Consider the following 57671-nt stretch of genomic DNA (forward strand, 5'->3'; position numbering starts at 1 on the left):
CGCCGACGGCCGCCCGGCCCGCCGCCTCGCCCGCCGGGTGGTGCCCAGCGCCGCGGCGAGCGTGCGCGACATCGCCCACCCCGGCGCCTGAAGCCCGCCGTCGCTCGCCACGAGCAGGACGTCAGACCCACGGCCTAGGCTGGCCGCCGTGCCGACCGAGACCGAGACACCGACGCCGGACGCACCCGAGGCCGTCGCTCCCGCGGCCACCGCCCCCGCGCGGAAGGCGGCGAAGAAGGCCGGTCGCAAGGCGCCCGGCAAGGGTCCGCTGCGGCCCAGTTCCGCCGCCAAGGCCGCCGCCAAGGACCCGGGTCTCGGCAAGCCGCGCCTGCTGTTGCTCGACGGTCACAGCCTCGCCTACCGCGCCTACTTCGCGCTGCGTGACGTCGAGATGTCCACGACCACCGGTCAACCCACCAACGCGGTCTACGGCTTCACCTCGATGCTCATCAACCTGCTGCGCGACGAGAAGCCCACCCACGTGGCGGTGGCCTTCGACGTGTCCCGCGCGACCTTCCGGGTCGAGGCGTACGCCGAGTACAAGGCGGGCCGCAGCAAGACCCCCGACGACTTCTCCGGCCAGATGTCCCTCATCCGTGAGGTCCTCGACGCGCTGCGGATCCCGATCCTCACCGCCGAGGGTTACGAGGCCGACGACGTCATCGCCACGGTCACGACCCGCGCCCTGCAGCAGGACCCGCCGCTGCCGGTGCTCATCGCCACCGGCGACCGCGACGCCCTGCAGCTGGTCGGCGACGACGTCACGGTCCTGTACCCCCGGCGCGGCGTCAGCGACCTCACCCGGTTCACCCCGGACGAGGTGCGGGCCAAGTACGACCTGACCCCGCAGCAGTACCCCGACTTCGCGGCGCTGCGGGGCGACCCGTCGGACAACCTGCCGAACATCCCGGGGGTGGGGGAGAAGACCGCCAGCAAGTGGGTCCGGGAGTTCGGGGATCTCGACACCCTCATCGCGAAGGTCGACACCGTGCCCGGCAAGGCGGGCGACGCCCTGCGCGAGCACCTGGGTTCGGTCATCCGCAACCGGCAGCTCACCGAACTGGTCCGCGACGTGCCGATCGAGTTCGAGATCGGCGGCCTCGAGCGCACCGGGTGGGATCGCGACTCCGTCCACCAGACCTTCGACTCCCTGCAGTTCCGGGTCCTGCGTGAGCGGCTCTTCGACGAGGTCGACGCCGCCGAGATCGAGGCCGAGGACGGCTTCGACGTCGAGGTCGCGGTCGTCGGACCCGGTGAGCTCGCGGACTGGCTCGACGCCCACACCCACGACGGCACCCGGATCGGCGTCTCGGTGGCGGGTACCTGGGGCCGCGGCGCCGGCACCATGACCGGTCTGGCCTTCGCCGCGGCCGGTGACACCACCGCGTACGTCGAGGTCGAGACCATGACCGACGACGACGACCGCGCCTTCGGCGCCTGGCTGGTCGACGCCTCGGTGCCCAAGGCCTTCCACGACGTCAAGGGCCCGGTGCTCGCGCTCTGGGACCACGGCTACGCCACGCCCGAGGGCGTCACCAGCGACACCCAGCTCGCGGCCTACCTCGCCCTGCCCGGGCAGCGTTCGTTCGACCTGTCCGACCTCGCCCTGCGCTACCTGCGCCGGGAACTGCGCAACAGCGCCGACGATCCCGACGCCGACGCCGATCCCGACCAGGGCGTGCTGAGCTTCGACGGCGACACCGAGGAGCCGGACCCGGGGGCGGCGGTCAGGGGTCGCGCCGAGGTCGAGACCGTCCGCGCCTCGGCCATCCGGGACCTCGCGGTGGCACTCGACGCCGACCTCGAGACCCGCGGCGCGACCACCCTGCTGCGTCACATGGAGCTGCCGCTCACCATCGTGCTGGCCGAGGTCGAGCACACCGGCATCGCGGTCGACCGCGACCACCTGGAGTCGATGCAGACCGAGTTCGCCGACGCCGTGAAGGAGGTCGAGGGCCTGGCGCACGCCAACGTCGGTCGGCCGTTCAACCTCGGCTCGCCCAAGCAGCTGCAGACCATCCTGTTCGAGGAACGACGCCTGCCCAAGACCAAGCGGACGAAGACCGGCTACACCACCGACGCCGACGCCCTGGCCTCCCTCTACGAGCAGACCGGCGACGAACTGCTCGGGTTGCTGCTGCGCCACCGCGAGGTCGCCCGGCTCAAGACGGTCGTCGACTCGCTGCTGCCGATGATCGACGACCACGGCCGCATCCACACGACGTTCAACCAGACCATCGCCGCGACCGGACGGCTGAGCTCGGTCGACCCGAACCTGCAGAACATCCCGGTGCGCACGGCGGAGGGGCGGCGCATCCGCGAGGCCTTCGTCGTGGGCGCAGGCTACGAGTCGCTCATGACCGTCGACTACAGCCAGATCGAGATGCGGATCATGGCCCACCTCTCGGAGGACGCCGGCCTCATCGAGGCGTTCACCACCGGCGAGGACCTGCACACCTTCGTGGCGTCGCGGGCGTTCGACCTGCCGCCGGAGCAGATCGACGCCGAGCTGCGCCGCCGGGTCAAGGCGATGTCGTACGGCCTGGCGTACGGCTTGTCGGCGTTCGGCCTGGCCGCGCAGTTGAAGATCAGCTCCGACGAGGCCCGCGCCCAGATGGAGGCGTACTTCAGCCGGTTCGGCGGGGTCCGCGACTACCTGCGCGCGGTCGTCGAGCAGGCCCGCTCCGACGGTTACACCGAGACCATCATGGGTCGACGTCGCTACCTCCCCGACCTCACGTCGGACAACCGGCAGCGCCGCGAGATGGCCGAGCGCATGGCCCTCAACGCCCCGATCCAGGGCAGCGCCGCCGACATCATCAAGGTGGCGATGATCAACGTGCAGCAGGCGTTGCAGGGGGCCGAGCTGTCGTCGCGGCTGCTGCTGCAGGTCCACGACGAACTGGTCCTGGAGATCGCACCGGGAGAGCGGGAGCAGGTCGAGGAACTCGTCCGCGCCCAGATGGGGGGCGCCTACTCCCTCGGCCGGGTGCCGCTCGAGGTCTCCGTCGGCGTCGGTCCCACCTGGGACGCCGCCGCCCACTGAGCCGCGGCCCGCCTCAGGGTTGCGGTTCGGGGGCGGTCCACGGGGCCGGGACGTCCACGTCGACCGGTGGTCCGGCGTGGCGGGGCCGACGGACCAGCACCCCCACCGTCAGCAGCAGCGCGATCCACGAGCACGCCGCCACCGTGGCGATCATCGCCGTGAGGCTGCCGTGGCCGAACGTCACGACGGCGACGACCTCGGCCACGGCGAGGGTCCACAGCAGGACGGCCGGGCGGCGGTCGTGGACCGCGAGGCCCGCGTAGATGCACAGCTGCAGACCGGCCAGCGCCGCGCCCTGCGCCGCGAACAGCCACAGCTGCGGGGCGACCGGGTCGTAGCCGCGGCCCAGCACGAGCGGGACCAGGTCGCGCCCGAACCACCCGAACCCGATCGCACCGGCGGCCATCACCGCGAGCGTGAGCGCGGCGGTGCGCAACGCGCGGGGCCGGGCCACCGGGTCCGAGAACCGCGGATACCCGGCCAGGGCGATGAACGCGGGCGCCCAGAACGCCCCGCGGGTCAGCACGTTGCCGGCGGCATAGAGCCCGGACGTCTCGGCGTCGAGGTAGCGGCGCGCGAGGACCAGGTCGAGGGTCGTCAGCAGCAGCACGCCGAGCAGCGCACCGATGTCGCGCAGGAAGGCCGTCACGAGCGGACGGGTGAACGTGGAGCGCCCGAACCGCGGGCGGGCGGCGAACGGGGTCGCGGCCACCACGGCGACGAACGCGAACACCGCGGTGAGGGCGAACGCCAGGGGGATCGACCCGCCGGTCAGCGCGGCGACCAGGCCGGCGAGGAACTTCGCAGCCTGGACCGCGGCGAGCATCACCCCGAGGTGGACGAGCTTGCCCTCACCCTGCACCAGTCCTTGCAGCCCATAGGCGAAGGTCGTCGGGACCATCGACACGGCGAGCCACAGCAGCGCCGACCAGCCGTCGACCGCGAGCAGGGGCCGCAGCAGCGGGACGGCGACCGTCACGACCACGCCGACGCCGACCGACACGATCACGGTGTCGGTGAGGACCCGCGCGGGTTCCGGGCGCTCCCCGCCCGCCACCCGCCGCGCGACCAGGGCCTGCCAGGCGGTTCCCGCGACGCTGGTGGTGACGACGACCCCGACCAGCGCGGCCAGCTCGCCGAACCGGCTCACCGGCAGGGCGCGCGACATGACGACCGTGAACCCGTACCCCAGGACGTTGGTCAGCAGTGACAACGCGGCCAGCGCGACCTGCGCCCTGGCCCCCCGCATGCCCGTCACTCTAAGGCGGTTCCGAGAACGGCTCGGCGCCGTCGAACAGGGCCGCCCGCCACGCCCGGGCGCCCCGGCGCAGCCACTCCCGCGCGGCGTCCGCGAACTCGCCCGGGTCCCTCCCCGTCCGGGCGAACGCGGTGAGCGCCCGCTGCCAGGCCACGGCCCGGCCCAGGTGTGCGACGAGCACCGCCGCGCGGGCGGTGTGCTCGAGGTCCTCACCGGGCGCGAGGTCGGCGAACCCGGCGAGGTAGTCCCGGCGGGCCCGCACGATGAGCGGGTGGGTGAGCGGGGCGTCGTCCAGCAGGCTCGCCAGCACCCGCTGCACCACCAGCAGCACCGCGAACGGGTGGGTCACGACGCTGTCGCCCCAGTCGATCACGGTCACCCGTCCGTCGGCGTCGACCAGGACGTTGCCGTCGTGCAGGTCGTTGTGCTCGACCGCCGCGGGCACGGCTGACGCGTTCAGTCCGCCGACCAGGCGCTCGAGGGCGTTCCGGGCCGAGGCGGGGTTGCTCAGCACGCCGTCGCCCAGGGTGGAGACCAGCTCGTCGAAGCGGTCGAGGGCGTGGGTGACCCGCAGGTCGGGGACGCCCGCGGCCGCCAGGTCGTCGACCAGCGGCATCGACGCCCGCTGCACCCGCCCGACCTCGACCAGCACGGCGGCGAACCGTGCGGGGAGATCGTCGTCGTCGTAGGCGTCGCTGAACCTCGTCCCGGCGTCGGCGAGCAGGACCAGACCGTCGGCCGGGGAGTCCATGAGCACCTCCGGCGTGAGCCGCGGGGTCAGCCCGCCCAGCGTCCGCAGCAGCGCCAGTTCGAACCGCATCGCCGGGGCGGGCTGTTTGAGCCAGACCGGACCGTCGGCGGTGGGCAGGCGCAGCACCCGGCCCCAGGGCTGGTCGGCCTCGACCTCGGGCTCGCCGGTACGCGCCCGGTCCAGGCGGGCGAGGGCGGCGTCGGCCCACGCGAGGGGATCGACCGTCACGCGGTGGAGCGTTCCAGGCGGTCGGCGAGTCGCGCGAGCGGGCGGAGGGCACCACGGTCGAAATCGCGCGGCCAGTGGGGCGGCGGCTCGAAGGCGGTCGCGTCGGCGAAGGTGTCGAGCGCGCGCTGCCACACCCACGCCCGTCCGATCTCGGCGGCGGTCCGTGCGAGCCAGGCGGTCCGCTCGAGGTCCTCGTGCGGCGCGAGCTCGGCGAAGCCCGCCAGGTAACCCCGTCGCGCGGTGACGAGGTCGGGGTGCTCCGGGGAGACGTCGCCGAGCAGGGAGGTGAGCGTCTGTTCGGCCATGACCAGGACGGCGAACGGGTGCGCGACCACCGCGTCGCCCCAGTCGACGACGACCGTGTCGCCCGCCGCGCCGATCAGCACGTTGCCGTCGTGGACGTCGTTGTGGTCGACCGCGTCCGGCACCTTCGAGCCGGCGAGCTCGTCGGCGACCGCTGCGAACCGTCCCCGCAGCACCGCCAGCCGGGCGAACACCTCCGCATCGGTCGCGTGGTCACCGTGATCGGCGCGCGCCCGGTCGAGGACCTCGTCGAACCGTGCGGGCAGGAGCGCCGGACGGAAGTCGGCCACGCCGGCGGCGAGTAGCGCGGGCACGAGCGGCGTGCTCGCGCGTTGCAGCGCTCCGACGGTGGGCCACGCCGCCGCGAACTTCCCCGCGCGCTCGGAGCGGTCCGGGTACGACGCGACGAGCGACGTCCCGCCGTCGGCCAGCAGGAGCAGCCCCCGCGAGGGGTCGGTGCCGAGCACCTGGGGCGCTCCGTCGTGCCCGGCCAGCGCCTGGAGCAGGGTCAGCTCGAACCGCAACGACGGCGCGGGGGCCTTCAACCACACCGGACCGTCGGAGGTCGGAGCCCGGAGCACCGTGCCCCACGGCCGGGTGCGCGGCTGCTCGACGGGACCGGTGCGCGTGCGGTGGACCGCGGCCAGGGTCGCGTCCAACCATCCGGTCACCTCGGCGAGCCAGGTGGGCGAGCACCAGTCGTCGAACGCCGTCACGACGCCGGCTTCACGCAGACGTAGACGGCCGTCCCGGGGATCGTTGCACCCCGCAACGGAGACCACGCGCCCCACGTCGACCGGTTCTCCGCCGGCCACTCGGGCTCCACGAGGTCGACCAGGTGCAGCCCCGCCGCGCTGATCTCGCGGACCCGGTCGCCGAGCGTGCGGTGGTGCTCGGCGTAGACCGGCACGCCGTCCGCGTCGACCTCCACGTACGGCCGCCGGTCGAAGTAGCTCGCCCCGCCGCCACCGGCGACCAGGCCGTCGCGGCCGGGGGAGTCGGGGAAGGCCCACCGCACGGGGTGGGTCGTGGAGAACACGCACCGCCCGCCCGGCCGCAGGACCCGCGCCATCTCGGCCAGCACCGCGGCGCTGTCGGCGACGAACGGCACCGCGCCGTAGGAGGAGAACACGACGTCGAACACCCCCGACGCCAACGGCAGGACGGCGGCGTCGGCCTGCACCAGCGGCACCTCGATCCCGGTCGTCGCCGAGAGTCGCAGGCCCTCGGCGAGCATCCCGGCCGAGAGGTCCGACGCCACGGCGTCGACCCCGCGCTCGCGCAGCCAGCGCGAGCACATCGCCGCGCCCGCCCCGATCTCCAGCACCCGGGCGCCGTCCAGGTCGGCCAGCGGGCCGAGCAGGTGGACGTCGTCCTCCCGCAGACCCTCCGGGCCCCAGACGAAGTCCGCCGCGCCCAGGAACTGCAGGTGCTCGCGGTGGTAGTCGGCCGCCTCGGCGTCCCACCAGCCGCGGTTGGCGCGCACCGTGTCGTGCTGGGCGGTGGGGTCGCGGGTCACCGCGGCCGCGACCCGGCGCGGGGGTGGTCCGGGCACGGGGTGGACGCCGCCGCTCGACACGGTGACAGTGTGGTGGGCCGGGTCCACCCACGTTGACCCACCCCGCCTCAGGTCCGTACTCTTGGCGGTTGCGGTGACGGACCTGCGTACCTCACAGGAGCAGGTCGCGCTCACTTCGCGGACTGGGACGGGCAGAGCACGACGGTCAGGCCATCAGCGGAGCGAAACGGGTCCCCACTGCCCGGGACTACCCATCGGACGCCACCTACTCCATGACCTCCACACTCACTCCCAGCACCACCCCGCAGATCGCGATCAACGACATCGGGTCTGCCGAAGACTTCCTCGCCGCGATCGACGCGACGATCAAGTACTTCAACGACGGCGACATCGTCGAGGGCACCATCGTCAAGGTCGACCGCGACGAGGTCCTGCTCGACATCGGCTACAAGACCGAGGGCGTCATCCCCTCGCGCGAGCTGTCGATCAAGCACGACGTCGACCCCTCCGAGGTCGTCTCCGTCGGCGACGAGATCGAGGCCCTGGTCCTCCAGAAGGAGGACAAGGAAGGCCGGCTGATCCTGTCCAAGAAGCGCGCCCAGTACGAGCGCGCCTGGGGCACGATCGAGGCCAAGAAGGACGCCGACGAGGTCGTCGAGGGCACCGTCATCGAGGTCGTCAAGGGCGGCCTCATCCTCGACATCGGTCTGCGTGGCTTCCTCCCCGCCTCCCTGGTGGAGATGCGCCGCGTCCGCGACCTGCAGCCCTACGTGGGCAAGACGCTCGAGGCCAAGATCATCGAGCTCGACAAGAACCGCAACAACGTCGTCCTGTCGCGCCGCGCGTGGCTCGAGCAGACCCAGTCCGAGGTCCGCAGCGAGTTCCTCAACAAGCTGGCCAAGGGCCAGGTCCGCACCGGTGTCGTGTCGAGCATCGTCAACTTCGGTGCCTTCGTGGACCTCGGCGGCGTCGACGGTCTCGTCCACGTCTCCGAGCTGTCCTGGAAGCACATCGACCACCCGTCCGAGGTCGTCGAGGTCGGCCAGGAGGTCACCGTCGAGGTCCTCGACATCGACCTCGACCGCGAGCGCGTGTCCCTCTCGCTCAAGGCCACCCAGGAAGACCCGTGGCGCCAGTTCGCCCGCACCCACCAGATCGGCCAGGTCGTCCCCGGCCGGGTCACCAAGCTGGTGCCGTTCGGTGCGTTCGTCCGCGTCCAGGACGGCATCGAGGGTCTGGTGCACATCTCCGAGCTGGCCGAGCGCCACGTCGAGATCCCGGAGCAGGTCGTCAACGTCGGCGACGAGCTCCTGGTCAAGGTCATCGACATCGACCTCGAGCGTCGCCGCATCTCGCTGAGCCTCAAGCAGGCCAACGAGGGCACGCTCACCGACGAGACCTTCGACCCGGCGCAGTACGGCATGGAGGCCCAGTACGACGCCGAGGGCAACTACATCTACCCCGAGGGCTTCGACCCGGAGACCAACGAGTGGCTCGAGGGCTTCGACGAGGCCCGCGAGGCCTGGGAGAAGCGCTACGCCAAGGCGCGCGAGCTGTTCGAGGCGCACCGCAAGCAGGCCACCGACGCGCAGACGGCCGACGCCGCTGCCGCCTCGGAGACCGGCGAGTCCACCTCGTACTCCTCGGGTGGCGCCCCGGCCGAGGCCGAGGACGCCGGCGGTTCGCTCGCCTCCGACGAGGCGCTCGCCGCCCTGCGGGAGAAGCTCGCCGGCCGCTGAGCCGACCTGCACCTGCACCACGACAGCGCGTCGTGACGCCCCCGGGCGTCACGGCGCGCTGTCGCCGTTCCCGGGCCGCTCAGCCCTACCGTGACCGGGTGCGAACACTCGTCCTGTTCGGCGTCACCGTGACCGCCGCCGTCCTGCTGACGGCGTGCACCGGCTCGGCGGACGACGACGCCACCCCCGCCCCGACGTCCGCCACGACGTCGAGCGCGACCAGTGCGTCCGCCTCGCCGTCACCGACCGTCACCGCGTTCACCAGCACCTGCGAGACCGCCCTGGCTCTCATCGACGTCAGCCGCGCGACGGGCCAACCCGTCCAGGGCCGCACCGAGTACGTCGTCGGCCAGCCGGATCCGACCATCGGCCGGCTCGCCTACCTCAACTGCCGCTACGGGCTGCCGACGACCACCCCGGCCGCGGGTGCGGCCGCGCCGGTGCCCGGGGTCGAGATCGGGGTCTCGCTGTACGACTCCGCCGACCGGGCGAGCGACCGGGTCGCCGGGACGGTCGAGGACTACCGCGAGAGCGGCTCGCGCGCGGAGGACGTCGACGTCGCGGGCACGACCGGCACCGTCCTCGTCGGCGGCGGCCCACCCACGCTGGTCGTCGCGCGGGACGCGAAGACGGTCGCGGTGAGCGTGAGTCGCACGCTGTCGACCGGGTTCCAGCAGCTGGTGGCCTTGGCCGAACTCGCTCTCGAGGTCGACTGACGTGGCGGCCGGGCGCGCGCTCCGGGTCGCGGTCACCGGCGGCATCGGCGCGGGCAAGTCGAGCGTGTCCACCCTGCTGGCCGAGCGGGGCGCGGTGGTGGTCGATGCCGACCGCATCGCCCGCGAGGTCGTCGAGCCCGGCACACCCGGTCTCGCCGCGGTGGCTGAGGCGTTCGGCCGCGACGTCCTCACCGCCGACGGCGCGCTCGACCGCGCCGCGCTCGGCGCCGTCGTGTTCGCCGACCCCGACGCCCGGCGCCGCCTGGAGGCGATCACCCACCCGTTGGTTCGGGACCTGTCCGAGGCCCGGCTGGCGGCCGTCCCGCCCGGCGCGGTGGCGGTCTACGACGTGCCGCTGCTCGCCGAGAGTCGCAGCCGCGCGGGCTTCGACGTCGTGGTGGTGGTCCGGGCGGATCCCGAGGTGCGCGTCGAACGGCTCGTCGGCCGCGGCCTGACCGCGGACGACGCCCGGGCCCGGATCGCCGCCCAGGCGTCCGACGCCGAACGGGAGGCGCTCGCCGACGTCGTCGTCGACAACAGCGGTGACCGCGCCGCGCTGGCCGTCCGGGTCGACGCCCTCTGGTCGGACCTGACCGCCCGGGCCGGCTCGGCCGGGGGCTGACCGACCCCGGCTTCGACCCCGGACGACCCGATCAGGTACGGTCTACGACGCACGTTTGAGCGGCTGCGAGGCCGCTGGATCGTGCATGCGGACGTAGCGCAGCTGGTAGCGCATCACCTTGCCAAGGTGAGGGTCGCGGGTTCGAATCCCGTCGTCCGCTCGGGGGTCGAGCTGCGGCGGCGTGGCCGAGTGGCTTAGGCAAGGGCCTGCAAAGCCCTGTACGCGGGTTCGATTCCCGCCGCCGCCTCGTAGACGCAACACGGCACGACTGCCCGCGGAACCTCGCGGGCCGAGGGCGATTAGCTCAGTGGGAGAGCACTACCTTGACACGGTAGGGGTCACTGGTTCAATCCCAGTATCGCCCACCACGCCACGCGAGGCCCCGGCTCCGGCCGGGGCCTTCGTCGTTCCCGGGCCGAGCCCACGACCCCGCGCCGGACGGCGGCGGTCGGCACCGGCCCGATCGCTAGGGTCGCGACCGTGCAGGAGTTCCGCGAAGCCGTCGAACGCCGCGACCACGCCGCGATCGAGGCGCTGCTCGCCGACGACGTCGTGTTCACCAGCCCGGTGGCCTTCGCGCCGTACCCGGGCAAGGCCCTCACCGCCGCGATCCTGCGCGCCGTGCTGCGGGTCTTCGAGGACTTCACCTACGTACGCGAGATCCACGACGGTGCCGACCACGCCCTCGTGTTCACGGCCACGGTGGACGGCAAGCAGGTGCAGGGCTGCGACTTCATCCACGTCGACGCCGACGGCCGTATCGACGACTTCCAGGTCATGGTCCGACCGTTGTCCGGTGCAACAGCGCTCGCGGCGGCGATGGCCGAGCAGTTCCCGCGCATCCAGGCCGAGGCGCGCTGAGTTCTCCGACCGCGAAGTCAGCGGCAGGTCAGCACCAGGTGAGCGGTCGACGCGGAACGAGGGTTCCGCGTGCGCGTGTGTGATGCTTCCGCGGCCGTCCCCCCTGCACTGATGGAGACCCGGTCGATGACTCGTCCCACCCGCGCCGTCCTGGCCGGCCTCGCCGCTGCTGCCGAAGGGATCGCGCTGGCGTCCGCACCGTCGGCCGGCGCCGCCACCCCGGGGACGCTGCCCACCGGAGCACACCTGTTCTCCGGAGCCACGCTGACCTCGCCGCGAGGTGCGTACCGGCTGGTCATGCAGACCGACGGCAACCTCGTCGAGCGACGCGTCACCGACAACGCGGCGATCTGGACCTCGCGCACCGCGGGCCACGCGGGCGCGGCCCTGGTCGTGCAGAGCGACGGCAACGTCGTGATCTACCCGAAGGTCGGCGGCGGGATCTGGAGCACCCGGACGACGGGGAACGGCAACGCGCTCGCGTTGCAGGACGACGGCAACCTGGTCGTGCGTTCCGCGGCCGGTCGCGCGCTCTGGACCACCGGCGCCGACCACCCCGCGCCGCCCGCTCCCCGGGGCGACGTGCTGTACGCCGGCGGGTCCTGGACGTACCAGCACCCCAGCTACGACTCGCCCTCGGGGGAGTTCTCCCTGTACCTCTCGGGCGGGATGGTCACCATCCAGCAGGACCTCAACCGCTTCGGGACGGGCACCTGGTCGGCCGGTCGGCTCACCGGTGACGTCTTCACGCCGACCCTGCTCAGCCTCGATCGCGACGGCAACCTGGTGCTCACGGCGGCGGGCCACGTGCAGTGGACGACGAACACCGCGGGCTCCGGGGCGAACTCCCTGAGCATCCAGGACGACGGCAACCTCGTCCTGCGCACCGCCGTCGGCCGCGCCGTGTGGTCGTCGGGATCCGGTCGGGCGATCCTCTACCCCGGGCGGACGCTGACCCCCGGCGCGCAGCTGCGCAACCTCAGCAACGTCGGGCTGCCGTGGGCGACCGCGACGATGCAGAGCGACGGGAACTTCGTGCTCCGCTACGGGTCCGGGGTCGTGTGGTCGTCGAACACGCACGTCGCGGGCTCGCGCTTGGTGATGCAGACCGACGGCAACGCCGTCGTGCGCGCGCCCTCAGGCGCAGCGGTGTGGTCGACCGCGACGTCGGGCCACCCGGGCGCGGTGCTGCTCATCGGTGTCGTCCGCGACCTCCAGGTGACCGGCGGCTCCACGTACTGGCACGCCGTCTGACGCTCGTGGCGCGCGCCGGAACCAGCTCCCGGCGGCCGTCGGATCACACGCCGACGTGCGGGAACTGTGCGGGCGAAGTGTCTTGTCTGTCTGGATCATGCACGGATAGTGTCCGGCGCGCCAGGGACGAATGTCGGATCCGTCCCGTTCCCCGCCGGTGGTCGCCATGCGCTCCGTTCGTGTCCCCGTCCGTGTCCTGAGTGCCGTGGCGGTGACCCTCACCGCCGTCGGGCTCACCGTCCCGTTCGCCGCGTCGAGCACCGCCGCCCCGGCCGTGCCCGCGGGTCTGCCCGCCGCCGCGGCCGCGCAGATCGACGCCCTCACCGCCGCGAAGAACGCGCGTACCCCCGCCCAGCGCAAGATCTCCTCGCAGCTGCTGACCGCGGTCGCGCAGCGCCAGGGCGGTCGGGTCGCGTCGGGGGTCGGTCCGTTGACCACGACCGCCGCGGTCGGCAAGGACGGCACCGTGCGGGTCACCGTCGCCGCCACGCCGACCGGCAGGGTCGACTCGATCGCCAAGGAGATCGACGCGGCGGGCGGTCGGGTGCATTCGATCTGGAAGACCTCCGTCGACGCCGACGTGCCGGCCTCCGCGCTCACCGCGCTCGCGGGCTCGGCCGCCGTGCGCCGCATCGACCCGACCGGCGGCGCGACCCTCGCCGGCGTCACGCCGAACGCCCCGAGGGCGACGGTCCAGCAGCAGGTCGCGGCGGCCGCGGCCACACCGGCCAAGGCCGGGTCGGTCGTGGACGAAGGCGACGTCGCGCTCGCGGCGAACGCCGCCCGCAAGGCCACCCAGGTGCGCGGCGCCGGGATCACCGTCGGCGTGCTGTCCGACGGTGTCGACTCCCTCGCCGGCTCCATCGCCAGCGGTGACCTGCCCGCGAACACCCGCGTGCTCGACGGCCAGGAAGGTTCCGGCGACGAGGGCACGGCGATGCTCGAGATCGTCCACGACGTCGCCCCCACCGCGAACCTGCTGTTCGCCACGGCGTTCGAGAGCGCCGAGAGCTTCGCCGACAACATCCGCGCCCTGCGCGCGGCCGGCGCCGACGTCATCGTCGACGACGTCATCTACTACGCGGAGAACCCCTTCCAGGACACGGGAATCGCCGCTGCGGTCCGTGACGTCACCGCCGACGGAGCCGCGTACTTCAGCTCCGCCGGCAACCAGGGCAACGTCACCGACGGCACCTCCGGCAACTGGGAAGGTGACTTCGTCGACAGCGGCCAGACCATCGGCAAGTTCAAGGGTGTCGCGCACGATTTCGCCCCGGCCTCGGTCGTGCAGGCGTCGGACCCGCTGAGCTCCGACAGTGCGGGCACCGTGACCACGCTGTTCTGGGCCGACCCGGCGGGCAAGGCCCGTGACGACTACGACCTGTACGTCGTCGACGCCAGCGGTGCGGTCGTCGCCGCGTCCAACGACACCCAGGACGGCGACGACGACCCGTTCGAGGTCCTGCAGGTCCCGTCCGGCTCCGGCCTGCGGGTGGCGGTCGTGAAGTACAAGGGCGCCGCGAAGTACCTGCAGGTGACGACGTTCGGCGGTCGGTTCGAGTCCGGCGGCGGTCTGAAGGGCTACGTCACCCCGGGCGTCATCCGCGGCCACGCCGCCGTCCCCGCGGCGTACGCCGTCGCGGCGGTCCCCGCGGCCGACCCGCTGCCGTTCGCGATCAAGCCCGGTCTCGCGAACCCCTCCGGCCCGTACCCCGGCACGTACAAGTCCTCCCAGAAGAGCGAGGTCTTCACCTCCGACGGCCCGCGCCGGGTGTTCTTCCAGCCCGACGGCACGCCGATCACCCCGGGCGACACCAGCGCGACCGGCGGCACGGTGCGGTCCAAGCCGGACCTCACCTCCGCCGACGGCGTCAACACGTCCGTGACGGGCTTCGCCCCGTTCTTCGGGACGTCGGCCGCGGCGCCGCACGCCGCCGCGCTCGCCGCGCTGGCGCTCTCGGGCAACCGGGGGCTGAGCCCCGCCGCCCTCCGCTCCGCGCTGACGACCAACGCGATCGACATCGAGAAGCCCGGCTACGACCGCGACACCGGGTTCGGGATCACGATGGCGAACCGGCTGCTCACGGCCACCGGCGCGACCCCGCAGCCGCTGGTCACGGCCGGTGACCCGACGGTCGTCCCGGCCGGGGACGGCGACGCCTACCTCGAGCCGGGCGAGAGCGCGAAGGTCACCGTGCCGCTGACCAACGCCGGTGACGGCACGGCCGCGAACATCTCGGTCACGGTGACCAGCACCGACGCCACGGTCAGCCCCGCCACCCGGCAGGTCACGACCATCGGACCGGGCCAGACCCGCACCGTGAACTTCACGATCGCGGTGCCGGCGAGCCAGGAGCCCGGCGACCCCGTCGAGCTCGCCGCGACCGTCCGGTTCACCGGGGCGCTCTCGCCGACGACGCGGACCCTGTCCGTCCCGGTCGGGCAACCCTCGGCACCCCGGGCGTTCGCGTACACCGGACCGGCCGTGCCCATCCCGGACAGCACCCCCGCCGGTGTCGACGTTCCGGTGCAGGTGACCGGTGTCGGCACGGTGTCGGGCGTGACGTTCTCCCTCGACGGGAGCGACTGCTCGACCGGAGCGGGCTCGGGGATCGAGCACACCTACGACGGTGACCTCATCGGCACGCTCACCGCGCCCGACGGCACGGAGGTCACGCTCTTCAGCCGCACCGGCGGGACGGGGGAGAACTTCTGCCAGACGGTGTTCACCGACGCAGCCACCACCCCCATCCAGGGGCAGCCGTTGGACGCCGCCCCGTTCACCGGTCAGTTCAAGCCGGCCGAGCCGCTCTCGACGCTCGACGGGGTGAACGCCAACGGCACGTGGACGTTCACGGTCAGTGACAACGCGGGCGCCGACACCGGCACCCTGCGCGCGTTCACGCTGAACGTGGCGGGGTACGTCGCCGCGGGCTGAGCCGGATCCCGCGCCTGGGTAGGGTCGTGCCCATGCGGGTGGGCGTCGACAGTTTCGTTGCACAGGTCACCGATCCCGGGACCGGCCATGTGGTCGGTCCCGCGGAGCGGATGGCGCATCTGCTGGAGGAGATCACCCTCGCCGATGCCGTCGGGTTGTACTCCTTCGGCATCGGCGAGCACCACCGCGAGGAGTACTACGACTCGGCCCCGCCGGTCATCCTCGGCGCGGCGGCCGCCCGGACCTCACGCATCCGGCTCGGAAGCGCCGTGGCCGTGCTCTCGGCCAACGACCCGGTGCGGGTGTTCCAGCAGTTCGCGACCCTCGACCTCATCTCGGGCGGTCGGATCGACCTGGTGGTCGGGCGCGGGTCGTTCACCGAGGCGTTCCCGCTGTTCGGGCTCGACCTCGCCGACTACGACGAGCTGTTCGACGAGAAACTGGCTCTGTTGCTGGAGATCCGGGAGTCGACGCACGTCACCTGGTCGGGTCGGCACCGCCCGGCGCTGACCGGGCAGGGTGTGTTCCCGCGGCCGGTGCAGGACCCGCTGCCGATCTGGGTCGGCGTCGGTGGCACCCCGGAGTCGTTCGTCCGCGCGGGGCTGCTCGGGTTGCCGCTGATGGTCGCGATCATCGGCGGCGAGCCACGGCGCTTCGCCCCGCTCGTCGACCTGTACCGCCGGGCGGGCGCCGAGGCGGGGTACGCGCCCGAGGACCTGCACGTCGGCCTGCACGTGTTCGGCTACGTCGGCGAGAGCCGGCAGCAGGCGTCGGACACCATCTACCCCGGCTGGCACCAGATGTTCACGAGCGTCTCCCGGGAGCGGGGTTTCCCGCCGCCCAACCGAGCCCAGTTCGACGCGACCAGCGGCCCCGACGGCGCGTTCTTCCTCGGTTCACCCGACGAGATCGTGGCCAAGCTCGGACGTGTCGCCGACCAACTCGGCGGCGTCGACCGGGTGTCGATCCAGATGACCAACCCGCGTCTGGCTCACGGCGACCTGCTGCGGGGGATCGAACTGCTCGGCGAGGTCGCCCCGCGAGTCGCCGACGTCTGAGCCGACCTGCGGCCGTCCTACGGGGCGCCGAAGTCGGTCGTCAGCCAGAGCTGACCGCGGCTGTCCACGAGTACGGCCACGCCGACGTGGCGCGCGGTCCCCGACAGGATGTTCTGGCGGTGGCCGTCGTTGGGCGGCACCTCCTGGTACATCTTCGTCTGCATCTCCTGCGCGCCGGCCGACGTCGCGTTCGTCGTCCACGCGATGTTCTCGGCGACGTAGTGCCAGGAGTAGCCGGCGGCGGTGATCCGGGCACCGAGACCCGCCTCGCCGGGGAGCTGGTGCGAGAGCTGGTTCGCCGCCGCCATCGCCGTGTTGTGCCGGGCGGCCGAGGTCACGAGCCGGGGGTCGCTGACCAGCGCGGGCAGACCGTGTGCGGCCCGCTGGCGGTTCAGCAGCGCGAAGACGTCGCCGGCGATGCCCGTGGGGGTGGTCGCCGGCGGCGTGCCCGCCGACCACACCGTCGCGCCGCTCGCGGTGAGCAACCGGGCCACGCCGTCGGACCCGAGGCGCAGCGTGCGCGCGCCGCGCCCGGTCGTACCGGAGGTCCACAGCGCGCGGTTGTCCGAGCCGCGGAGCACGAGGTTGCCGTCGGTCTGCAGGGCGAGCTTGCTCCGGTTGCCGCCGGCGGTGCGGGTCGTCCACGTCGCCGTCGACGCGCGCCGCAGGACCAGGTTGCCGTCGGTCTGCAGCGTCAGCGTGGCCGTGCCCGCCGCCAACGCGTCGCCACCGAGCAGCCCGCCGCCGGCGGCGAGTGCCGCTGGCCGGCCGACCACGCGGGTGAACGGGATGGCGCACGTGCACCACACCGTGGTCGAGCCCTTGCGCATCACGACGTTGCCGTCGTCGCGCACGGTGAGCGTGGTGCCGCCCTTCGACCCGGTCGACCAGGTCGCCACGCCGGCGTTGGTCCGCACCACGAGGTTGCCGCCGCTCTGGAAGACCAGGTAGGACGGCCCCCGCCCGGACGTCCCGGTCGACCACAGCGGGACGGCGTGGTCGGTGTAGAGCACCAGGTTGCCGTCGGTGTTCATCGACAGTCGGTAGCCGTTGGCGGCCGAGACGAGCGCGGTACCCGAGCCGAGCCGGTAGCCGATGCCGACCGTGGCGGTGGCGGAGGCGGCCGGGGCGACGGTCACCGCGAGCCCGGTCAGGGCGGCGAGGACGGCGAGGAGGGCAACGGTGCGACGGCGCACGGGCGACACCTGCTTCGGGGGAGGCCTGCTCCGGGGGAGAGCAGTGACGAGACCGAGGGTAGGCCGCGTCGGCCCGGATCGCAGGGCGACGCCGGTGCCACCGCTGTCGTGCCCCCGTAACCCGGGCGCAACCCGCCGGGCATAGGTTCCGGCGCGTGAAGCTGAGCGACCACGAACGGGACCGGTTGCTGATCACGGTCGCGGCCGACGTCGCCGCCCGGCGCTTGGGTCGTGGGCTGCCGCTCAACCACCCGGAGGCGGTCGCGATGATCACCGCGTTCGTGCTGGAGGGCGCTCGCGACGGCCGCACGGTCGCCGACCTCATGTCGGCCGGGCGCGACGTGCTGACCCGCGAGCAGGTGATGGAGGGCGTGCCCGAGATGCTCGACGAGGTGCAGGTCGAGGCCACGTTCCCCGACGGCACCAAGCTCGTCACGGTGCACGGGCCCATCCGGTGACGCCGCCGATGATCCCGGGCGAGGTCCTGGCGGCCGACGGCGAGATCGAGCTCAACCCGGGTCGCCCGACGGTCGAGGTCGACGTGGTCAACGCGGGCGACCGGCCGGTGCAGGTCGGTTCGCACTTCCACTTCGCGGCCGTCAACCCGGCCCTGGACTTCGACCGGGCGTCGGCGTGGGGGCACCGCCTCGACATCCCGGCCGGGACCTCGGTGCGGTTCGAGCCGGGACTCGCCGTCACCGTGGTGCTGGTCCCGATCGCGGGCGCGCGGGTGGTGCCGGGCCTGCGGCCGGAGTACGCGGGCGTGTTGGACGCTCGCGGGCCGGACGGGCCGGGCGCATGAGCCGGTTGCCACGGTCGCGGTACGCCGACCTGTACGGGCCGACCGTCGGGGACCGGGTCCGCCTGGCCGACACCGACCTGTTCCTGGAGGTGACCGAGGACCGCTGCGGTGGGCCGGGCCCGCTCGCCGGCGAGGAGGCGGTGTTCGGCGGCGGCAAGGTCATCCGGGAGTCGATGGGCCAGTCGGTCGCCACCCGCGCCGAGGGCACACCCGACCTGGTCATCACCGGGGTGGTCGTGCTCGACCACTGGGGGGTCGTCAAGGCCGACGTGGGCATCCGCGACGGCCGGATCGTCGCGCTGGGCAAGGCCGGCAACCCCGACGTCATGGACGGGGTGACCCCCGGCCTGGTCATCGGCGCGTCCACGGAGATCCTCGCCGGCAACGGCAAGATCCTCACCGCGGGCGGCGTGGACAGCCACGTGCACATGATCGCGCCGCAGCAGATCCCCGAGGCGCTCGCCGCGGGCATCACGACGCTCATCGGTGGCGGCACCGGTCCGGCCGAGGGCACCAAGGCGACCACGGTCACGCCGGGGGCGTTCTGGCTGGACGCCATGATGCGGGCGGTCACCGCCTGGCCGGTCAACGTCGTGTTCCTCGGCAAGGGCAACGTGGTGTCCGACGCCGCGCTCCAGGAGCAACTCGACGCCGGCGCGGGCGGCTTCAAGCTGCACGAGGACTGGGGGACCACCCCGGGCGCGATCGACGCCTGCCTGACCGTTGCACAGCGCAACGGGGTGCAGGTGGCCATCCACACCGACACCCTCAACGAGGCCGGCTACCTCGAGTCGACGCTGGCCGCGATCGGCGGGCGACCGATCCACACGTACCACACCGAGGGGGCCGGCGGCGGCCACGCACCCGACATCATCCGCGTCGCTGCACACAGCAACGTTCTGCCGAGTTCCACCAATCCGACCAGGCCGTTCACCCGCAACACCCTCGACGAGCACCTCGACATGCTGATGGTGTGCCACCACCTCAACCCGTCGTTGCCGGAGGACCTCGCCTTCGCCGAGAGCCGGATCCGGCCCTCGACCATGGCGGCCGAGGACGTCCTGCACGACCTCGGTGCGATCTCGATGATCGGGTCGGACAGTCAGGCGATGGGCCGGATCGGCGAGACGATCATCCGCACCTGGCAGACCGCGCACGTCATGAAGGGCCGCCGCGGCTCGCTACCGGGTGACCCCACCGGCTCCGACAACCTGCGGGCCCGCCGCTACGTCGCCAAGTACACGATCGCCCCGGCCGTCACCCACGGCCTGGACCACGAGGTCGGTTCCGTCGAACCCGGCAAGCTCGCCGACCTCGTCCTGTGGTCACCGGCGTTCTTCGGGGTGCGGCCGGAGGTCGTCATCAAGTCCGGCGTCATCGTCTGGGGGCAGATGGGCGACGCCAACGCCTCGATCCCGACCCCGCAGCCGGTGCTGCCGCGGCCGATGTTCGGCGCGTTCGGTGCGCTGCCCGCACGCCTCGGCCGCACCTTCGTCTCGCCGTCGGCGCTCGAGCACGGTCTCGCCGAGCGGTTCGACTCCGACCGGCCGCTGGTCGCCACCCGCGACGTCTCGGGTCTGTCGAAGGCCGATCTGCCGGAGAACACGGCCCTGCCGGCGATCGACGTCGACCCGGAGACCTTCGCCGTGCGCATCGACGGTGACCTCGTCGAGCCCGACCCGGTGCCGTCGTTGCCCATGACCCAGCGCTACTTCCTCTTCTGATGAGCGCGGCGCCCTCGTCGTTGCTGCTGCTCCTGGTCGACACCCGGTCACCCGCGGGCGCGCACTCGCACTCGCTGGGCATGGAACCCGCGGTGAGCGCGGGCTGGGTGCGGGGGATCGACGACCTCGAACCGTTCTGCCGTGGCCGGCTGCGCACCGCGGGTGCGGTGGCCGCCGGTGTCGCCGCCCGGGCGCACGCCCTGGCCGGCGCCGACGCACCGGCTGCCGACTGGGTCGCGCTCGACGCCGAGGTCGACGCCCGCACCCCGTCCGAGGCGACCCGGGCGGCGTCGCGGGCGCTGGGGCGCGGGCTGCGGCGGTTGACCCGAGCGATGCTGCCCGCGCTGCCCGATCAGCGTTGGTGGCCGGCGGGACCGCCGCACCACCCGGTCGTCCTGGGTGCGGCGTGTGCGGTGGCGGGCGGGACGGTCGGGTTCGCCGCCCGGGCCGCGGCGCTGGCCACCTGCTCGGCGCCCGCCAGTGCCGCCGTCCGGCTGCTCGGCCTGGACCCCTACGCCGTGCAGGCCGTCCTGGCGCGGCTCGCGCCCGAGGTCGACGCCGTGGCCGACGCCGCTGCCACGGCCCCGGAGATCCCCGCGGGGTCGGCGCCGGCCCTCGACCTGCTCGCCGATGTCCACGTTCTCTCGGAGGTGCGTCTCTTTGCTTCGTGACCGTCTGGCCCTCGCCCGTCACCCCCGCGCGAGTGCGCCGCTACCGCCCGCGCACAACGACGGCGGTGCGCACACACACGAACCGTTGCCGGGTGCACCGGTCGGCGCGAAGGTGCCGCGCATCGGGATCGGTGGGCCGGTGGGGTCGGGCAAGACCGCCCTGGTCGCGGCGTTGTGCCGGGCCCTCGCCACCGAGTTCTCGGTGGCCGTCGTGACCAACGACATCTACACCACCGAGGACGCCCAGTTCCTCAAGCGGGCCGGGGTCCTGCCCGACGAACGGATCCGGGCGGTGCAGACCGGCGCCTGCCCCCACACCGCGATCCGCGACGACATCAGCGCCAACCTCGACACCGTCGAGGAACTCGAGGAGACCTTCCCCGACCTCGATCTCGTCCTGGTCGAGAGCGGCGGCGACAACCTCACCGCGACGTTCTCCTACGGCTTGGTGCACCGGCAGATCTTCGTGATCGACGTGGCCGGCGGCGACAAGGTCCCGCGCAAGGGTGGCCCGGGCGTCACCCGCTCGGACCTGCTGGTCATCAACAAGACCGACCTCGCGCCGCTGGTGGGTGCGGACCTCGGGGTGATGGACCGGGAGTCGGCCGCGGTCCGCGAGGGCCGTCCCACCCTGTTCACGTCGCTCGCCCAGGACCCGACCGCCACCGAGGTCGCGGCCTGGGTGCGCTCGGTCGTCCGGGACCTCGCGCCGGTGGGATGAGGGCCCGCACCGCAGTCGTCGTCGACCCCGGCGGTCGGCTCGCCGAGGTCCGCTGCGCCCCGCCGTTGACCGTGCGGCAACTGCGATCCCGTGATCGTGACGTCTGCGCGCTGTGCGTGGTCGGCACGGCCGCCGGCCCACTGCCGGGCGACGACCTGGCCCTGAGCCTCGGGATCCGGGCGGGCGCCCGCGCGACGCTGCAGGCGACCGGTGCCCAGATCGCCCAGGGCGGCCGACCCGGGGCACCGCCCGCCCTCGTCCGCTACGACGTCGAGGTGGCGCACGGGGCGCACCTCGACGCCGACCCCGGCGCGCTCGTGGTGGCGCGCAACGCCGACGTCGAGGTCGACGTGCGCATCGAGCTCGCCGCCGGCGCCGCGGTGGTCTGGCGCGAGACCGTCGTCCTCGGCCGGACCGGCGAACCGCCCGGCCGGGTGCGGCTGCGGTGGGACGTGCGCCGGGACGGGGCCCCGCTGCTGCGGCAGGACCTCGACCTCGCCGACCCCGCACTGCGCGACTGGTCCGGGGTGACCGGCGGGGCCAAGGTGCTCACCACCGTCCTGCACGTCGCCCCCGGTCTCGCCGCGCGCACCGTTGTCCGTTCACCCACCGACGTCACCCAACGCCTCGCCGCCCACGCGACGGTGACGACGACCCTGGAACCGGAACGGCGACGCTAGGGGTCTGGTTCTACCGGCTCACGTACGGGCGGCGGTCGTCGGCAGCCGGGTGATCGAGTAGGTCGCCGTCGCGGGGGAGGCGACACCGAAACGGGCGTTGACCGCGTACAGCGCGCCACTGGAGTAGGTCGCGGTCGAGGGCACGTCCAGGGACGCCGCGGTCAGCGTGCGCTGGTAGGTCGCCGTGACGGCGCCCGGCGTGATGCGCAGCCGCAGTTGGGACACGCTCGCGTCGTCGACGCCGCGCACCACCCACAGCGTCGTGCCGCGCCGCTCGAGGCCGTCGCCTCCGGTGATCGCCCGGCCCGTGACGGGCACCGCCGAGGCGGCGCCGGTGCGCAGGTCGACCGTCCAGAGACCACCGACGCCCGAGTGGTCGAGCAGCACGCGGCCCCGGTCGATCACCCGGATGCCGTTCGCGGCGATGCCCTCCGCCTCTCCACCCGGCCAGGCGCCGCGCAGGGGCAGGAACGCGGGGCTGACGGCGGTGGGCAGGCCACGTGCCGTGAGCGTCAGCCTGGTCAGCCGCGCGACGCGGGAGTCGGTGACCCACACCGCGGTGGGCGTGACGACCAGGTCGTTGAGGAACACCCCGCCGGGAACGACGGTGTCGCGCACGACCCGGCCCGACAACGCGTTGACCGCCCAGACGTGCGCGACCGTGCCGACGTTGCCGACGGCCCACACCAGATCGGTGCGGGGGTCGTAGGCGAGGCCGCGCAGTTGGCGGCCGGCGGCGCCGGGGAGCAGCACGCGGCTCGGGGTGTCGCCGCGGAGGTCGCCCGCCACGATGCGGCCGTCGGCCAGGGACCCGACCCAGTAGGTCGAACCGGACGAGGTGATGCCCTCGGGTTGGATCCCGTCCGGCAGGGCGACGGTGTCGGGCCGGGCGGCGTCGGCCGCGGGTGCGACGGCGACGGTCGCCCCGGCCGTGCCGAGCGCGAGGACGACGGACAGAGCGACACGGGTGAGCTTGCGGGACACGACCGTCACACGGTGGCTGTCCCCGCGACGTCCGCCCCGTTCGCTGTGGATCAGGTGTGGGTGAGCGCCAGGTCAGAGCCAGGCGGTGCCCGGGTCGGGGGCGTCGTCGGCGAGCACGGCGCCCTCGATGAGCCCGTACGGCCGGTCGGCGGCGTAGAAGGTCTCGTGGGTGGTGGGCTCGCCGAAGGGGGTCGTGTCGACCACGAAGTGGTGCTTGTTCGGCAGCGCGAGCCGCACCTCCGCGACCTCGGGGATGGCCTCGACGACCGCCTCACCGATCGCGTAGAGCGTCTGCTGCAGCGAGTAGCTGTAGGTGCCGGCGAAGGTCCCGAGCAGTGTCTCGAGCGCTCGGTCGAACAGCGCGGCGTGATCGAGGTCGTCGACGGTCTCGGGCCGGTACCGCCACGTCGCGCTGACCTGCGTGGCGAGCATGCGGTCCTTGGTCTCGGCCAACGTCGTGTACCGGTCGCGGGGGAAACCCCAGAACTCCGAGTTGGTCGTGTTGAGCACGACGAGGTCGCGCAGGCCGCTCACGAGGGTCGTGCCGGCGTCCTGGTCCTCGTGGGCCACGCAGGTGCGGACGTAGCGGCCCTCACGGGCGAAGGAGTGGCCGCCGGCGCCGATCGGTGCCCAGGGGAACTCCTCGACCGCGACCCGCGCCCGGGTGATGGGCTCCTGGCTGCTGACGAAGTGGCGGGCCAACGCCAGGGCGTACGTCTCGGGCTCGACCGGGCCGAGCGACTGGGCGAACGCGTAGTCGGTGTTCTTCTGGGCGTCGGTGCTGAGGACGTTCGTGTTGTCGCCGGTGAGGTGGGTCGCCGCGAGATCGCCGGACAGTGACGACGAGACGTTCCAGTCGCGGATGACGTCGGTCCCGTCCGGCCCGAGGCCGCGGCCCACCCGGACCACCCGCACCTCGGCCTTGCCGTACCGGTTGATCCCGAGTCGGGCCATGCGTCGCCTCCAGTCATCGCCTGCGTCCACACCTTCGTCGGGGCATGTTTCCACGAACGGTCGAGGGCGTTACCGCATCGACACGTGCGTGCGGTTCCCTCTCTGACGTGGACTTGGAGACCGTGGTGTCGTACCGCCGCGCGACGAGCCGCGCCGACCTCGCGCTCGCGCCCGGCGAACGGGTGCTCGCCGGCGGGACCTGGCTCTACTCCGAACCGCAGGTGACGACGACGGGCCTGGTCGACCTCACGACGATGGGTTGGCCGGACCTGGAGGTGTCGGACGCGGGGTTGCGGATCGGTGCCACCTGCACCATCGCCGACCTGACCCGGTTCCCGGCCGTCGACGGGTGGCGGGCGCAGCCACTGTTCCGTCAGTGTGCGAGCGCGTTGTTGGCCTCACCGAAGGTGTGGGAGGTCGCGACGGTCGGGGGCAACATCTGCCAGTCGTACGCCGCCGCCGGCATGGTCTCGCTGGCGGTCGCGCTCGACGGCGAGGCCGTGGTGTGGCGCCCGGACGGCGGCGAACACCGCGTGCGGGTCGAGGACCTCGTCACCGGTGACACCACCAACACGCTGCGCGCGGGCGAGGTGTTGCGGGCGGTCGACCTGCCGGTCCACGCGCTGCGCGCCCGCACCGCCTACCGCAAGATCGCCCTGGCCGAACTCGGACGCTCGGGTTCCGTGCTGACCGGCCGGGTCGACGAGGACGGGTCGGCCGTCCTCACGGTCACGGCCGCGACCTGGCGCCCCCGTGTGCTGCGCTTCGCGGAACTGCCGAGCGCGCCGGAGCTCTCGCTCGCGCTCGACGTCGTCGACGACTGGTACACCGATCCGCTCGGCACCGCGGACTGGCGCGAGCACGTCAGCCGGCTGCTGCTCGACGAGATCCGCACGGAGCTCGCCGCGTGAAGTTCGAGGTCAACGGGACGGCGCTCGACGCCGACCCCCGCGCCGGGCAGTGCCTGCGGACGTTCCTGCGCGAGACGGGGCACACCGAGGTCAAGAAGGGCTGCGACGCCGGCGACTGCGGCGCGTGCTCGGTGCTGATCGACGGCCGCGCCGTGCAGTCGTGCATCTACCCCGCGCAGCGGGTCGAGGGGCGCACAGTGACGACAGCTGCGGGCCTCGCCGAGCGGGACGCGTTGCACCCGGTGCAGCAGGCGTTCGTCGACGACTTCGGGTTCCAGTGCGGGTTCTGCACGGCCGGCATGGTCGTCACGGCGTCGACGCTGACCCCCGCTCAGGTCGACGACTCCGACGAGTTCCCCCGTCTCATGCGGGGGAATCTCTGTCGTTGCACCGGGTACCGATCGGTGCGGCAGGCCATCACCCGCGGTGTGACCGGACGTGGGCCGGAGCTGGCGCCGGCCGGCGACGGCGTGGGGTGCTCGCCGCACCCGCCCGCCGCGCGGCGGGTCGTCACCGGTTCCGAGCCCTACACGTTCGACCCGCCGGTGCCCGGCTCGCTGGTGCTGCGGGTGCTGGGCTCGCCGCACGCCCACGCGCGGATCCGGCGGATCGACGTGTCGGCGGCGTCGGCGGTCGAGGGCGTCGAACTGGTGCTGACCCACGAGAACACCCCGATGACGCGGTACTCCACCGCCCGTCACGAGAACCGCCTCGACGACCCCGACGACACCCGGATGCTCGACGACGTCGTGCGATTCGTCGGCCAGCGGGTCGCGGTCGTGGTGGCGACGACCGCCGCGATCGCCGAGGCCGCGTGCCGGGCCGTCGTGGTGGAGTACGAGCTGCTGCCGGCCGTCCTCGACCCCGAGGTGGCCCGCTCACCCGGAGCGCCGCTGGTGCACCCGGAGGCGAGCGCCCTGAACCGCGTGCACGAGTCGGGTCGCAACGTGGTGGCCGCGCTGCACGACGGCCACGGCGGGGACGTCGACGCCGCGTTGGCGGCCTCGGAGGTCACCGTGTCCGGCACGTGGCGCACCCAGCGGGTGGCGCACGGGCAACTCGAGACCCACGGCGCCGTCGGGTGGCTCGACGACGACGGACGCCTGGTGGTCCGCACCAGCACCCAGGTGCCGTACCTCGTCCGGGACGAGCTGGCGCGGGTGCTCGACCTCGACCCGGAACGGGTGCGGGTGCTGACCCACCGGGTCGGTGGCGGGTTCGGCGGCAAGCAGGAGATGTTCCTCGAGGACGTCGTCGGGCTGGCCGTGCTGCGCACCGGGCGGCCCGTCAGCTACGAGATGACCCGCCGCGAGGAGTTCACCCGCACCAGCGTGCGGCACCCGATGCGGGTGACGGTCAGCCTCGGCGCCGGTCGCGACGGCCGGTTGACCGCGATGAAGGTCGACGTGCTCAGCGACACCGGTGCCTACGGCAACCACGCCATCGGCGTGATGTTCCACGGCTGCGCCGAGTCGGTCAGCCTGTACTCGTGCCCGGTCAAGCGGGTCGACGCCGAAGCCGTCTACACCACCACCGTGCCCTCGGGTGCGTTCCGCGGGTACGGCCTGGGCCAGGTGATCCTCGGCGTCGAGTCGGCGATGGACGAGCTGGCTCTGGAGCTCGACCTGGACCCGTTCGAGCTGCGACGGATCAACGCCGTGCGTGAGGGTGACCCGGTGCTGACCGTGCACCCGGAGCCGGAGCCCGACCTGGTGTACGGCAGCTACGGGCTCGACCAGTGCCTCGATCTCGCGCAGGACGCGTTGCGCCGCGGCAACGGGGTCGAGGCGCCGGCGGGCGAGCGGTGGCGGGTCGGCGAGGGCATGGCCGCCGCGATGATCGCCACCATGGCCCCGCGCGGGCACATCGCGAAGGTGGCGGTCACGCTCGACGCCGCCGGCCGGTACGGGGCCCGGGTGGGGACGACCGAGTTCGGCAACGGCACCTCGACGGTGCACACGCAGATCCTCGCGACGGCGCTGGGCACGTCGGCGGACCGGATCACGCTGCACCAGTCGGACACCGACGGCGCCGAGTACGACACCGGCGCCTTCGCGTCCGCCGGGACGACCGTGGCGGGCAAGGCGTTGCACGGTGCAGCGCTGCGGTTGCGCGAGGTCCTGGAGTCAACCGCCGCGTCGCTGCTCGGCGTCCCCGAGGATCGTTGCACCCTGCAACGCGACGGGGTTCTCGCGGACGGCCGGGTGGTGCCGTTCGCCGAGCTGGTCGCCTCCGTGCCCGAGGAGCACCGCGAGGGTGACCTGGTGGTCGGCCGCGGCGCGGAGTTCGGCGAGATGCGGTCGCTGGCCTGGAACGTCCACGCGTTCCGTGTGGCGGTCGACATCGCCACCGGTGCGGTCCGGATCCTGCAGTCGGTGCACGCGGCCGACGCCGGGACGGTCGTCAACCCCGAGCAGTGCCGGGGCCAGATCGAGGGCGGGGTGGCGCAGGGCATCGGCACCGCGTTGTACGAGGAGGTCATGATGGGCGGCGACGGTGCCGTGACCACACCGGTGTTCCGCACGTACCGGATGCCGCAGATGATCGACATCCCCGACACCGAGGTCTACTTCGCGTCGACGGCGGACACGCTCGGACCGTTCGGCGCGAAGTCGATGAGTGAGAGCCCGTACAACCCGGTCGTCGCCGCGATGGGCAACGCGATCCGCCGGGCCGTCGGGGTGCGCCCGTACGAGACGCCGTTCAGCCGCGACCGCAACTGGCGGATGCTGCAGTCGTCTTCCCCCGCGAGGCTGGGGCGGTGACCCTGTACCGCGCCACGGCCGTGGACGTGGTGGCCGACCCGTTCGTCGTCGGCGGGGCCGAGGCGTTGCGGGTGGAGTCGGATGCCGGCGTGGTCGTCACCGACGGCGTGATCGTCGACCGCGGGCCGTTCACGGCGGTGCGGTCCCGGCACGCCGAGGAGGCGGTCGAGGACCTGCGGGGCGGGCTGCTGCTACCCGGGTTCGTCGACACCCACGTGCACTACCCCCAACTGCGCGCGATCGGCGGGCTCGGCATGCCGCTGCTGGAGTGGTTGCAGCGCTGCGCCCTGCCCGAAGAGGTGCGCTTCGGCGACGCGCGGTACGCCGACGCCGTCGCGGTCGAGTTCCTCGACGGCCTGGCCCGGGCCGGGACCACGACGGCGCTGGTCTTCGGCGCGCACTTCGCGCCGGCGATGCACGCCTTCTTCGCTCGGGCCGAGACGAGCGGGCTCAACATCACCACGGGCCTGGTCCTCGGCGACCGCAACCTGCGCGAGGAACTGCACTGCTCGCCCGAGGTCGCCGCCGCCGAGAGTGCGGCGTTGATCGAGCGGTGGCACGGCCGTGGGCGGCTGCGTTACGCCGTCACACCCCGGTTCTCGTTGTCGGCGACCGACGACCTGCTCGGCGTGTGCGGGGACCTGCTCACCGACGACGTGTGGTTCACCAGCCACGTCAACGAGAACCTGGCCGAGGTCGCCGCCGTTGCCGGGCTGTTCCCGGCCAGCGGGAGCTACCTGGGCAGTTACGACACCCACGGCCTGGTGACCGGGCGCAGCGTGTTCGCGCACAACGTGCACGCCACCGACGACGAACTCGAACTCCTGGCCGGGCGCGGTGCCGCGGTGGCCCACTGCCCGACCAGCAACTCCGCCCTGGGCAGCGGACTCTTCCCGTTGCGTCGTCACGTCGAGCACGGGGTGCGGGTGGCGCTGGGCTCCGACGTCGGCGCCGGGACCGGTCTGTTCCTCGGCAAGGAGGCGCTGCAGGCCTACTTCATGCAGCAACTGCTGGGCGGTTCCGGTGTGCCGTTGACCCCCGCCCACCTGCTGTACCTGGCCACCGCCGCCGGTGCGGCCGCGCTCGGCCTCGCCGACCGCGTGGGCGACCTCTCGGTCGGCAAGGACTTCGACGCGGTGTGGCTGCGGCCGGCCGAAGGCACCACCCTGGCGGTCAACCTCGACGCCGCCCACGACACCCCCGACGCCCTGGCCCGCGCCTTCGCGCTGGCCACCCCCGCCGACGTCGCCCAGACCTGGGTCGCGGGGCGGCCCCTGAGAGGAGCATCCGATGCCTGAGGTCCACGTACGGCTGCGGTGGCCGGACGGCGTGGTGCAGCGGGTGTACAGCCCGTCGCTCGTCGTCACCGAACGGTTCGAGGCCGGAACCTCCTGCGCCGTCGCAGATCTGCTGCCGACCATGGGGGAGGCGCTCGCCGAGGCCAGCGACCGGGTCCGCGCCGCCTACGGCTTCCCGTGCTCCCGCGCCGCCGCCTCGTGGCAGCAGGTGCAGGCCCGCGCCGCCGCAGTCGGCGGCACCGGTGAGGTCGTGGTCGAGGCCTTCGAGCGGTGAGCTCTCAGCGCTGACGGACCCGTTCGTGCCGCGACAGGTCCGCCGCGACACGTCGCGGGCGGCGCCGGGCCGCGCGGCGGATCTTGCGTTCCGCGCGACGTTCCAGCTTCGATCGGTGACGGCTCCGCTGTCGGTGGGGTGGTCGGCCCGGTGGCCGGGCGGGTGTCGACGGCGGCCGTGGCGACGTGTCCGGGACGCGATCGGCTTTGGTCTGGTTGCACCAGACGCACATCCCGCGGGCGTTGGTCAGACTCGTGCGGCCGCCGTGGGTGTGGGGTTGGTGGTGGTCGATGTGTTTGATCGGGGCGTCGCAGGAGTCGGTGGTGCAGGTGTCCTCGTCACGCAGCGCGACGAAGTCGGCCATGGCCTTGGTGAACTGACGCGAGGCGGTCTCGGCGGTGATGAGCCGGCCCGCGGGGTCGCAGAACAGGCGGCGGACCCGGTGAGCTGGGCTGTCGTGGCCGGTGTCGAGGACCATCGCCCGGGCGAGCGGTGCCGGTATCGGTGATCCGTCGCCGAGGCGGGCGGGGGTGTCGCTCACGCCGAGCAGGGTGCGGTCGGTGATGACCAGCTGGACGGCCAGCGGGACTGCACTGGCCGAGGTCTGTCCGGTGATCCGTTCGACGACGGTGTCGGCCATGATCTGGTCGCGAGCGCGTTGATCCCCGGCGGCCCGGGCGTCTCTGACGGCCTGCTCGAGCGCGGCGCGGCAGGCGACGACCTGCACCATCGGGGCGAGCAGCGTCTGCCAGGCCATGGCGTCAGGTGCCGGGCGGGTACTGACCCGCCGCTCGGTGGCAGCTTTGGCGGCGCGGGCGCAGGCGCCGGCGGGGTCGAGTTCCTGCACGGCGGCGCGGGTGCGGCGGGTCAGGGTCCGGTCGCCCCAACCGTCGAGGTTCGCCGCGATACCGGCATCGACGATCTGCCGGTTCACCTGGGTCAGGGGTGCGACCTGGTCGAACACGAGACGCGCCCGCCGCTCCGACACCTCCCCGCGCTCCAGCAGGGCGAACGTGCCAGGGGTGTCGGTAGGTGCTTCGACCGCCCACCGCAGGTACTGCCCGGCGTGCCACGGGCTCAGCCTCAACGCCTGCCCGAGTTCGGCGACCAGTTGCCGTCGGGCGTGCTCCCGCCGCCGCGCCCGACCCACCCCGGGCTGGGGCGTGGTCGCAATCTCCACCTCGACCGCGGCGCGGTGTTGGGCGGCGAGGGCTGCGGTCTCGCGGGCGATCTCGGCGGCGAGTCGGCACCGTTGCGCGTCCAGCGCGGCGATCCGCGCCAGCCGGTCCGCAACGGTGTTCGACATGCGTTCGATTCTACCGCATCAGCGAAGAAAGTCAATGAAAAGCGACCTTTCTCGACGTCGCACGTCAGCGATGATGCCCGTGGCTGACTGCGGGGGTGGCGGGCCACCGGGTGGCGTGCCACTGTGCCCCATGGGCCGGCGCGTGGGGAGCGACGCGCGCGCCACCTCGCCGATGGAGCAGTCCAGGGCGCGGCATCGACGGCAGGTGCTGGTCGTCGTGGCCGCGGTGGCGGTCGCGGGCGCGGGTGTCCTCACCACCGTCGTGCTGACCCGTCAGCACACCTTCGTGGTGAGCGGCAACATCGGGGTCGGAGACGTGGACGAGTGGGACCCGGCAGGGACCGGTCGGTGCCTGCCGAGCGGTCCGGCTGCCGGGCTGGCCGGGACGACCCTCGAGGCTGTGACCCCAGATGGGGACGTGGTGTTCCGCCATGTCCTGGCCGACTTCCGCCAGGTCCAGACCTCGTGCGTTTCGCTCTTCCACAACGTCGAGTTCCCCGATGTCGCCCAGCGGTACATGATGCGGTTGTCCGGCCGCGAGGTCGGTGTGCTGACTCGCGCCGATCTGGTGCGCGCAACGTCGCCGGACGCTCACCCGGGCATCGGGTTCCTGGTGGTCGACTGCGCCACGGGGTCCCGGCTGACGATCCCGCCGAACCCGTACGCCTCATGAACCCCGGTAGGTCGAGTACGCGAAGGGTGAGAGCAACAGCGGTACGTGCAGGTGGGCAGCGGCGTCGGTGACGCGGAACGTGACGCGGACCTCGGGGTAGAACGTCGGGACGTCGAAGTAGTCCTCGGTGGCGAAGTCGAGGCGGTAGGTCCCGGGGACGAGGTCGGCGGCGAGATCGCTGATGCGGCCGTCGGCGTCGGTCTGCCGCTCCGCGAGCACCCGGCCCTCGGCATCGGACAACGTCACCGCCACGCCGACCGCCGGTCGGCCGGTCATGGCGTCCAGGACGTGGGTCGAGAGGCTCATGCCTCGAACACCTTCCCCAACCGCAGCCGCACGATCTGCCGCAGCTGCTCACGGACCTCGACCCGCTCCGCGTCCACGTCGTTCCCCATCCGGGCCGTCACCGCGGCGAGGACCTCGTCCGGTGACTTGCCGGTGGCGCAGATGAGGAACACCCACCCGAAGCGGTCCTCGTAGCCCACGTTCGCCTCGCGCAACCGTGCGGCGACGGAGGTGTCGGTCGTCGCGGCGGCCGCCTGTTCGCCCCGCGACCACCGCGACTCGACGCCGTCACCCGTGGCGCGTTGGCCGATCCGGGGGTGGGCGGCGAGGGCCTCGAGGACGTCGTCCCAGGTGAGCGTGACGAGCGCGGCGTCCGACGCCTGTTCCACGGCCGCCAGCGAGCCGAACGGCCTTCGGCCCACCACCAGCGTCTGCCACGCGGTGCTGGCGCAACAGGGAGCCAGGACGGCACGCGCGTCGTCCGGCGCCAGCGCGTCGAAGCCGGACACGGTCGAGACGGTCACGGGCCCCACGATCTCATCCCGTGGCCCCGCCGGTCATGGCAGAGTGCGGGTGGTGTTGGTCCTGCGCGCACGTCGGGTGATCACTCCGGAGGGCGAACGGCCCGCCGACGTCGTGGTCGACGACGAGTGGATCCACGAGGTCGTGGGGTACGGCGCTGCCCGCGGCGACGTCACCCACCTCGCCGACGACCGGGTGCTGCTGCCCGGTCTGGTCGACAGCCACGTCCACGTCAACGAACCCGGCCGCACCGCGTGGGAGGGCTTCGCCACGGCGACGGCCGCCGCCGCAGCGGGCGGGGTCACCACCATCGCCGACATGCCGCTCAACAGCATCCCGGCCACCGTCGACGTCGCCGCCCTGCGCACGAAACAGCAGGCCGCGTCGGGCCAACTGGCGGTCGACGTCGCCTTCTGGGGCGGAGCGGTACCGGGCAACGTCGACGACCTGCGACTGTTGCACGAAGCGGGGGTCGTCGGGTTCAAGTGTTTCCTGCTGCCCAGCGGCGTGCCCGAGTTCCCCCCGCTCGACCCGGCCGAACTCGAGGCGGCGATGACCGCCGTCGCCGCCTTCGACGGGCTGCTCATCGCCCACGCCGAGGACGAACACCTCGTGCACGACGCCCACGGCCGCCGGTACGCCGACTTCGTGGCGTCGCGCCCGCCCGCCGCCGAGACCACCGCGATCCACACCCTTGTCGACGCCGCGCGGCGGACCGGGTGCCGGGTGCACGTCGTCCACGTCTCCAGCGCGGAGTCGCTGCCGATCATCGCCGCGGCCAAGGCCGACGGCGTGCGGCTCACGGTCGAGACCTGTCCGCACTACCTCACGTTGACCGCCGAGACCGTCCCCGACGGCGCCACCCAGTTCAAGTGCTGCCCGCCCATCCGCGACGCCGCGAACCGGGACGCGCTCTGGGCGGGCCTGCGCGACGGCGTCATCGACTGTGTCGTGTCCGACCACTCGCCCTGCACCCCGGAGGCCAAACGCCTCGACGTCGGCGACTTCGGGCTGGCGTGGGGCGGGATCGCCTCGGTCCAACTGGGTCTGCCCGCCGTGTGGACGGCCGCGCGTACCCGGGGCGTGCCCCTCACCGACATCGCCCGGTGGATGGCGGCCGCGCCCGCCGACCTCACCGGCCTGACCGACCGCGGTGTGATCGCGCCGGGCAAGCGCGCCGACTTCTGCGTCGTCGCCCCCGAGGCGACGTTCGTGGTCGACCCCACGAAGCTCCGCCACCGCAACCCCCTCACCCCGTACGCCGGTCAGACGCTGTACGGCGTCGTCGAGCAGACGTGGTTGCACGGTGCACCGGTCCGCGACGGCGAACGCCGTGGCCGGATGCTGGAGCGGCGGGTGGCGGTGTGAGCGAGGAGCCGGACTTCCGCCTGCTGCCGGACCTGGCGAGCCGCACGCTCGGCGGCTCGGTGATGTGGTGCAACGACGAGTCCTTCGCCGACGTCCACACCCTCATCGACCCGCGCCCCGCGGTCCACGACGCGACCGCCTTCGGTCCGCGCGGGAAGGTGTACGACGGCTGGGAGACCCGCCGCCGCCGCGAACCCGGTGAGGACGCCGTCATCATCCGGCTGGCCGCGCCGACGCTGGTGCACGGGATCGACGTCGACACCGCGTTCTTCCGCGGCAACTTCCCGCCGAGGGCCTCGGTCGACACGACGGTGGTGCTGGGCTACCCGGACGCCCCGACGCTCCGCGCCGCCCGGTGGACCCGGGTCGTCGAGCACGCCGACCTCGAGGGCGACACCTCCAACCTGCTCGCCGTCGCGGGCGAACCGACGCTCGCCACCCACGTCCGACTCGTGATCCACCCCGACGGCGGGGTGGCCCGCCTACGGGTCCACGGCGAGGTCGTGCCGGACCCGACGCACCTCGGCGGCCGGATCGACCTGGCCTCGACCGTGCACGGCGGCCGGATCCTCGGGTGCAGCAACCTGTTCTACAGCTCGCCGGCCAACGTCCTCGCGCCCGGCGTCGCGCAGGTGATGTCGGACGGCTGGGAGACCTCACGGCGCCGCGACGACGGCAACGACTGGCTGACCGTGTCGCTCGGCGCACCGGGTTCGGTGCGGGCCGTCGTCGTCGACACCTCGCGGTTCGTCTTCAACGCACCGGGGTGGGCGCGGGTGACCGACGCCGACTCCGGCGCGGAACTGGTGCCCCGTACAGCACTCGTCCCCGACACCGAGCAGCGTTTCGCCGTGCGGCACGACGACCCGGTGGCCGCGGTGCGGCTCGACATCTACCCGGACGGCGGCGTCAGCCGCTTCCACGTCCTCGGCGAGGTCACGGCGTCGGAGCGGCCGCGTCTCGCCGCCCGGTGGCTCGACCTGCTGCCGCCCGACCAGCGATCCCGCACCGAACCCGGAGGATTCTTCACATGACCCAGAGCGCCCCCGACGGTGTCGTCGTCGCCGGTCCCGAGGTGGACCGCGCCGAGGAGATCCTCACGCCCGACGCGTTGGCGTTCGTGGCCGCCCTGCACCGCACGTTCGCCGCCACCCGCGACGACCTGCTCGCACGGCGGCAGGTCCGCCGGGAGGAGGTGGCGCGCACGGGCACGCTCGGGTTCCTGCCCGAGACGGCCGACATCCGTGAGGGTTCCTGGCAGGTGGCGCCCGCACCGGCCGACCTCACCGACCGGCGGTGCGAGATCACCGGACCCACCGAACGCAAGATGATGATCAACGCGCTGAACTCCGGCGCGAAGGTGTGGCTGGCCGACCTGGAGGACGCGAACACCCCGCACTGGCACAACGTCGTCGCGGGCCAGGTCAACCTCGCCGACGCCGTCCGCCGCACGGCGACCTTCACCAACCCCGACGGCCGCGAGTACGCCCTGCGCACCGACGGACCGCTCGCGACCGTCGTCGTGCGCCCCCGCGGCTGGCACCTGCCCGAGAAGCACCTCTCCGTCGACGGCCGCGACGGTGTCGGCGCGCTGGTCGACTTCGGCCTGTACCTCTTCCACAACGCCGCGGAACTGCTGCACCGGGGGAGCGGCCCGTACTTCTACCTGCCCAAGATGGAGAGCCACCTCGAAGCGCGGCTCTGGAACGACATCTTCAGTTTCGCCGAGGCCGAGCTCGGCGTTGCACACGGCACCATTCGTGCGACCGTGCTCATCGAGACCATCCCGGCCGCGTTCGAGATGGCCGAGATCCTCTACGAACTGCGGGAGCACGCCTCGGGGCTGAACGCCGGCCGGTGGGACTACCTGTTCAGCATCATCAAGTACTTCCGCGACGCCGGCCCCGCGTTCGTCCTGCCCGACCGCGGTTCGGTGACCATGACGGCGCCGTTCATGCACGCCTACACCGAGGCGTTGGTCAAGACCTGTCACGACCACGGCGCGTTCGCGATGGGCGGCATGGCCGCCTTCATCCCGTCGCGCCGCGACCCCGAGGTCAACGCCGCCGCGTTCGAGAAGGTCCGCGCCGACAAGGAACGCGAGGCCCGGGCGGGGTTCGACGGCTCGTGGGTCGCGCACCCCGGCATGGTGGAGGTCTGCACCGAGGTCTTCGACGGCGTGTTCGGCGACCGGCCGAACCAGCTCGACCGCCGTCGGGACGACGTCACCGTGGATCCCGCCGCCCTGCTGGATCTGTCCGGCACCGACGGCGAGATCACGGCGGCCGGTCTCGCCGCCGACGTGTCGGTCGGCATCCGCTACATCGCCTCCTGGCTCGCCGGCAACGGCGCGGCCGGCATCGACAACCTCATGGAGGACGCCGCCACGGCCGAGATCTCGCGGTCGCAGGTGTGGCAGTGGGTGCACGCCGACGTCGTCACCGCCGACGACGGCGAGTCGATCACGGCGTGGCGGGTGCAGGCCCTGGTCAGCGACGTCCTGGCGCAGTACCCCGACCTGCCGTACATCGACCGGGCCGCCGAACTGTTCCAACGGGTCGCACTCGACGACGACTTCGCCGCGTTCCTCACGCTGCCCGCCTACGACCTCGTCGACTGACCCGGTGGCGACCGACGACGTCCTCACCGCCCTCGACGCGGCGTTGGCCGCGGACGACGCCGAACGGCAGGAGCGGTACCCCGGCCCGCCGGCCGGGCGGCAACCGTTGCACACGGTGTACGTCCCGGCCGACACGGTCGACGCCGACGTCGTCGTCTCGTGGGGCACGCGGGCGCTCGCCGCGCTCGAGGAGCACGGACCGTTGCCTGGTGCACTGGTCGAGCACACCGGGCGCGTCGTGGCCAAGCTGCGCCGCGAGCCGGTCGAGGACCTGCGGGTCGACCTCGAGGACGGCTACGGCCTGCGCGACGACGACGAGGAGGACGCCCACACGGCCGCGGCAGCCGGGGCGATCGCCGCGATGGTCGCGGCGGGGACCGCGCCGCCGTTCACGGGCCTGCGGATCAAGTCGTTGGAGCCGTCCACCCGCCGTCGCGCGGTCCGCACCCTGGAGCTGTTCCTGGACCGGCTCGGACCGCCTCCGCCCGGCTTCCGGGTCACGCTGCCCAAGGTCACGTCCGTCGCCCAGGTCGCGGCGTTCGTCGACGTCCTCGACGCCTTCGACCCGGGGCTGCGGTTCGAGATCCAGGTCGAGACCCCGCAGGCCGTGCTCGGCGCCGACGGCCGGGCGCTCGTCGCCCCGATGCTGCACGCGGCGCGGGGCCGGTGCGCCGGGTTGCACTACGGGACCTACGACTACAGCGCGTCGCTCGGCGTCGGCGCTCCGTACCAGGCGATGGACCACGCCGTGGCCGACCACGCGACGTCGGTCATGCAGCTCGCGGCGGCGGGCACGGGTGTGCCGGTGTCGCACGGGTCGACCAACGTGCTGCCGGTCGGGTCGACCGCGGACGTCCGGGCGGCGTGGGCGCTGCACGCGAGGCTCGTGCGTCGGTCGCTGGAGCGTGGGATCTACCAGGGGTGGGACCTGCACCCGGCGCAGCTGCCGACGCGCTACGCCGCCACCATCGCGTTCTACCGGGACTCGGCCGCGGCCGTCGCCGCGAGGCTGGCGGGGTACCTCGGGAAGGCGGCGTCCGGGCTGCTCGACGAGCCCGCCACCGCCGCCGCCATGGCCGGGTTCCTGTGCCGCGCGCTCGACGCCGGTGCCGTCGACACCGACGAGGTCGTGACCGCGACCGGTGTGCCGGTGGCCGACCTGCTGGTGCTCGCCCGACGTTCACAGCCGCCGGACAGCTCCCTCACGGGGGGCTGAACAGGCTCTGACGGCATCGTGATGGGATGCTGTCTCCCGTGTCCGACACCCGCCGTCCCCGTACCGAGGACGACAAGCCCGGCCGGTTCGACGGCATCAAGGACTGGTTCGGCCGCGTCGGCGACGCCCTCGAGCGTGGCCGCGACCGGGCCCGCACGCAGGTCTCCCGCCTGCCGGGCGGCCTGCTGACCTGGAAGATCCTCATCGGGGTCCTCGGCCTCGCGATCATCGTGCTGGGCGTCGTCCTGCTGCCGCTGCCCGGACCCGGCTGGCTGATCATCTTCCTCGGCCTGGGCCTCTGGGGCACCGAGTTCGAGTGGGCCAAGCGCCTGCTGGGCTTCGCGCGGCGTCAGGTCGGCGCGTGGACCGACTGGGTGCAGCGCCAGCCCCGCCCGATCCAGGCGCTGGTCGGCCTCGCCAGCCTGATCTTCCTCGCCGCCGTGCTCTACGGCTCGTACTGGCTGTACACGAACTACCTGTCCTGACGCCGGATCACCCGTTGCGCTCGGCCATGTCGTCGAGGACGAGCGCCGCGCCGACCAACGACAGGTCGTCGCCGCCCGCGGCCCTCGCCAGCCCCTTCGGGGTGTGGGGGAGCCCGCGCGCCTTCGCGAGGTCGCGCACCCGGTCGTCGGCGAAGGGGCGCACGTCCGCCCACACCGCCTGCACCTCGCGCAGGAAGATGTCGGCCCCGAGTGGCCCGATGCCGGTGAACCCCGTGACGGCCGCACGGATGGCCTCGACGTCGCCCCCGGTGTCGCGGTGCAGGCGCCGCAGGTCACCGTCGTGACGCTCGAGCGCCTCGTCCGCGAGCGCCCCCAGCTGCCGGGCCGTCTGCACCTTGCGCAGGTACTTCGAGTCCGACAGCACCTGCCACCGCGCGTCCTGGCCGGCGTCCGCGAGCTTGCGCGCCGTGGTGAACCCGGCCGCCCCGAACGCCCTCGCGGTCCGCAGCCCCAGCCGCGCGTCGAGGTTCGCCGAGAGTAGCGAGGTCAGCACCAGCAACCGGAACAGCGGTGACGGGGTGTCCTTCAACCGGATCCCGGCCTCGGCGGCGAACGTCCGGGGGTGGTCGTCCAGCAGGGCGCGCAACGTCGACGAGGTGGTCACGGTGTCGGCCTACCCGCGGAGTCCGCCGGTCGACGCGACCTGTAGTCTCGCCACTCGGCTCGGGCGATTAGCTCAGTGGTAGAGCACTGCCTTCACACGGCAGGGGTCACTGGTTCGAACCCAGTATCGCCCACCACCGGACCGTGGCGACCTCGAGCGCCTTCAGACGTTCTCGCGTCGGGCGGCGAGCCGCTGGGCGGGGTGCTCGTCGGGGTTGTAGGCGTGGCACTGGCACAGCCCCTCGGTCCCGACGCACGTGGCGCGGTCGGTGCCGTGGTCGTCGGCGCTGTGGCCGCAGACGAGGCAGGCGCGTTCGGTGGTCTCGGTCATCGGCGTCGCTCCGGTGTCGGCCAGCGGGAAACTCTCGGCGTGGCCGGGTCTACCCGGTCTACCGCCGGTAACAGACACGGCCGCGGACGTTCGATCCACTCTGCCCCTCCCGCCGGCGGCTGTGCCCGATCGGGAACGCCCCGACGTGCCGGACGCGCCTACGGTTCCCGCCGTGCGCATGCGAGTGCTGGTGACGGCGGTGGTGACGGGCGCGGTGGTGCTCGGACTCTCGCCCGGCGTCGCCGACGCCGCACCGGCGACGACGCGGGTGGCGGGGGTCCTGCAGTACACGACCTCGGACGGTCGGCACCCGTTCTCCCGGGGCGTCACCGTGCAGGTCCGCGACGCCGACGGCACGGCGGGCGGGACGCTGCTCGGGACCGTCACCACCGACGACGTCGGGATCTTCAGCCTCGACGTCACCACGAAGCGGCCCAACGGTCAGGCGCGACGGCCGTTCGCGCGGGCGCTGTCGCGCAGCGCCGGGTTCACGGTGCACGCGTCCGGCTCGACCGCGCCGTACGCCGCGGAGTCGACGCCGACCACCGCCACGGGTGCGACCCAGTCGGTGCGGCTGAAGGTCGGCAACAGCACGGCCGCCGAGACCGCCTTCGGTGTCACGGACGCCCTGGTCACCGGGGTCCGCTACGCCGCACGGCTGGGGGTGACCATGCCGGCACTGTCGGTGTCGTTCCCCGACGCGAAGGGCACGAACGCGACGGCGGCGCTGCTCCGCGTCCAACGACTGGACCAGTTCGACTGGGACGTCCTCCTGCACGAGTACGGGCACGCGGTGGCGGACGCGCTCGGTGTCGACAAGTCTCCGGGCGGCACGCACGGGTTCGGTCAGAACGTCGCCGAGCCCCCGCGGTCGAAGCTCGAGGGGCTGCGCCTGGCCTGGAGCGAAGGGTTCGCGACGTACTTCTCGTTGACGGCCCAGGACGTTCTCGGTGCCTCGTCGCAGCACGTCCCCGGTGCGGGTGACGACTTCTTCGACGACACCCAGGACGCGTCGTCCCACGTGGCGATCGGCACCGACGTCGGGATCATCTCGGCCGGCGAGGACGACGAGTTGTCCATCGCGCGGTCGCTGTGGCACTTCCGCGTCGACGCGCGGACTCGCATCCCGGACGTCGCACTCGTGAAAGCCCTGCGCGCGGCCGGGGTCTCGACGTTCTCGGGCGCGGTCGCGGCGTTGCTGCCGGCGGCGAACGCCGCGCGGTTCGACGGATCCGGGAACCCGTCGGCGGCGCAAGTTGCACACAGCAACGATTTCGCGTGCGTGCTGTCGCGGCAGAAGGTCTCACCGCTGGTCACCGCGCCGGCCGACGGTGACCACGTCAGCCTCAGCGAACCGCCGACGTTCACCTGGCAACCCCGCGGCGCCGGACCGTCGCACCGGCTCACCCGCTTCGTGGTGCAGGTGTGGAGCTCCGACTGGTCGAAGGCCCGCTTCACGTCGCCGACGACCACCGCGACGACGTTCACGCCGACCGCCGCGCAGTGGAGGGGCGTCCTCAAACCGTCCGACACCGGAGTCCACGTCGTGGTGCGCGGGCGCAGTGTCGACGCACCCGCGACCGGGCCCTACAACAGTTGTGCCGTCGACCTCACCGCCGGCGGCGGGCTCACGGCCACCCCGGTGGGAACGCGGCTGCACCCGGCGGCGCTGATCCCGGCCTGCGCCGGCCTCACCTCGCCGTTCGACTCGATGTTCCGCGTCGCGGGGTCGGACCTGTCGGCCTCGGCCACCTACGACATCGTGTTGCACACCGACGACGGCGCGTGGCCCGACGTCGCGCTCACCTCGGCCACGACCAACGCCGGTGGCGACCTGCCGTCCACCCTGGCCGTGCTGCGGAACATCCCGAGCGGACGTCACTGGGTGGTGGTCGCGAAGCCCCGCGAGGACGGCGACATCGGGGCCCGGGTGGGGCTGCAGGTCCTGGGTCTCACCTGCTACAAGGGCGACCCCGACCACCCGAACACCGTGGTGTGGGGCGGTGTCGGCGCGCTGCCCGGCACGACCGTCACCGAAGCCCTGAACGGGACGACCGTGGGTACGGCCGTCGCGGACTCCACGGCCACGTACCAGGCGTCGTACACCGTCTCGTGCACCGGTTCCAAGACCGCACTGGTCTCCTACACCGACCTGGACGGCCCGCAGACCATCACGTTCCAGGTCAGCTGCCCGCACGCGTGAACCCCGACGCGGCAGGCGTCACGACGCGTCCGGCACGCTGACCCGGTGACCGCGATCGCGACCGCCCCGGACCGGCTGTTCCCGCCCGACCCGGGGGTGCGGGCGATCGCCCGGCGGTTGCACGAGCAGGTGCGGGACCTGCCGGTCGTGTCGCCGCACGGCCACGTCGACCCACGCCTGCTGCTCGACGACCTCCCGTTCACCGACCCGGCCACGCTGCTGGTCACGCCCGACCACTACGTCACCCGGTTGCTGCACGCGAACGGCGTCGCCCTGCGGGAGCTCGGCGTCGGGCAGGGTCCGCTCCACGAGGCCGACGCCCGCCGGGCCTGGCGTCTGCTGTGTGAGCACTGGCCCGCGTTCCGTGGCACGCCGGTGCGGTACTGGCTCGAACGCGAACTGCTCGACGTGTTCGGGCTCGACCAGCGGCCGTCGGCAGCCACAGCGGACGCGCTCTACGACGGCATCGCCGAGCGTCTCGCGCAGCCGGAGTTCCGGCCGCGGGCGCTGTACGCACGGTTCGGGCTGGAGGTGCTGGCGACCACCGACGACCCGTGCGACGACCTCGCGGCGCACGCGGCGCTGGCGGCCGATCCGTCGTGGACCGGCCGGGTGGTCCCCACGTTCCGCCCCGACGCCTACCTGGAGCCCGCGGGCGAGGGATGGGCCGACCGGGTCCGCCGCTTGGGGGAGGCCGCGCAGACCGACACCGACGAGTACGACGGGTACGTCGAGGCCCTGGAGGCCCGTCGGCGGTACTTCGTCGAACACGGCGCCGTGTCGGCCGATCACAGTCACCTCGACGCCGGCACCGACCCGCTCGACCCGGCCGCGGCCCGGCGGATCTTCGCCGCGGCCCGGTCGGGCGTCGCCACGACGGCCGAGACCACGGCCTTCCGCCGGCACATGCTCGGCGAGATGGCCCGGATGTCGTGCGACGACGGCCTGGTGATGACGCTGCACCCGGGCGTCCTGCGCAACCACCACGGCCCCACCCACCGGCGCTTCGGACCCGACACCGGCCACGACATCCCTGTGAGCGTCGAGTTCACCCGCGCGTTGCAGCCGTTGCTCGAGCGGTACGGCACCGACCCGAACCTGCACCTGGTGCTGTTCACCGTCGACGAGACCACGTTCTCGCGCGAGATCGCCCCGCTCGCCGGCTTCTACCCGTCGGTGTACGTCGGTGCGCCGTGGTGGTTCCTCGACGCGCCCGACGCCATCCGTCGCCACCGCGCCGCCGTCAGCGAGACCGTGGGCTTCGGTCGGAGCAGCGGATTCATCGACGACACCAGGGCGTACTGCTCGATCCCCGCGCGCCACGACATGTCGCGCCGCATCGACGCGGGCCACCTGGCCGGCCTGGTCGCCGAACACCGGTTGGAGGAGGACGAGGCGGCCGAGACCCTGCGCCACCTCACCCTCGATCAGCCTCGAGCGGTGTTCAAGCTCTGACGCGGTGAGTCAGCAGCGCGCTCTCAACCGCCTGCGGCGGCCCGCACGATCACCGCGACGGCGACGGCGCCGGGGTCCGGGACGTCGGTGAGGTGCTCGCCCGAGACGTACGCCGAACGGCCCGCCGCGGCCGAGGTCATCGACGCCGTCGCGTCGGCGCCCGCCTGCGCTGCGGTGGCGGCGTCGGCCGGCGAACCGTTGCGCAGTGCATCGATGGCCGGCACCAGGGCGTCGAGCATCGTGCGGTCACCGGGTTTCGCGCCGCCGTGGTGCTGCACGGCCTCGACCCCTGCGGCGAACCCGGCGGGAACGTCGGCGCCGTCGGCCACGGCGGTGCCCGCCGCGGCGAAGAAGATCGACCCGAGCACACCGCTGGATCCGCCCATGGCGCTGGAGAGCACGGTCGACAACGCCGCGAACAGCGAGGCCGGTTCGGCGAGCGGCAACCGGTCGAGGGAGTCGAGGATGCGGCGCGCGGCGGTGGCGAACGTCGAGCCGGTGTCGCCGTCGCCCACCTTGGCGTCGAGGGCGTTCAGTTCGGACTCGGCCGCCACGACGGCCTCGGCGACGGCCGTGAGCAGGGCCCGCACCCGGTCGTCGGAGGACGCGGCCGGCGCCTCGGGTGCGGTCGCCGGCAGTGGGCGGACCGTGAGTTCGCCGACGGCGCGCACCCCCTGCCACGCCGTGTGGTCCGCCACCGGCGCCGTCAGCCCGGTGCGCACCGCGTCGGTCAGCGGTAGCGCGCTGAGCGAGAAACCCCCCGCGGACAACGACGTCATCAACGCGGCCGGCCCGGCCACGAGTTCTGCTCGGGCCCCGAGCGGGCTCGCCAGGACGTCGTGCAGCACGACGGCGAGTTCGAGCGCGGCGACGCCACCCAGGTTGTTGACCAGCACCAGCACCGGGCCGTCGGGGACGGTCTCACCCAACCGCGAGGTCATGGTCTCGACGACCGCCCACGCGCTGCCGACGTCGATGGTCTCGGCGCCCGGCTCGCCGTGGATGCCGAGCCCGAGTTCGGCCGAGCCCTCGGCGATCCGGTCGCTCGTCGGCTGCCCGGGCACGGCCACCGGCGACAGCGACACCCCGAGGGTGCGCACGCTGGCGGCGACCGTGCGGGCGGCGTCCGCGACCTCCGCGAGCGGCGCCCCGGCCTCGGCCGCGGCGCCCGCGACCTTGTGCACCAGCAGCGTCCCGGCGAGCCCGCGCGCCTGGGGGGTGTCGGGCAGGGCGATGTCGTCGTCGACCACGACCATCGCGACGTCGAGACCACGCGTCCGCGCGCGCTCGACCGCCAGACCGAAGTTGAGCCGGTCGCCGGTGTAGTTCTTCACGATGACCAGGCAGCCGGCATCGCCGGTCACGGCGACGATCGCCGCCAGCACGGCGTCGACGCTGGGCGAGGCGAAGATCTCCCCACACACCGCCGCGGTGAGCAGCCCGCGTCCGACGAAGCCCGCGTGCGCCGGTTCGTGTCCGGATCCACCGCCGGACACCAGTGCCACCCGGTCGTGCTCCCAGTCGGCGCGCACGACGACCTTGACGTCGGGGTAGCCGTCGAGCCGGGCGAGGGTGCCGCCCGAGGCCCGGACCAGGCCGTCGACCGCTTCGGTGACCACGGCGTCGAGGTCGTTCACCAGGTGCGTCATGATCCGATCCTCGCACCGACGGACGAGGGGGAGACCGTGACCGACCACTTCGGGCCCAGCTGTTTCGGAGTGGGACTCGCGGCGCTGGCGCGGCCGGCGTACATCACCACCGGCCGCGACGACGCCCTCGGGGCGGACCGGTCGGTGCAGGCGCTGCGCGACCGCACCGGGGAGGTGCTGGACGCGGCGTACGCGGCCGGCGTCCGGTACGTCGACGCCGCCCGTTCCTACGGCCGGGCCGAGGAGTTCCTCGCCGACTGGCTGGCCCGCCGCCCGGACGTCCACGACGCCGTCGTCGCCTCGAAGTGGGGCTACCGCTACGTCGGCGACTGGCGCCGCGACGCCGAGGTCCACGAGGTGAAGGACCACTCCGCCGCCGCGTTCACCGAGCAGCTCGCGGCGACCCGGGAGCTGCTCGGCGACCGGCTCGCGCTCCACCAGGTCCACTCGCTCATGCCCGACGATCCGCTGTTCGACGACAGGGACGCCCTGGCCGGGTTGGCCCGCCTGCGCGACGACGGCGTGCGGATCGGGTTCTCCACGTCCGGGCCGGACCAGGCCGTCACCGTGCGGCGGGCCATGACGATCCGGGCCGGGGGGACGCCGCTGTTCGCGGCCGTGCAGGCGACGTGGAACGTCCTCGAGACCTCGGTCGGCGCCGCGCTGGCCGACGCCGCCGCGGCCGGTCTGGACGTCATCGTCAAGGAGGGCCTCGCCAACGGCCGCCTCGCCCCCGGTTCCGACGACCCCGCTCCCGCCGCCGTGGCCGTGCGGGAGGTCGCGGCCCGTCACGGCGCGTCGGTTGACGCCGTCGCCCTGGCCGCGGTCCTGGCCCAGCCGTGGCGCCCGCGGGTGCTCTCCGGCGCGGTGACCGTGGACCAGCTGCGCTCCAACCTGGCGGCCGCGACGGTGGTCCTGTCCGCCGACGACCAGGCGGTGCTCACCGCGACGCCGGAACCGGCGGACCGGTACTGGCGGCAGCGGTCGCAGCGGGCCTGGAGCTGAGACGACGACGGGGCGCCGAAACCGTGTTGGATCCGGGGATCCACACGGTTTCGACGCCCCGTCGTGGCGTTCGCGGAACTCAGACCAGGTCGTACCGGTCGGCCATCATGACCTTGTCCCACGCGGCGACGAAGTCCTGCACGAACTTGTCCTTCGCGTCGTCCGTGGCGTACACCTCGGCCAGGGCGCGCAGCTCGGAGTTCGAGCCGAACACCAGGTCGTTGCGGGTGCCGGTCCAGACCACCGCGCCCGAGGCGTCGTGCGCCTCGAACGTCTCCGAGCTGTCGTCGGTCGGCTTCCACTCGATGTCCATGCTCAGTAGGTTGACGAAGAAGTCGTTCGTCAACGTGCCGGGAGCATCGGTGAACACACCCGCCTTCGAGCCGCCGGCGTTGGCGCCGAGCACCCGCAGACCGCCGACCAGCACGGTGAGCTCGGGCGCGGTCAGCGTCAGCAGGTTGGCCCGGTCCAGCAGCAGGTACTCGGCCGGGACGCGGTGGCCCTTGCCGAGCCAGTTGCGGAACCCGTCCGCCGACGGCTCGAGGGCCTCGAAGGACTCGACGTCGGTCTGCTCCTGGGTCGCGTCGGTGCGGCCCGGGGTGAACGGGACGGTGACCTCGCGACCGGCGTCCCGTGCGGCCTTCTCCACGCCGGCGGCACCGGCGAGCACGATGAGGTCGGCCAGCGAGATCTTCTTCCCGCCGGACGCCGCGGCGTCGAAGGAGGACTTGATCCCCTCGAGCGTGCGCAGCACCTGGGCGAGCTCGTCGGGCTGGTTGACCTCCCAGCCGGACTGCGGCTGCAGGCGGATGCGGGCACCGTTGGCGCCACCGCGCTTGTCACTGCCGCGGAACGTCGAGGCCGACGCCCAGGCGGTCGAGACCAGCTGCGACACCGTGAGACCGCTCGCGAGCACCTGCTCCTTGAGCGACGCGACGTCCGCGGCGTCGACCAGCGGGTGGTCGACGGCCGGCACCGGGTCCTGCCAGAGCAGTTCCTCGGAGGGGACCTCCGGGCCGAGGTAGCGCTGGATCGGGCCCATGTCGCGGTGGGTCAGCTTGTACCAGGCGCGCGCGAACTGGTCGGCGAAGTACTCGGGCTCGGCCAGGAACTTGCGGGTGATCTCCTCGTAGACCGGGTCGGCCCGCAGGGCGATGTCGCTGGTGAGCATGGTCGGCGTGCGGACCAGCTCACCGGTCTCCGGGTCGGGGATCGTGTTCGCACCCTCGCCGTTCACGGGCTTCCACTGGTGGGCACCCGCGGGGCTCTTGGTGAGCTCCCACTCGTACTTGTAGAGGTTCTCCAGATACTTCATCGTCCACTTCGTCGGCTCGGAGGTCCACGTGACCTCCAGGCCCGACGTGATGGCGTCGCGGCCCTTGCCGGAACCGAAGCTGTTCTTCCAGCCCAGGCCCTGCTGCTCCAGCGGGGCAGCCTCGGGTTCGGGGCCGACGTACTGGTTCGGGTCGGCCGCGCCGTGGGTCTTGCCGAAGGTGTGGCCACCGGCGATGAGCGCGGCGGTCTCGACGTCGTTCATCGCCATCCGCCCGAAGGTCTCGCGGATGTCGCGCGCCGAACCCAGCGGGTCGGGCTGGCCGTCGGGGCCCTCGGGGTTGACGTAGATCAGCCCCATCTGCACCGCGCCGAGCGGCTTCTCCAGCTCGCGGTCACCGGTGTAGCGCTCGTTGCCGAGCCAGGTGGTCTCGGGGCCCCAGTAGACGTCCTCCTCCGGCTCCCAGCGGTCCTCGCGGCCGCCGGCGTACCCGAAGGTCTGGAAGCCCATGCTCTCGAGCGCGACGTTGCCGGTCAGCACGATGAGGTCGGCCCAGGAGATCTTCTTGCCGTACTTCTGCTTGACCGGCCAGATGAGCCGACGCGCCTTGTCCAGGCTGGCGTTGTCCGGCCAGCTGTTGAGCGGCGCGAAACGCTGCATGCCCGCACCCGCACCGCCGCGACCGTCCTGGACGCGGTAGGTGCCGGCGCTGTGCCACGCCATGCGGACGAAGAACGGGCCGTAGTGACCGAAGTCCGCGGGCCAGAAGCCCTTGCTGTCGGTCATGACCGCGCGCAGGTCGGCCTTGACCGCCTCGAGGTCCAGGCTCTCGAACTCGCGCTTGTAGTCGAAGTCCTCGCCCATCGGGTCACGCGCCGGCGGGTTCTTCGCGAGGATGCGGAGGTCGAGACGCTTGGGCCACCAGTCGGCGTTGCCCTGGCCCTCGGCGTGCTGGTCCTGGCGGACGTGGTCCACCGGGCAGCGGCCGTCCTCCTCGTGGTTCATGTCGCCTTCGACGGCGTTGGCATCGTGCGGCACTGGTGGTCCTCTCTGTTGAAGATGCTGTGTCAGGTCGGGTCGGCCGCGCTGACCGCGGCAGTGCAGGAGGGGCACAGGCCCCAGTAGACGACCTCGGCCTCGTCGATCGTGAAGCCGTGGGTCTCGGACGCGGTGAGACACGGGGTGTCCCCGACCGCGCAGTCGACGTCGCCGATGACACCGCACGAGCGGCACACGACGTGGTGGTGGTTGTCGCCGACGCGGGCCTCGTACCGGGCGAGGGACCCGGACGGCTGGATGCGCCGCACCAGCCCCGCCTCGGTCAGTGCCCGCAGCACGTCGTACACGGCCTGGTGCGAGACCGGGCCGAGGTCGTCGCGCGCGGCGGCGATGAGGGTGTCGGTGTCGGCGTGCGGGTGGGCGTGCACGGCGCCGAGGACGGCCACCCGCGGGCGGGTCACGCGCAGCGACGCCGCGCGCAACGTGGACTCGAGTTCCACGGTGTCCGGCACGCCCCCCAGCTTGCCGTCTCTTCTTGAGTGAGTCAAGAAAGCACACCGGATCCGGGGCGAGGCCTTACCTTGACCGCGTGACCGACGCACCCGCCCGCGACCCGGCGTTCTGGGCCGCCGCCGACCGCCACCTCGTCCGCTACAGCGGCGCCGGCGGCTTCAGCCCCGAGATCATCGCCTCGGCCTCGGGCAGCTGGCTCACGACCGAGGACGGCCGTCGCATCCTCGACTTCACCTCCGGGCAGATGAGCGCGGTGCTGGGGCACTCGCACCCCGACGTCGTCGCCACCGTGCAGCGCGGCATCGCCACCCTCGACCACCTCTACAGCGGCTTGCTCAGCCGCCCGGTCGTCGAGCTCGCCGAACGGCTCGCGGCCACGCTGCCCGACCCGTTGGAGAAGGTGCTCCTGCTGTCGACCGGTGCAGAGAGCAACGAAGCCGCACTGCGCATGGCCAAGCTCGTCACGGGGCGGCACGAGGTCGTCTCGTTCGCGCGCTCCTGGCACGGCATGACCCACGCCGCGGCCAGTGCGACCTACAGCTCGGGCCGCAAGGGGTACGGGCCGGCCGCGCCCGGCAACATCGCGATCCCGACCCCCAACCCGTTCCGTCCCGACTTCACCCACCCCGACGGCACGCTCGACTGGGAGCGCCAGCTCGACCTCGCCTTCGACCTCGTCGACGCGCAGTCGGTCGGCAGCCTCGCCGCCTGCATCGTGGAGCCGATCCTGTCGTCCGGGGGAGTGATCGACCTGCCGCCGGGCTACCTCGCGGCGCTGCAGCGCAAGTGTCACGAGCGCGGGATGCTGCTGGTGCTCGACGAGGCCCAGACCGGCGTGTGCCGCACGGGTCTCTGGTACGCGTTCCAGCGCGACGGCGTGGTTCCCGACATCCTCACGCTGAGCAAGACCCTCGGCGCCGGGCTGCCCCTCGCCGCGGTGGTCACGTCCGCGGCCATCGAGGCGACGGCCCACGAGCGCGGCTACCTCTTCTTCACCACCCACGTCTCGGACCCGCTGGTCGCGCAGGTCGGCACCACGGTCCTCGACGTCATGACCCGCGACCGGCTCGACGAACGCGCCGCGGTGCTGGGGGAGCGGCTGCGGGGCAGGTTGTGGGACCTGGCCAGGGTCCACCCGGTCATCGGTGACGTCCGCGGGCGTGGGTTGCTCGTCGGCCTCGAGCTGGTCGACGACGACGACACCTCCGCCTACGGCGCCGACCGGCTCGGTGCGGCCGTGACCACCCGATGCCTCGAACTCGGGCTGCACCTCAACGTGGTCCAGCTGCCGGGGATGGGCGGGACGTTCCGCATCGCGCCGGCCCTCACCGCGTCCGAGGAGGAGATCGACCTCGGCGTCGAGCTCATCGGCCGGGCGATCGGCGACGTCACCGCGGCGCGCTGACCCGATCCTGATCCGGAGCTCACCGGACCTTGTGGTGGTGTCCGGTTCGCCCTAGGTTCCACCCATGCGTCCCCGTCGCGTCACCTGTCTGCTGGCCACCGCCGTCACGACCGCCGCCCTCGCGGTGGCCACGACCACCGGGTCCGCCACCGCCGCACCCGGGGGTCCCGGAGCCGACCCCGCCGCGCCCGCCGCGGCCCGCGACGGCGCGGTCACCGAGTACGTGGTGCTCTACAAGACGGCGAGCAGTGACGCCGGCGCCCGCGCCGCGATCGCGCGGTCCGGCGGCCGGGTCGTGGTCGAGAACGTCGGCGTCGGCTACGCCGTCGTGCAGAGCACCCGGGCCGACTTCGCCGATCGCGTCAACGCCTCCGGGGCGGTGGCCGGCACGGCCCGCGACCGGATCGTCGGCAAGACCTCGCCGTTCACCGGCAAGGACCGCGACGTCGTGGAGAAGGTCTCGACCGACCGCGGCCCGTCGGTGCGGGAACGGGTGGTGGCCGACGCCGCCGACACCAACACCGCGCTCCCGGTCGCCAAGGCCGGTTCGCCGACCTCACCCGAACCGCTCGCGAGCCTGCAGTGGGACATGCGCCGGATCGGCGCGACGCCCACGGGCTCGTACGCGACCGAGCCCGGCAAGCCCGGCGTGCGCGTCGGTGTCATCGACACCGGCATCGACGGCACCCACCCCGACATCAAGCCCAACTTCGACGCCGGACTCAGTCACAACTTCACCGTCGACATGCCGGTCATCGACGGCCCGTGCGAGGTCGAGACCTGCGTCGACCCCTCGAACGTCGACGACGACGGCCACGGCACCCACGTCGCGAGCACGATCGCCTCACCGGCCAACGGCCTCGGCATCGCGGGCGTGGCGCCGAAGGCGACGCTGGTCAACCTGCGCGCCGGGCAGGACTCCGGTTACTTCTTCCTGCAGGCCACGCTCGAGGCGCTGACCTACGCGGGCGACATCGGGGTCGACGTCGTCAACATGAGCTTCTACACCGATCCCTGGCTCTACAACTGCCTGGACAACCCGGCCGACTCCCCTGCCGAGCGCAGCGAGCAGCGGGTGGTCCGGACCGCCACCCAGCGCGCCGTCGACTACGCCCGCGCCCACGGCGTGCTGCCGGTGGCGGCCCTGGGCAACGAGGCGACCGACCTCGGCAACCCGACGTTCGACGACAGCAGCCCGGACTTCCCGGCCGGTGCGGCGCACCCGCGGGAGGTCGACAACTCCTGCCTCAACGTGCCGACCGAGACCGGCGGGGTGCTGTCGGTGAGCTCGCTCGGGCCGTCGGGCCGCAAGGCGTACTACTCCAACTACGGCACCGAGCAGACCGACCTGTCGGCCCCCGGCGGCGACGCCTACGACACCCCGGACAGCCGCCGCAACATCGCGGGCGCGGTGCTCGCCGCGTACCCGCTGCACCTCGCGCAGTCGAGCGGCGTGCTCAACCCGGACGGCACCCCGAACACGCCGTCGGTCGTGCGGGACTGCCGGGAGAGCGTCTGTGCCTACTACCAGTACCTGCAGGGCACGTCGATGGCCGCCCCGCACGCCGTCGGCGTGGCGGCGTTGGTCGTGAGCCACTACGGCACCAAGGACCGGGTGCACGGCGGGCTCACCCTGCCGCCGGCGACCACCGAGTCGATCATGGCGTCGACCGCGACCAAGACGGCCTGCCCGTCGCCGCGCGCCTACCGGTACACGCTCGTCACCACGACCGGCGCGGTGGTCACCTACGACGCGACGTGTGCCGGGCCGACCACGAAGAACGGCTTCTACGGGCGCGGCGAGATCAACGCCAACCGGGCGGTGACCTCGGGATCGGTCTGACTCTGAGCCCGCTGCGCCTCGCCCGGTCGGTTCCCCCGAAGCACGACCGGGCGAGGACGTCAGCGGCTCGGTCGCTCGACGGGCGCGCCGTGCACGCGCGCTCCGGAGCTCCCCCCGTGAACCCGACCTCGGACTGCCACCTCGGTCGGGCACCGAGCTAGTACCCAGCGCCCCTCCCGCTCAACCCCTCCCCGGGTGCCTTTCCGGTGTCGATCCCGCCGGGCGTCCGACATCCCGCAGAACGCCTGGGCCGTTCGAGGTTCGCGACCGACCGAAGATCGGTAAGGTCCCCCCGTCGCGGCACCCCGCCGCGGTCTCGCCGCTGAAGTGGGGCCGATGCTGTCCGAGTTGCCGCTCGACGTCCCGGGGCCCGCCGCCCCGGTGACGGTCGCGCGCGTCGACACCGCTCCGTCCGGTCCGCCCGACACCGGCCTGGACCCGGTCGACCTGCGCGCGCTGCAGCTGCTCGTCGTCGAGGACGACGAGGGCGACGCGTTCCTGCTCGCCGCGGCCCTGCAGGACGCCGGCATCCCCGAGGACTCCGTGCGGTGGTTCCGGACGCTGGCCGAGGGGCGCCGGGCGGTCGTCGAACGCCCCGCCGACTGCGTGCTCGTCGACCTGGGGCTCCCCGACGCGTCCGGCCTGGAGTCCGTGCGCGGCATGACCTCGACCATCGACACCGCGGTCATCGTGCTCACCGGCCTCGCCGGACAGTCTGGGCAGCCGGCGCTCGCGGCCGGCGCCCAGGACTACCTGGTCAAGGACGGCCTGCACGCCGAGGTGCTCTCCCGAGCGATCCGCTACGCGGTCGAACGCAAGCGCGTCGAGCGGGCGGCCTTCGCCCTCGAGCAGGCCCGCCTGCGCTCGACCGAGAACGCCCGCCTCGAACGCGGCCTGCTCCCGCGGCCGGTGCTCGACGGCCGCCGCATCGCCTCCGCGACGACCTACCGCGCCGGCCGCGACCACACCCTCCTCGGCGGGGACTTCTACGACATCGTGCAGCGGGCCGACGGCAGCGTGCGCGCCATCATCGGCGACGTCATGGGTCACGGCCCGGACGAAGCAGCGCTCGGGGTGCACCTGCGGGTCGCCTGGCGCGCGCTGGTCCTCGCGGGCCTGCCCGACCCGACCGTGCTCGCGACCCTCGACACCGTCCTCACCTCCGAACGGGCGGTGGGCAACCCGTTCGTCACCGTCTGCGACATCACGGTCGCCCCGGACCGCCGTTCGATGACCGTGCGCAGTGCGGGTCACCCGGCGCCGGTCGTGGTGTCGGACGGGGGAGTGGCCTGGCAGCCGGATCTGCACGTCATGCCACCGCTCGGGATCGCCCGCGCGGTGGTGCCGGCGGTCGACACCGTGGTCCCCCTCGGGGCGGCCTGGCAGGTCATGCTCTACACCGACGGCCTGCTCGACAGTTTCCGCGACCACGTGGACGTCACCGACATCGGCTTCAGTGGGCTGCTCGCCGCGGCCACGGCGGCCGCGCACCGCGACCCGCAGGTCTGGCTGTCCGGGGTGGTGGCGCGCGCGCCCCGGGTCGTCACGGACGACATGGCGGTCGTCGCGTTGGCGACCACCGCGGACCCGTCGTGACCGACCTCGCGGAACGGCCGGCCACCGCACCGGTTCCCGCGACCGCCCCGGCGCCCGCACCGGCGGGCCCGGCTCCGGCCCTGGTCGCCGCCGACCGGCCGCCGATCCGCTCGGCCCGGCGGGGCATCTCGCTGCGCCGGTCGACCAACTGGGGCTTCGCCCTGTTCACCCTGGTCAAGCTCGCGGCCGTGGCCGGCATCGCGGTCGCGCTGGCCGCGTTGACCTCCGCGGTCGACGCCCAGAACGACCACATCGGGCCGGCCGTCATCCGCGCGTCGAACATCAACGCCGCCCTGCTCGACCAGGAGACCGGCGCGCGCGGGTACGCGCTGAGCGGTGACAACTCCTACCTGCAGCCCTACTCCGACGGCCTGGTCGCGATGGGCACCGCGGTGGCCCAGCTGCGGGGCTACCTGCGGCCCGCGGACACCGCCGCCGCGGCCGAGCTCACCGAGCTGCTCGCCGCCGCGGACACCTGGCGCAGCGACTTCGCCGAGCCGCTCATCGACGCCACCCGTGCGGGCGACCGGGAGGCCGTCCAGGAGCTGCTGCGGGGTCCGAACACGCGCGGCAAGGAGCTGTTCGACGACGTCCGCGCCCGCTACGCCAGCCTCTCCGCCGTCCTCGTCGCCGCGCGGACCGAGGCGGTCGACCAGGTGCACAGTGCCGTGCAGTGGCTGATCGTCGCGGTGGCGGTCGGGTTCGGTGTCGTGGTCGTGGCCTCGACGGCGGTGTTCGCCGGCATCCGGCGCCGCGTCATCACCCCGCTGTTCCGCATCGCCGCGGCCAGTCGGCGGGTCAGTGACGGCGACCTGGCCCACGAGGTGACCGGCGGCGGTCCGGCGGAGATCGACGACGTCGCGCGCGACGTCGAGGCCATGCGCCGGCGCATCGTCGGCGAACTGGCCGAGGTCGAGAACGCCCGCACGCGGCTCGAGCTCAGTGCCGCCTCGCTCGCCCGCTCCAACGCCGACCTCGAGCAGTTCGCCTACGTCGCCTCGCACGACCTGCAGGAACCGTTGCGCAAGGTGTCGAACTTCTGCCAGCTGCTCGAACGGCAGTACGGCGAGCAGCTCGACGACCGCGCCGGGCAGTACATCCACTTCGCGGTCGACGGCGCGAAGCGCATGCAGGCGCTCATCAACGACCTGCTCTCGTTCTCCCGGGTCGGCCGCAACACCGACAGCTTCGTCGACGTCCCGCTCGCCGACGTCGTGCGCGAGGCGCTGGACAACCTGGCCGGACCGCTGCAGGAGACCGGTGGGCTCGTCGACGTCGCCCCCGACCTGCCGACCGTGCCGGGCGACCGCACGTTGCTCGTGACCCTCGTGCAGAACCTCGTCGGCAACGCGCTGAAGTACCACGGCGAGCAGGTGCCGCGGGTCGAGATCACCGCCGAGCGCCGGCTCATGAACCAGCCGGCCGGGGTCGACGCACCGCCGCGTCACGAGTGGGTGATCGGCGTGGCGGACAACGGGATCGGCATCGAGCCGCAGTACGCGCAACGCATCTTCGTCATCTTCCAGCGGCTGCACCTACGGGACAGCTACGGTGGCACGGGAATCGGCCTGGCCGTGAGCAAGAAGATCGTGGAGTTCCACGGCGGCACGATCTGGCTGGACCCGCCGGGCTCCGGCACCGGAGCCCGCTTCTGCTTCACCCTCCCCGAAGGAACCACCCCATGACGCTCTCCCGTTCCACGGCCGCCCTCGAGGTGCTGCTGGTGGAGGACGACCCGGGTGACGTCGTCATCGCCGAGGAGGCGCTGCGCGCCGGCAAGGTCGCGAGCAACCTGCACGTCGTCAACGACGGGGTGGAGGCGCTGCAGTTCCTGCGCCGCGAGGGTGCGTACACGGACGCCCCGAAGCCCGATCTGATCCTGCTCGACCTCAACCTGCCGCGCATGGGCGGCCACGAGGTGCTCGAGCACGTCAAGGCCGACACCGACCTGCGCCGCATCCCGATCGTCGTGCTGACGACCTCGCAGGCCGGCGAGGACATCGTGCGCAGTTACGACCTCTACGCCAACGCGTACGTCAGCAAGCCCGTGGACTTCGACGACTTCGCCGAGGTCGTGAAGTCGATCGACGAGTTCTTCGCGACCGTCGCCCGGCTGCCCCCGACCTGAGTCGGGAGCGGCCGGGAGCTCAGCGCCGGCGGCGCAGCAGGACGAAGGCGACGACCGCCACGACGATCCCCGCCACCAGCGGCACGACCCGCTTGGCGACGGCCGGTCCGGCCGAGGCCATGAGGTCGATGGGTTCCGCCGCGGCCACCGGGGCGACCTTGCGGGGGCCGGTGGCGGCGGGTGCCGGCGTTGCTCCGGCCGCGGCGTGCTTCGGTGCGGTCGCCGCGGTCGGCGTCGGTGCCGCCGCCGCGCCGGCCGTGGCCGTCGAGGTGGCGGTGGAGGTCGACTCCGCGACCGGCGCGCTGGTCTCGGCCGGACCCGCCTGCTCCGGGGCGGGCGCGGGTTCGGCCGGGACCTCGTCCGCGCTGAGCTTGCCGGCGAGGCAGTCGGCGAACTGCCCGATCAGCTTGTTGCCGACGTCGACCATGACGCCGCGGCCGAACTGCGCGGGCTTGCCGGTGATCGCGAGGTCGGTCGAGACGACCACCTTGGTCGCGGTGTCGCCGTCGGCCTCGAGGGTCGCGGTGACCTTGGCGTTGGCCGTGCCGTTGCCGCGGGCGTCACGACCCTGGGCGTCGATGACCGCCCGGTGGGCCGTCTCGTCCTTCTCGACGAACGAGGCTTTCCCCTTGTAGGTCAGACCGATCGGACCCAGCTTGACCTTGACCGTGCCGGTGAAGGCGTCACCGTCGACGGTGTCGAGTGCCGCGCCCGGCATGCAAGGCGCGATCGTCTCGACGTCGAGCAGCACCTCCCAGGCCCGGTCGATGCCGACGGGGACGGTGAACGAGTGCTCCAGCTCCACAGGTGCGACCCTAGCGCCGTCTACAGACCGGCGGCGGTGACCACCGCGCGCTGGGTGAGCGTCTGGACCAACGCGTTGCGGTAGTCTGCCGCGCCGTTGAGGTCGCTCGGTGCGCTGGTCCCCTCGACGGCATGAGCTGCCGCCGCCTTGACGGCCTCCACCGACGCGTCGGCGCCGACCAGGGCGCTCTCGACCGCTGCAGCACGCAACGGTGTCGAGCCCATGTTGGTCAGCCCGATGCGGGCTTCGGCGATCGACCCGTTCTGCCGCTTCACCACGGCCGCGACCGCGACGATCGACCAGGCCTGCGCGACCCGGTTGAACTTCTCGTAGTGGCTGGTCCAGCCCTCGCCGAGCTTGGGTACCCGGATCGCGGTGAGCACCTCGTCGGGCGCGAGCGAGGACGTGAGGTAGTCGAGGAAGAACTCCGACGCCGGGATGGTCCGCGCCCCGTTCGGGCCGTTCGCCACCAGTTCGACACCGAGCGCGAGTGCGACCGCCCCGAGGTCACCCGCGGGGTCGGCGTGGGCGAGGGCCCCACCGAACGTCCCGCGGTGACGGACCTGCGGGTCCGCGACGGTGGCGGTCGCCTGGGCGATGAGCGGGGCGTGCTCCTTGACCAGCGCGTCGTTCATGACGTCGTGGTGGGTGGTCATGGCGCCGATGACGATGGCGTCGACGTCGTCGCGGACACCGCGCATCTCCGGCACCCGGCCGACGTCGACGACGGTCTCGGGATAGGACATCCGCAGCCGGAGGACCGGCAGCAACGACTGACCGCCGGCGAGGATCTTGCCGTCCTCCCCGGCCGCGGCGACCGCCGCGACGGCCTCCTCGATGGACGTGGGACGCGCGTAGTCGAACGCTGCGGGGATCACAGCTGGTCTCCCGTCGATCCGTCACTACTGGTGGTGGACGCGCCGCCGTAGGCGTTGGTGCCCTCGGCCGCGCGGTCGGACTTCTCCTTGCCCTGGTGGATCGCCCGCCACACCCGCTCGGGGGTCGCCGGCATCTGGATGTCGTTGACCCCGTAGGGGCGCAGGACGTCGACCACGGCGTTGATGATCGCCGGGGTCGAGGCGATGCAGCCGGCCTCGCCGACACCCTTGACCCCGAGGGGGTTGGTGGTGGACGGCGTGGTGGTGCGATCGATGTCGAAGCTCGGCAGGTCCATCGCCGACGGCAGCAGGTAGTCGACGAACGTGCCGGTGGTGAGGTTGCCGTCGGCGTCGAAGACCGCCTCCTCGTAGAGAGCCTGCGCGATGCCCTGCGCGAGCCCGCCGTGGATCTGGCCGTCGGCGATGAGCGGGTTGATCACCACGCCGATGTCGTCGACGCAGACGTACTTGCGCAGCTTTGTGAAGCCGGTCTCGGTGTCGATCTCCACCGCGGCGAGGTGCGTGCCGTGCGGGAACGAGAAGTTCTCCGGGTCGTAGGTCGCGCTGGAGTCCAGGGTCGGCTCCATGCCGTCGGGCAGGTTGTGCGCCATGAAGGTCGCGAACGCGACCTCCTGGATCGAGGTGGCCGCACCCGGCGAGCCCTTGACGGTGAACGACCCGTTCGCGAAGTCGAGGTCGTCCTCGTTGGCCTCCATGAGGTGCGCGGCGACACGCTTGGCCTTCTCGATGACCTTGTCGGCCGCCATGACGATCGCGGGGCCACCGACCGGCAGCGAGCGCGACCCGTAGGTGTCGAGACCCTTGGGCGAACTCGCGGTGTCGCCGTGGATGACGCTGACGTCCTCGAAGGCGACGCCGAGCTTGTCGGCGACGATCTGGCTGAAGGCCGTCTCGTGGCCCTGGCCGTGCGCCGAGGCGCCGGTGACCAGTTCGACCTTGCCGGTGGCGAGCATCCGGATGGACGCCGTCTCCCAGCCGCCCGCGCCGTAGTCCAGCGAGCCGAGCACGCGCGACGGTGCGAGGCCGCACATCTCGGTGAACGTGGAGATGCCGAGCCCGAGTTGAACGGTGTCACCCTCGGCGCGGCGACGGTCACGCTCGGCCTTGAGGGCGTCCCAGTCCATCATCTCGAGGGCCTTGGCCGTGGCGGCCTCGTAGTTGCCGACGTCGTAGGTCAGGCCCGCGACGGTCGTGA

At 72.9% G+C, this 57671-nt stretch carries 50 protein-coding genes and 4 tRNA genes (1 of these 54 running past the window's edge); 36 read left to right on the forward strand and 18 right to left on the reverse strand.

Annotated features, from left to right (window positions below):
* Positions 1 to 148 precede the first annotated feature (148 nt).
* Entirely contained in the window at positions 149 to 3046 is a 2898-nt protein-coding gene (polA, locus tag ACXR2U_RS11770; RefSeq protein WP_458825209.1) for a DNA polymerase I, read from the forward strand.
* Positions 3047 to 3059: 13 nt separating this feature from the next.
* Here polA and ACXR2U_RS11775 read toward each other — a convergent pair whose 3' ends face one another.
* Genes ACXR2U_RS11775 through ACXR2U_RS11790 form a run of 4 tightly spaced genes read right to left on the reverse strand, consistent with a single transcriptional unit; the run spans position 3060 to position 7165 of the window.
* Positions 3060 to 4295 (reverse strand): polysaccharide biosynthesis protein, encoded by a 1236-nt coding sequence (locus ACXR2U_RS11775; protein WP_458825210.1) that lies wholly within the window; start codon positions 4293 to 4295, stop codon positions 3060 to 3062.
* Between the two features lie 10 nt (positions 4296 to 4305).
* Positions 4306 to 5283: a phosphotransferase gene (locus tag ACXR2U_RS11780; RefSeq protein ID WP_458825211.1), complete on the reverse strand. Its 978-nt coding sequence runs from the start codon at positions 5281 to 5283 to the stop codon at positions 4306 to 4308.
* On the reverse strand, positions 5280 to 6302 hold the full coding sequence (locus tag ACXR2U_RS11785) for a phosphotransferase (RefSeq protein ID WP_458825212.1): 1023 nt from the start codon (positions 6300 to 6302) through the stop codon (positions 5280 to 5282). Before ACXR2U_RS11785 ends, ACXR2U_RS11780 begins: the two co-directional genes overlap by 4 nt.
* Positions 6299 to 7165, reverse strand: a complete 867-nt coding sequence (locus tag ACXR2U_RS11790) for a class I SAM-dependent methyltransferase (protein WP_458825213.1) — start codon at positions 7163 to 7165, stop codon at positions 6299 to 6301. Before ACXR2U_RS11790 ends, ACXR2U_RS11785 begins: the two co-directional genes overlap by 4 nt.
* Positions 7166 to 7377: 212 nt before the next feature.
* Here ACXR2U_RS11790 and rpsA point away from each other — a divergent pair, with 212 nt between their 5' ends.
* The 10 genes from rpsA to ACXR2U_RS11840 all read left to right on the forward strand — a co-directional run bounded on the left by rpsA (position 7378) and on the right by ACXR2U_RS11840 (position 16293).
* Positions 7378 to 8844, forward strand: a complete 1467-nt coding sequence (rpsA, locus tag ACXR2U_RS11795) for a 30S ribosomal protein S1 (RefSeq protein ID WP_458825214.1) — start codon at positions 7378 to 7380, stop codon at positions 8842 to 8844.
* A 98-nt stretch (positions 8845 to 8942) separates the two neighbouring features.
* Positions 8943 to 9560, forward strand: a complete 618-nt coding sequence (locus ACXR2U_RS11800) for a hypothetical protein (protein ID WP_458825215.1) — start codon at positions 8943 to 8945, stop codon at positions 9558 to 9560.
* 1 nt (position 9561) lies between these two features.
* Positions 9562 to 10182: a dephospho-CoA kinase gene (gene coaE / locus ACXR2U_RS11805; RefSeq protein ID WP_458825216.1), complete on the forward strand. Its 621-nt coding sequence runs from the start codon at positions 9562 to 9564 to the stop codon at positions 10180 to 10182.
* Between the two features lie 87 nt (positions 10183 to 10269).
* Positions 10270 to 10342: transfer RNA gene (locus ACXR2U_RS11810), tRNA-Gly, on the forward strand.
* Positions 10343 to 10357: 15 nt separating this feature from the next.
* Positions 10358 to 10429, forward strand: a tRNA-Cys gene (locus ACXR2U_RS11815).
* A gap of 46 nt (positions 10430 to 10475) precedes the next feature.
* Positions 10476 to 10550, forward strand: a tRNA-Val gene (locus tag ACXR2U_RS11820).
* Between the two features lie 112 nt (positions 10551 to 10662).
* Positions 10663 to 11043 carry a nuclear transport factor 2 family protein gene (locus ACXR2U_RS11825; RefSeq protein WP_458825217.1) on the forward strand — a complete coding sequence of 127 codons (381 nt, stop codon included), beginning with the start codon at positions 10663 to 10665 and terminating at the stop codon, positions 11041 to 11043.
* Between the two features lie 126 nt (positions 11044 to 11169).
* Complete coding sequence (locus ACXR2U_RS11830) at positions 11170 to 12297, forward strand: hypothetical protein (protein ID WP_458825218.1); 1128 nt, start codon at positions 11170 to 11172, stop codon at positions 12295 to 12297.
* A gap of 205 nt (positions 12298 to 12502) precedes the next feature.
* A complete protein-coding gene (locus tag ACXR2U_RS11835; protein ID WP_458825219.1) occupies positions 12503 to 15235 on the forward strand; it encodes a S8 family serine peptidase in 2733 nt (910 codons plus the stop codon).
* A gap of 32 nt (positions 15236 to 15267) precedes the next feature.
* Positions 15268 to 16293 (forward strand): LLM class flavin-dependent oxidoreductase, encoded by a 1026-nt coding sequence (locus ACXR2U_RS11840; protein WP_458825220.1) that lies wholly within the window; start codon positions 15268 to 15270, stop codon positions 16291 to 16293.
* A 17-nt stretch (positions 16294 to 16310) separates the two neighbouring features.
* Here ACXR2U_RS11840 and ACXR2U_RS11845 read toward each other — a convergent pair whose 3' ends face one another.
* Positions 16311 to 17489 (reverse strand): CAP domain-containing protein, encoded by a 1179-nt coding sequence (locus ACXR2U_RS11845; RefSeq protein ID WP_458825221.1) that lies wholly within the window; start codon positions 17487 to 17489, stop codon positions 16311 to 16313.
* 155 nt (positions 17490 to 17644) lie between these two features.
* Here ACXR2U_RS11845 and ACXR2U_RS11850 point away from each other — a divergent pair, with 155 nt between their 5' ends.
* From ACXR2U_RS11850 to ACXR2U_RS11875, 6 genes are all read left to right on the forward strand, one after another.
* Positions 17645 to 17947 (forward strand): urease subunit gamma, encoded by a 303-nt coding sequence (locus tag ACXR2U_RS11850; RefSeq protein ID WP_458825222.1) that lies wholly within the window; start codon positions 17645 to 17647, stop codon positions 17945 to 17947.
* Between the two features lie 8 nt (positions 17948 to 17955).
* Positions 17956 to 18291, forward strand: coding sequence for an urease subunit beta (locus tag ACXR2U_RS11855; RefSeq protein WP_458825302.1), 336 nt, complete (start codon positions 17956 to 17958; stop codon positions 18289 to 18291).
* Positions 18288 to 20015 (forward strand): urease subunit alpha, encoded by a 1728-nt coding sequence (locus tag ACXR2U_RS11860; RefSeq protein WP_458825223.1) that lies wholly within the window; start codon positions 18288 to 18290, stop codon positions 20013 to 20015. The genes ACXR2U_RS11855 and ACXR2U_RS11860 overlap by 4 nt, the downstream gene beginning before the upstream one ends.
* Entirely contained in the window at positions 20015 to 20686 is a 672-nt protein-coding gene (locus ACXR2U_RS11865) for an urease accessory protein UreF (RefSeq protein WP_458825224.1), read from the forward strand. Before ACXR2U_RS11860 ends, ACXR2U_RS11865 begins: the two co-directional genes overlap by 1 nt.
* 85 nt (positions 20687 to 20771) lie before the next feature.
* Positions 20772 to 21407, forward strand: a complete 636-nt coding sequence (gene ureG / locus ACXR2U_RS11870) for an urease accessory protein UreG (protein ID WP_458825304.1) — start codon at positions 20772 to 20774, stop codon at positions 21405 to 21407.
* Positions 21404 to 22087 carry an urease accessory protein UreD gene (locus ACXR2U_RS11875; protein ID WP_458825225.1) on the forward strand — a complete coding sequence of 228 codons (684 nt, stop codon included), beginning with the start codon at positions 21404 to 21406 and terminating at the stop codon, positions 22085 to 22087. The genes ureG and ACXR2U_RS11875 overlap by 4 nt, the downstream gene beginning before the upstream one ends.
* An 18-nt stretch (positions 22088 to 22105) precedes the next feature.
* On the opposite strand, the gene ACXR2U_RS11880 is transcribed toward ACXR2U_RS11875, so the two are convergent.
* Positions 22106 to 23080: a hypothetical protein gene (locus ACXR2U_RS11880; RefSeq protein WP_458825226.1), complete on the reverse strand. Its 975-nt coding sequence runs from the start codon at positions 23078 to 23080 to the stop codon at positions 22106 to 22108.
* Positions 23081 to 23143: 63 nt separating this feature from the next.
* Positions 23144 to 24025 (reverse strand): factor-independent urate hydroxylase, encoded by an 882-nt coding sequence (gene pucL, locus ACXR2U_RS11885; protein WP_458825227.1) that lies wholly within the window; start codon positions 24023 to 24025, stop codon positions 23144 to 23146.
* Between the two features lie 107 nt (positions 24026 to 24132).
* On the opposite strand from pucL, the gene ACXR2U_RS11890 reads away from it, so the two are divergent.
* The 4 genes from ACXR2U_RS11890 to ACXR2U_RS11905 are packed head-to-tail and all read left to right on the forward strand — an operon-like array spanning position 24133 to position 29273.
* Positions 24133 to 24936, forward strand: a complete 804-nt coding sequence (locus tag ACXR2U_RS11890; RefSeq protein ID WP_458825228.1) for an FAD binding domain-containing protein — start codon at positions 24133 to 24135, stop codon at positions 24934 to 24936.
* Positions 24933 to 27701 (forward strand): molybdopterin-dependent oxidoreductase, encoded by a 2769-nt coding sequence (locus tag ACXR2U_RS11895; protein ID WP_458825230.1) that lies wholly within the window; start codon positions 24933 to 24935, stop codon positions 27699 to 27701. The genes ACXR2U_RS11890 and ACXR2U_RS11895 overlap by 4 nt, the downstream gene beginning before the upstream one ends.
* The gene (guaD, locus tag ACXR2U_RS11900) at positions 27698 to 28999 is read left to right on the forward strand and encodes a guanine deaminase (RefSeq protein WP_458825232.1); all 1302 of its coding nucleotides are present in this window, start codon (positions 27698 to 27700) and stop codon (positions 28997 to 28999) included. Before ACXR2U_RS11895 ends, guaD begins: the two co-directional genes overlap by 4 nt.
* Positions 28992 to 29273 carry an MSMEG_0570 family nitrogen starvation response protein gene (locus ACXR2U_RS11905; RefSeq protein WP_458825233.1) on the forward strand — a complete coding sequence of 94 codons (282 nt, stop codon included), beginning with the start codon at positions 28992 to 28994 and terminating at the stop codon, positions 29271 to 29273. The genes guaD and ACXR2U_RS11905 overlap by 8 nt, the downstream gene beginning before the upstream one ends.
* 4 nt (positions 29274 to 29277) lie before the next feature.
* On the opposite strand, the gene ACXR2U_RS11910 is transcribed toward ACXR2U_RS11905, so the two are convergent.
* Entirely contained in the window at positions 29278 to 30579 is a 1302-nt protein-coding gene (locus ACXR2U_RS11910) for an HNH endonuclease (RefSeq protein ID WP_458825234.1), read from the reverse strand.
* Positions 30580 to 30721: 142 nt separating this feature from the next.
* Here ACXR2U_RS11910 and ACXR2U_RS11915 point away from each other — a divergent pair, with 142 nt between their 5' ends.
* Positions 30722 to 31252 carry a hypothetical protein gene (locus ACXR2U_RS11915; protein ID WP_458825235.1) on the forward strand — a complete coding sequence of 177 codons (531 nt, stop codon included), beginning with the start codon at positions 30722 to 30724 and terminating at the stop codon, positions 31250 to 31252.
* On the opposite strand, the gene uraH is transcribed toward ACXR2U_RS11915, so the two are convergent.
* Together uraH and uraD are read right to left on the reverse strand one after the other, a co-directional pair.
* Positions 31247 to 31558, reverse strand: a complete 312-nt coding sequence (uraH, locus tag ACXR2U_RS11920) for a hydroxyisourate hydrolase (RefSeq protein WP_458825237.1) — start codon at positions 31556 to 31558, stop codon at positions 31247 to 31249. The genes ACXR2U_RS11915 and uraH overlap by 6 nt on opposite strands.
* Complete coding sequence (gene uraD / locus ACXR2U_RS11925) at positions 31555 to 32061, reverse strand: 2-oxo-4-hydroxy-4-carboxy-5-ureidoimidazoline decarboxylase (protein ID WP_458825238.1); 507 nt, start codon at positions 32059 to 32061, stop codon at positions 31555 to 31557. The genes uraH and uraD overlap by 4 nt, the downstream gene beginning before the upstream one ends.
* 43 nt (positions 32062 to 32104) lie before the next feature.
* Here uraD and allB point away from each other — a divergent pair, with 43 nt between their 5' ends.
* From allB to ACXR2U_RS11950, 5 genes are read left to right on the forward strand one after another with little or no spacing between them, the layout of a single operon-like run.
* Positions 32105 to 33427 carry an allantoinase AllB gene (gene allB, locus ACXR2U_RS11930; protein WP_458825239.1) on the forward strand — a complete coding sequence of 441 codons (1323 nt, stop codon included), beginning with the start codon at positions 32105 to 32107 and terminating at the stop codon, positions 33425 to 33427.
* Positions 33424 to 34461, forward strand: a complete 1038-nt coding sequence (alc, locus tag ACXR2U_RS11935) for an allantoicase (protein ID WP_458825240.1) — start codon at positions 33424 to 33426, stop codon at positions 34459 to 34461. The genes allB and alc overlap by 4 nt, the downstream gene beginning before the upstream one ends.
* Positions 34458 to 36047 carry a malate synthase A gene (gene aceB, locus ACXR2U_RS11940; protein WP_458825241.1) on the forward strand — a complete coding sequence of 530 codons (1590 nt, stop codon included), beginning with the start codon at positions 34458 to 34460 and terminating at the stop codon, positions 36045 to 36047. Before alc ends, aceB begins: the two co-directional genes overlap by 4 nt.
* Before the next feature lie 4 nt (positions 36048 to 36051).
* Positions 36052 to 37263 carry a DUF6986 family protein gene (locus ACXR2U_RS11945; RefSeq protein ID WP_458825242.1) on the forward strand — a complete coding sequence of 404 codons (1212 nt, stop codon included), beginning with the start codon at positions 36052 to 36054 and terminating at the stop codon, positions 37261 to 37263.
* Between the two features lie 38 nt (positions 37264 to 37301).
* Entirely contained in the window at positions 37302 to 37748 is a 447-nt protein-coding gene (locus tag ACXR2U_RS11950) for a TIGR02611 family protein (protein ID WP_458825243.1), read from the forward strand.
* A 7-nt stretch (positions 37749 to 37755) separates the two neighbouring features.
* On the opposite strand, the gene ACXR2U_RS11955 is transcribed toward ACXR2U_RS11950, so the two are convergent.
* Complete coding sequence (locus ACXR2U_RS11955; protein WP_458825244.1) at positions 37756 to 38373, reverse strand: HhH-GDP family DNA glycosylase; 618 nt, start codon at positions 38371 to 38373, stop codon at positions 37756 to 37758.
* Between the two features lie 61 nt (positions 38374 to 38434).
* Between ACXR2U_RS11955 and ACXR2U_RS11960 the strand changes: the two genes are divergently transcribed.
* Positions 38435 to 38509 (forward strand) — tRNA-Val (locus ACXR2U_RS11960).
* A gap of 26 nt (positions 38510 to 38535) precedes the next feature.
* Here the strand turns inward: ACXR2U_RS11960 and ACXR2U_RS11965 are convergent.
* On the reverse strand, positions 38536 to 38703 hold the full coding sequence (locus tag ACXR2U_RS11965) for a hypothetical protein (protein WP_458825245.1): 168 nt from the start codon (positions 38701 to 38703) through the stop codon (positions 38536 to 38538).
* A 172-nt stretch (positions 38704 to 38875) separates the two neighbouring features.
* Between ACXR2U_RS11965 and ACXR2U_RS11970 the strand changes: the two genes are divergently transcribed.
* Entirely contained in the window at positions 38876 to 40906 is a 2031-nt protein-coding gene (locus tag ACXR2U_RS11970) for a hypothetical protein (RefSeq protein ID WP_458825246.1), read from the forward strand.
* A 45-nt stretch (positions 40907 to 40951) separates the two neighbouring features.
* The gene (uxaC, locus tag ACXR2U_RS11975; protein ID WP_458825247.1) at positions 40952 to 42361 is read left to right on the forward strand and encodes a glucuronate isomerase; all 1410 of its coding nucleotides are present in this window, start codon (positions 40952 to 40954) and stop codon (positions 42359 to 42361) included.
* A 23-nt stretch (positions 42362 to 42384) separates the two neighbouring features.
* Here the strand turns inward: uxaC and ACXR2U_RS11980 are convergent, their stop codons facing one another.
* Positions 42385 to 44010: a dihydroxyacetone kinase subunit DhaK gene (locus ACXR2U_RS11980; protein ID WP_458825248.1), complete on the reverse strand. Its 1626-nt coding sequence runs from the start codon at positions 44008 to 44010 to the stop codon at positions 42385 to 42387.
* A gap of 36 nt (positions 44011 to 44046) precedes the next feature.
* Here ACXR2U_RS11980 and ACXR2U_RS11985 point away from each other — a divergent pair, with 36 nt between their 5' ends.
* Positions 44047 to 45015 carry an aldo/keto reductase gene (locus ACXR2U_RS11985; RefSeq protein WP_458825249.1) on the forward strand — a complete coding sequence of 323 codons (969 nt, stop codon included), beginning with the start codon at positions 44047 to 44049 and terminating at the stop codon, positions 45013 to 45015.
* 79 nt (positions 45016 to 45094) lie between these two features.
* Here ACXR2U_RS11985 and katG read toward each other — a convergent pair whose 3' ends face one another.
* Both katG and ACXR2U_RS11995 read right to left on the reverse strand, forming a co-directional pair.
* Complete coding sequence (gene katG / locus ACXR2U_RS11990; RefSeq protein ID WP_458825305.1) at positions 45095 to 47293, reverse strand: catalase/peroxidase HPI; 2199 nt, start codon at positions 47291 to 47293, stop codon at positions 45095 to 45097.
* A 62-nt stretch (positions 47294 to 47355) separates the two neighbouring features.
* Complete coding sequence (locus tag ACXR2U_RS11995) at positions 47356 to 47799, reverse strand: Fur family transcriptional regulator (protein WP_458825250.1); 444 nt, start codon at positions 47797 to 47799, stop codon at positions 47356 to 47358.
* Positions 47800 to 47876: 77 nt separating this feature from the next.
* Between ACXR2U_RS11995 and ACXR2U_RS12000 the strand changes: the two genes are divergently transcribed.
* From ACXR2U_RS12000 to ACXR2U_RS12020, 5 genes are all read left to right on the forward strand, one after another.
* Entirely contained in the window at positions 47877 to 49205 is a 1329-nt protein-coding gene (locus ACXR2U_RS12000) for an aspartate aminotransferase family protein (protein WP_458825251.1), read from the forward strand.
* Positions 49206 to 49269: 64 nt separating this feature from the next.
* A complete protein-coding gene (locus tag ACXR2U_RS12005; protein WP_458825252.1) occupies positions 49270 to 51048 on the forward strand; it encodes a S8 family peptidase in 1779 nt (592 codons plus the stop codon).
* 336 nt (positions 51049 to 51384) lie between these two features.
* Entirely contained in the window at positions 51385 to 52644 is a 1260-nt protein-coding gene (locus tag ACXR2U_RS12010) for a PP2C family protein-serine/threonine phosphatase (RefSeq protein WP_458825253.1), read from the forward strand.
* The gene (locus ACXR2U_RS12015; protein ID WP_458825254.1) at positions 52641 to 54329 is read left to right on the forward strand and encodes a sensor histidine kinase; all 1689 of its coding nucleotides are present in this window, start codon (positions 52641 to 52643) and stop codon (positions 54327 to 54329) included. The genes ACXR2U_RS12010 and ACXR2U_RS12015 overlap by 4 nt, the downstream gene beginning before the upstream one ends.
* A complete protein-coding gene (locus ACXR2U_RS12020) occupies positions 54326 to 54772 on the forward strand; it encodes a response regulator (RefSeq protein WP_458825255.1) in 447 nt (148 codons plus the stop codon). Before ACXR2U_RS12015 ends, ACXR2U_RS12020 begins: the two co-directional genes overlap by 4 nt.
* Before the next feature lie 19 nt (positions 54773 to 54791).
* On the opposite strand, the gene ACXR2U_RS12025 is transcribed toward ACXR2U_RS12020, so the two are convergent.
* The 3 genes in view from ACXR2U_RS12025 to ACXR2U_RS12035 are tightly spaced (at most 20 nt apart) and all read right to left on the reverse strand, a layout consistent with a single transcriptional unit that may run on beyond the window.
* Positions 54792 to 55577 carry an SRPBCC family protein gene (locus ACXR2U_RS12025; protein ID WP_458825256.1) on the reverse strand — a complete coding sequence of 262 codons (786 nt, stop codon included), beginning with the start codon at positions 55575 to 55577 and terminating at the stop codon, positions 54792 to 54794.
* A 20-nt stretch (positions 55578 to 55597) separates the two neighbouring features.
* Positions 55598 to 56455 (reverse strand): FAD binding domain-containing protein, encoded by an 858-nt coding sequence (locus tag ACXR2U_RS12030; protein WP_458825257.1) that lies wholly within the window; start codon positions 56453 to 56455, stop codon positions 55598 to 55600.
* On the reverse strand, positions 56452 to 57671 hold the final stretch of the coding sequence (locus tag ACXR2U_RS12035) for a xanthine dehydrogenase family protein molybdopterin-binding subunit (protein WP_458825258.1). The gene runs 1249 nt beyond the window's last position; only the last 1220 of its 2469 coding nucleotides appear in the window; its start codon lies beyond the right edge, outside the window; the stop codon is at positions 56452 to 56454. The genes ACXR2U_RS12030 and ACXR2U_RS12035 overlap by 4 nt, the downstream gene beginning before the upstream one ends.

It is taken from the genome of Jatrophihabitans sp. YIM 134969 (assembly GCF_054456675.1).

Coding starts and splice junctions, on each gene's coding strand:
- ACXR2U_RS11860 (WP_458825223.1), top strand. CDS start 18,288: ATGAGCCGGTTGCCACGGTCGCGGTACGCCGACCTGTACGGGCCGACC.
- ACXR2U_RS11910 (WP_458825234.1), bottom strand. CDS start 30,579: ATGTCGAACACCGTTGCGGACCGGCTGGCGCGGATCGCCGCGCTGGAC.
- ACXR2U_RS12010 (WP_458825253.1), top strand. CDS start 51,385: ATGCTGTCCGAGTTGCCGCTCGACGTCCCGGGGCCCGCCGCCCCGGTG.
- ACXR2U_RS11840 (WP_458825220.1), top strand. CDS start 15,268: ATGCGGGTGGGCGTCGACAGTTTCGTTGCACAGGTCACCGATCCCGGG.
- ACXR2U_RS11875 (WP_458825225.1), top strand. CDS start 21,404: ATGAGGGCCCGCACCGCAGTCGTCGTCGACCCCGGCGGTCGGCTCGCC.
- ACXR2U_RS11830 (WP_458825218.1), top strand. CDS start 11,170: ATGACTCGTCCCACCCGCGCCGTCCTGGCCGGCCTCGCCGCTGCTGCC.
- rpsA (WP_458825214.1), top strand. CDS start 7,378: ATGACCTCCACACTCACTCCCAGCACCACCCCGCAGATCGCGATCAAC.
- uraH (WP_458825237.1), bottom strand. CDS start 31,558: ATGAGCCTCTCGACCCACGTCCTGGACGCCATGACCGGCCGACCGGCG.
- katG (WP_458825305.1), bottom strand. CDS start 47,293: ATGAACCACGAGGAGGACGGCCGCTGCCCGGTGGACCACGTCCGCCAG.
- aceB (WP_458825241.1), top strand. CDS start 34,458: ATGACCCAGAGCGCCCCCGACGGTGTCGTCGTCGCCGGTCCCGAGGTG.
- ACXR2U_RS11865 (WP_458825224.1), top strand. CDS start 20,015: ATGAGCGCGGCGCCCTCGTCGTTGCTGCTGCTCCTGGTCGACACCCGG.
- ACXR2U_RS11855 (WP_458825302.1), top strand. CDS start 17,956: ATGATCCCGGGCGAGGTCCTGGCGGCCGACGGCGAGATCGAGCTCAAC.
- ACXR2U_RS11775 (WP_458825210.1), bottom strand. CDS start 4,295: ATGCGGGGGGCCAGGGCGCAGGTCGCGCTGGCCGCGTTGTCACTGCTG.
- ACXR2U_RS11980 (WP_458825248.1), bottom strand. CDS start 44,010: ATGACGCACCTGGTGAACGACCTCGACGCCGTGGTCACCGAAGCGGTC.
- ACXR2U_RS11965 (WP_458825245.1), bottom strand. CDS start 38,703: ATGACCGAGACCACCGAACGCGCCTGCCTCGTCTGCGGCCACAGCGCC.
- pucL (WP_458825227.1), bottom strand. CDS start 24,025: ATGGCCCGACTCGGGATCAACCGGTACGGCAAGGCCGAGGTGCGGGTG.
- ACXR2U_RS11905 (WP_458825233.1), top strand. CDS start 28,992: ATGCCTGAGGTCCACGTACGGCTGCGGTGGCCGGACGGCGTGGTGCAG.
- ACXR2U_RS12020 (WP_458825255.1), top strand. CDS start 54,326: ATGACGCTCTCCCGTTCCACGGCCGCCCTCGAGGTGCTGCTGGTGGAG.
- ACXR2U_RS12005 (WP_458825252.1), top strand. CDS start 49,270: ATGCGTCCCCGTCGCGTCACCTGTCTGCTGGCCACCGCCGTCACGACC.